This window comes from Caballeronia sp. INML3B (assembly GCF_023631305.1).
Lineage (GTDB): Bacteria > Pseudomonadota > Gammaproteobacteria > Burkholderiales > Burkholderiaceae > Caballeronia > Caballeronia turbans.
In genome coordinates this window covers 280,123-337,793 of sequence record NZ_JALQDI010000040.1, presented here as the reverse complement: position 1 = coordinate 337,793, position 57,671 = coordinate 280,123, and the positions used below count along the sequence as shown (strand labels likewise).

Genomic DNA, 57,671 nt, shown 5'->3' with positions numbered 1-57,671 from the left:
CTCCACGCGTACGCGCCCGCCTTCCACGCGCACGATCCGGTACGACGTATTACCGAGCTGAAAGATATCGCCCGCGAGACTCTCGACGGCGAAATCCTCGTTCACCGTGCCGATCTGCAGGCCCTGCGGCTCGAGGATCACGGCGAAATCGGCGTTGTCGGGAATGGCGCCGCCCGAGGTCACCGCAGTCATCTTGCCGCCGCGCCTGCCGCGCAACGTGCGCGAGACGGCATCGCGATGCACGTAGGCCCCGCGCACGCCCTGCCGGCCGGTATAGCCTTCGGCGAGCGTGCGCAGCACGGCCTCGTAATGCGCGCGGTCGAGCGTCGCGTACGGATACGCCCGCGTGATGCGCTCGAAGAGTTCGTCTTCCCCCCACTCCCGGCACGCGACTTCGGCGGTGATCTGCTGGGCGAGCACGTCGAGCGGCGCGCGCGGAATCGTCAGCGCGTCGAGCTCGCCGCGACGCACGCAGTCGAGCAGCGCTGCGCATTCGATCAGATCGTCGCGCGAAGTCGGAAAAAGCCGTCCTTTAGGCACGCCGCCGACGTGATGCCCCGAACGCCCGACGCGCTGCAGGAACGCGCCGATCGACCCCGGCGAACCGAGCTGGCAGACGAGATCGACCTCGCCGATATCGATGCCCAGTTCCAGCGACGCCGTAGCGATGAGCACGCGCAGCTCGCCGCGCTTCAACCGCTGTTCCGCGTCCAGCCGATGTTCCCGCGCGAGGCTGCCGTGATGCGCCGCGACCGCTTCCTTGCCTAGACGCTCGGTCAGATGCCGCGCCGCGCGCTCCGCCATGCGGCGCGTGTTGACGAAAACGAGCGTCGTGCGATGCTGCCCGGCGAGCTCCGCGAGCCGGTCGTAGACGCGCTCCCACATGTCGTTGGACATGATCGCCTGGAGCGGCATCGGCGGGATGTCGAGCGCGAGATCGCGCGCGCGGACGTGGCCCACGTCGACGATTTCGCAGGCGCCGCCCTCGCTACCCTCGCCGGCGAGAAACTTCGCGACGAGCTCGATCGGCTTTTGCGTGGCCGACAGGCCGACGCGCACCGGGCGCTGGCCGCCCGCGTCCTCGCACAGCGCGTCGAGCCGCGCGAGCGAAAGGCTCAGGTGCGAACCCCGCTTGCTGCCCGCGACCGCGTGGATTTCATCGACGATCACGGTGCGCGTGGTCGAGAGCATCGCGCGGCCCGAATCGGACGAAAGCAGCACGTAAAGCGATTCGGGCGTCGTCACGAGGATATGCGGCGGGCGCTTTTTCACCGCGTTGCGCTCCTGCTGCGTCGTGTCGCCGGTGCGCACGGCCGCGCGAATCTCGGGCGCGGCCACGCCGGATTCACGCAGCGTCTGTGCGATCCCCGCGAGCGGTTCCTCCAGATTCACATGAATGTCGTTCGACAGCGCCTTGAGCGGCGACACGTACACGACGCGCGTCTCGTCCGGCAGTGTCCCGCCGAGCGCGATGCCGTCGCGCACGAGTTCGTCGATGGCGGCGAGAAAGGCGGTGAGCGTCTTGCCCGAGCCCGTCGGCGCGGCGACGAGCGTCGAGCGGCGGGCGTGCACGAGCGGCCACGCGCGCGCCTGCGCCGCGGTCGGGGCGGGAAAGCGCGAACGGAACCAGCCGGCGACGGCGGGATGGAAGCCCTGCAAGGCGTCGGTCGCGGAAGCGGATTTTCGGGTCATCGGGACATTCTATGAGTGCTTGAGAAATGGCGTATTGCGTGCGGTTTTCGGAACGTTCCCATCCGAGCCGATCGTTCTTCCGGCGATGCTAGACGGTTCGCTCATTCGAGCGGCTTCGGCGCGTCGCCCCGGCGTGCGTCCTCGCGTAATTTCCATTCGTTCACAGCTTCCATGATCGTCATCAGCCTTCTGTTCGACCGCGCGCGCGCCGCGCTCGTCAATCATCGCCACTATGCGCGCGAGCACGGCTACCGCCACGTCGAGCTCGACCTGTCCGAACTGTCCGGCAGCAACAACGCCGTGCGCTGGCTCTACAAGTACGAAACGCTCCTGCGCCATCTGCAACAGGCCCAGCCCAACGAAATCGTGCTGCTGCTGAGCGAGAACGCCGCCCTTCTGCGCTCGACGCCCCTGACCGACCTCATGGCGGGCCGTGACTGGCTGCTCGTTTGCAGCGATTCGGATCTGCCGCAGACGGACATCCTCATGTTCCGCAACACGCCGACGGTCCGCGAGAAGGTCGCGGATCTCGTCGGACGTTGCCGTTACGGGGTCGTGCTGCCGGAGCGCGAGGCCGGGTTGCTGCACAACTTCACCGCGTGTCCGGTTCAGCACCGCATCGGCGATGTCTTCGTGGTCGTTCCGGCTGCGTCGAACCTCCAAAGCGTCTGGGCCAACTGGCCGGCGTTCTCCGTCAGCATCCAGGACGACAAACAGCATCGGCGGTTTCGCACGGCGCTCCTCGAACACATCAACGAATGCCGCGCGCGGGGCCTGCCCTATCTGACGCTCACCGACACCGGCGTGCGCGAAACTTCGGCGCACAGCGTTTTCCAGCCGAACCGCCCGATTGCGATCGTCACGCTCTATACGCCGAACGTCGCGGGCTACGGGCGGATCGCGGAGGCGAACTTCAGGCGTTACTGCGAGCGTCAGGGATACACGCTCTACGTCCATCGCGATATTCCCGCGCAGCTGAACGACGGCAAGACCTCCGGCAACTGGTTCAAGGCCGCGCTGCTGCGCGAGTACCTGCCGAACCATCAATGGGTGTTCTGGCTCGACGCCGACGTGCTCATCAACGACATGAACCAGCGGCTCGAACCCTTTACGCACGGGCGCCAAACGGTGCTTGCGAGAGATATGGGCACGTGGCGCTTCAATTCCGGCATCATGGGCTTTCAGCGCAATCAGCAAAACTACGACGCCTTTGCACGCGTGATAGATGAGTGTGCAAGGCTGGAAGACAAGTCACATGTCTACGCGAGCCAGGGCGATCAGCATCAGTTCATTCGCGCATTCGAGGAGCTGCCGGACGTGCACGTGTCGTCTTTCATCGACATCAACACGCCGTGGATCTATCGGCGCCCGGACAGCTTCATGGTCCACTATTTCGGCATGTGGGAAGACAACCGGGCACTTATGATGGACCACGACCTCCGCCATCGGGCGATGGAGTGACGCACCCGCCTGTCAGAACGCCCAAGCCGCCTTATGATGTTTCAGGGCGGCGCCCGATTCGCCCGATGCGCCCGATGCGCCCGATGCGCCCGATTCGCGCGCCGTGCCCGTCCTTGCCAACATAACGCCACACACGTTTCCGATCATTGAACAGCGCGCGGGATCCGATCTTGCGCGAACGCGAACGCGCACGCACGACGCTCGACCAATCCTCCCACTTCTCAAGGAGACGCAATTGAACGACGACGTCACCCGCACGACCGCTCTCGCCACGCCCCTCGACCCCGACCTCCTCGCACGAATCGACGCCTACTGGAGAGCCTGCAATTATCTGTCGGTCGGCATGATCTACCTGCGCGCGAATCCGCTGCTGCGCGAGCCCCTGAAGCCCGAGCACATCAAGCGCCGGCTGCTCGGTCATTGGGGCTCGGACCCCGGCCAGTCGTTCGTGTGGGTGCATCTGAACAGGCTGATCAGGCGCGACGACCTGAATGTGCTGTTCGTCTCCGGCCCCGGCCACGGCGCGCCCGCGACGCTCGCCAATTCCTGGCTCGAAGGCCATTACTCGGAAATCTATCCCGACCGCAGCGCCGACGAGCGCGGCATGCTCAGGCTGTTTCGCGCGTTTTCGTCGCCGGGCGGCATCGGCTCGCATTGCACGCCGGAAACGCCGGGATCGATACACGAAGGCGGCGAGCTCGGCTACAGCCTCTCGCATGCGTTCGGCGCGGCGTTCGACAATCCGGATCTGATCGTCGCGACGGTCGTCGGTGACGGCGAAGCGGAAACCGGCCCGCTCGCCACGTCCTGGCATTCGAACAAGTTCCTCAATCCGGCGACGGACGGCGCCGTGCTGCCGATCCTCCATCTGAACGGCTACAAGATCGCCAATCCGACGATCCTCGCGCGCATTCCGCACGACGAACTGGAAGATCTCTTCAAAGGCTATGGCTACGCGCCGCATTTCGTCGAAGGCGACGAGCCTCGGACGATGCACCAGCGCATGGCCGCGACGATCGAACGCTGCATCGCCGATATCCGCGCGATACAGGCCAACGCGCGCGCCAATCCGCAAGACGTGACGCGCCCGCGCTGGCCGATGATCGTCCTGCGCACACCGAAAGGCTGGACCGGGCCGAAGGAAGTGGATGGTCATAAGGTCGAGAATTTCTGGCGCGCGCATCAGGTGCCGATCGCCGATCCGGCCAGCAATCACCGCAATCTCGCGCTGCTCGAGAACTGGCTGCGCAGCTACGGGCCGCAAGAACTGTTCGATGAAGACGGCCGCCTGATCGAGACGCTACGCGCGCTCGCGCCCGAAGGCGCGCGGCGCATCAGCGCCAATCCGCACGCGAACGGCGGCGTGCTGCGCCAATCGCTCGACTTGCCCGATATCCGCGATTACGCGTTCGAGTTCAAGCGCGCGGCGAGTGTCTATCAGTCGCCGACCGCCGTGCTCGCCACCTTCCTGCGCGACGTCATCCGTCGCAACATGACGAGCTTCCGTCTTTTCGGCCCGGACGAAACCGCAAGCAACAAGCTCGATGGCGTGTACGAAGCATCGGGCAAGCGCTGGCTCGCACAGACGCTGCCCGAGGACGCAGATGGCGGCGCGCTCTCCATCGATGGCCGCGTCATGGAAATGCTCTCCGAGCACACGCTCGAAGGCTGGTTCGAAGGCTACGTGCTGACCGGCCGCCACGGTCTCTTCGCAACCTATGAAGCGTTCGTGCACGTGATCGACTCGATGTTCAACCAGCACGCCAAGTGGCTCGAAAAGGCGAAGAACGAGCTTCGCTGGCGCGCGCCGGTGCCGTCGATCAATCTGCTCATCACGTCGCTCGTGTGGCGCCAGGATCACAACGGCTTCACGCATCAGGACCCGGGCTTCCTCGATGTCGTCACGAACAAGAGCCCGGGCGTCGTGCGCATCTATCTGCCGCCCGATGCAAACTGCCTGCTGAGCGTCGCGGATCACTGCCTGCGCTCGCACGATTATGTGAACGTGATCGTCGCGGACAAGCAGCCGCACTTGCAGTATCTGAGCATGCGCGAGGCCATCGTGCATTGCGCGAAGGGCATCGGCATCTGGGACTGGGCGTCGACGGATCAGGGCGCGGAGCCGGATGTCGTGATCGCGTGCGCGGGCGATATCGCGACGATGGAAGCGCTCGCGGCCGTCGAGATCCTGAAGGCCAACTGCGCGGACCTGAAAATCCGCTTCGTCAATGTCGTCGATCTCTTCAGGCTGTTGCCGGATACGGACCATCCGCATGGCCTGTCGCACCGCGATTTCGATTCGATCTTCACGCGCGACAAACCGGTGATCTTCAATTTCCACTCGTACCCCACGCTCGTGCACAAGCTCACGTATAACCGCACGAATCACGAGAACATGCACGTGCATGGCTATCGCGAGCGGGGCAACATCAACACGCCGTTCGAGCTCGCGATCATCAACGGCGTGGATCGCTTCACGCTTGCGATCGACGTGATCGACCGCGTGCCGCGCATCGCCGGCAGCAGCGCGCACACGAAGGAATGGCTCAAGAATCAGATCATCGAGAGCGTGCGGTACGCGCACGAAGAAGGCATCGACCGCGACGAGATTCGTGAGTGGACGTGGAAGGGTTGAGGCGGGACAGATGAGAAAACGCCCGGCGGATGAACGAGGTTCCGCCGGGCGTTCTGACCTTCGCGACAGGTGCCGCGTCAGCCCGTGTGCTCCGAATGATCGCGCTGCCTGAGCGACTGCGGCAATCCGAACAGCAGCAACAGCGCGCACACCACGCTCATCGCGCCGATCGCGTACAGCGCGGGCGTCGTGCTGCCCATCGTGTCGCGGATGCGGCCGACCATCACCGGGCTCACGATGCCGCCCAGTTGCCCCAGCGTGTTGATCAGCGCAATGCCGCCCGCCGCACCCGCGCCGGTCAGGAGCTTCGGCGGCAGCGCCCAGAACGCCGGGATCGACGCGATCACGCCCGCGCCCATCACGCCGAGCGCGGCGATGAGAAGCGTCGTCTGCTTGTCGAAGATGCCCGCCGCGAAGAAGCCCGCCGCGGCCATCACGAGCAGTATCGCGACGAACTTGCGGCGCTCGCCCGAGCGATCCGACATGCGGCCGACCACGACCATGCAGATCGCGCCGCAGATGTACGGCACCGCCGTCAGGAGACCGATGATCGTCGGATTCTGCGTGCCCGCCGCGCGAATCAGGTGCGGCGCCCAGAAGTTCAGGCCATACGACGCGATCTGGATCAGGAAGTAGATCAGGCCGAGCATCAGGAAGCCAGGCGTCTTGATCGCGCCGAACAGCGAATGGCCGGTGTCGGTATGCTGGCTCTGCGTCGAAATCTGACTCTTCAGACAGGTCTTTTCCGCGCTCGTGAGCCACGCGGCGTCATCGATGCGGTCCTTCAGCACCTTCAGCACCAGCACGCCGAGCAGCACGCACGGCAGGCCGCCGAGCAGGAACAGCCAGTGCCACCCCGCGATGCCGAACACGCCGTTCATATGACCGAGCACGAGACCCGAAAGCGGCGCGCCGACCAGACCCGAAAACGCCGACGCGAGAAACAGCAGCGACGTGATGCGCCCGCGATAGCTCGCCGGAAACCACAACGTCAGGTAATACAGCACGCCCGGCGCGAAGCCTGCCTCCATCGCGCCGATGATGAAGCGCAGTCCGTAGAACTGCCACTCCGTCTGCACGAAAACCATGAGGGCGGTTGCGATGCCCCAGGAAATCATGATGCGCGCGATCCAGCGCCGCGCGCCGACCTTGTAGAGCAACATGTTGCTCGGCACTTCGAACAGCACATAACCGATCACGAAAAGACTCGCGCCAAGGCCGTAAGCCGTATCGGAAAAGCCGAGCGAGCTTTGCAGCTGAAACTTCGCGAAGCTGATGTTGATGCGGTCGAAGAACGCGAAGAGATAACACAGCATGATGAGCGGCATCAGCCGCCACGCCACCTTGCGGATGATGTCCGCGGTATTTTCGATTGCCTGCGGCTTGTTTGCCGCGCCTACGCTCAGATCGCTCATGGTTGTCTCCAATATTGTTCTGGTCTTGTGATTCAGATGGCCCGCACGTAATCGGGCACCGGATGCAGATCGCAATTTCGTCCCGCCTTCGCGACTTGTCCCGGCACGTCATGTCCGACGAGCGCGGGCAGCGTGCGCGACAGCGCGATCAGCTTCTGCAGATCGACGCCCGTCGGAATGCCCATCTCCTCGCACATGTTCACGAGGTCTTCGGTGCAGATGTTTCCCGACGCGCCCGGTGCGAAGGGACACCCGCCGAGGCCGCCGAGCGCGGCGTCGAAGCGGCGCGCGCCTGCTTCATAGGCGGCGAGGACATTGGCGAGGCCGAGCCCGCGCGTGTTGTGAAAGTGCAGCGTCAGGTGCGTGGCGGGCATGTCGTCGAGCACGCGCGCAACGAGCCGCGCGACCTGGCGCGGATTGGCCATGCCGGTCGTATCGGCGAGCGTGATGCCGTCGATGCCCATCTCCCGATAAGCCCGCGCGATCGACACGACGCGGTCCTCGTCGATGCGCCCTTCGAACGGGCAGCCGAACGCAGTAGCCACCGTGGCGTTCAGCGAAACCGTGGAACCCGCACGCTGGACGAGCCGCACGACATCGCCGAAGCCGGCCAGCGACGCCTCGCAACTCATGCGCATGTTCGCGCGGTTATGCGTCTGACTCGCGGACATCACGAGATTGAGTTCATCGGCGTGAGCGGCGAGCGCACGTTCCGCGCCCTTCACGTTCGGCACGAGCGCGACATAGATCACGCCCTTTTCGCGCCGGATCCCGTTGAATACCGCGTCGCCGTCGCGCAGCGCGGGAATCGCCTTGGGTGACACGAACGAGCCCGCCTCGATACGCGTGAAGCCGCACGCCGAGAGACCATCGATCAATGCGACCTTGTCTTCCGTCTCGAGCCATTGCTTCTCGATCTGCAAGCCGTCGCGCGGCGCGACTTCCTGGACGATCAGCGGTTCTTTGTATGCATGATTCATTGCACCGCTCCTTCGGCGCGCAGCCGCTGCACTTCAGCGTCGTTGAAGCCGAGCGATTCCATTACCGATTGCGTATGCTCGCCTAGCGCCGGACCTTGCCAGCGCACTTCGCCCGGCGTGTCGGAGAGCTTCGGTACGATGCCCGGCATCTTCACCGATGCGCCGCCCGGCAAATCCGCCTGCAGGATCATGTCGCGCGCCTGGTAATGCGCGTCACCGACGATGTCCGCGACCGAATAGATGCGGCCCGAGGGCACCTCCTCGCGTTCGAGCGTCGCGAGCACGTCGTCCATCGAGTGATGCGAGGTCCAGGCGGTGATCGCTTCGTCGAGCATCGCGCTCTGCTTCACACGGCCGTCGTTGTGAGCGAGCGCGGGATCGTCGGCGAGATCGGCGCGGCCGATGACGTGCATCAGACGCCGGTAGATCGGATCGCTGTTGCCCGCGATCACGACGAAGCCGCCATCCTCCGTGCGATACGTGTTCGACGGCGCAATGCCCGGCAGTGCCCCGCCGCTGCGCTCGCGCACATGGCCGAGCAGATCGTATTCGGGCACGAGGCTTTCCATCAGGTTGAACACGCTTTCGACGAGCGAGACATCGACCACTTGTCCGTCGCCCTGACCGGTCTTCACGCGCAGCAACGACATCAGCGCGCCGATGACGCCGTGCAGCGACGCCAGCGAATCGCCGAGGCTCACACCGACGCGCGCAGGCAGGCCTTCGGCGTCGCCCGTCGTGTAGCGGATGCCGCCCATCGCCTCGCCGATCGCGCCGAAGCCCGGCCGGTCGCGATACGGGCCCGTCTGGCCGTAGCCGGAGATGCGGACCATCGTGAGCTTCGGATTGATCGCGTGCAGCACGTCCCATCCGAGGCCGAGCTTTTCGAGCGCGCCGGGCCGCATGTTTTCGATGACGATGTCCGCATCCGCAGCCAGCCGCTTGATGACGTCCGCGCCCTCGGGCGATTTCAGATTCACGCACACCGATTTCTTGTTGCGCGATTGCAGATACCACCAGAGCGACGTGCCCTCGTGAAGTTTTCGCCATTTGCGAAGGGGATCGCCGCTCTTCGGCGCTTCGATCTTGATGACTTCCGCGCCGAACTCGGCCAGCATGCGCGCCGCGAAGGGCGCCGCGATCAGCGTGCCGATTTCGATGACGCGAATGCCCTGAAGGGGTCCGCTCATGCTGCTCGTCTCCTGAGTTGTACTGTGGAGACAAGCTTATTGGCGAACGCTCGCGTGCGTCCAACCGCATTTCGGCAAGGACCGTTCGCGAAACGCGAACGCTCGGGCGAAGCCGAGCGCTAGCCGCGCGCTTCGACGGTCCGCAGATGATCGAAGAGCAGGCGGCTCACGGGCGAAAGCGCAGCCGAATCGCGCACGACGATCACGAGACTGCGCGCGGCCCATTCGTCTTCGAGCGCGACAGCCGCGAGCCCGAGCTGGCGGCCCATCGCTTCGAACACCTGCAACGGCAGGACGCCCACGCCCATGCCGGCCTGCACCATGCGGCACACGGCGTCGAAGCCGGGCACGTGGATGCGCAACCGCAGCGCGCGGCCCGCCTGCCGCGCCGCGAGATGCGTGCGCATGTTGATGGAGCTCGCCGAATGCAGGCCGATGTGATCGAAATCGAGCGTTTCCGCAAACGCCGCGCTCGCACGCGGCGCGAGCGGATGATCGCCGGGCACGACGATCGCCAGCCGATCATGACGGTAATGGGCGCTTTCGAGTCCGCGCGTGTCGGCATCGCCGGAACAGATACCGAGATCGACGAGACTGTCCGCGACGCCTTCCACGATGCCGCCGCTCGGCCGCTCTTCGAGATCGATCTTGATCTGGTCGTGCATGGATGAAAACGCGCGCAAGTCTTCCGGCAGGAATTCGACGATCGCGGACAGGTTCGCCATCATCCGCACATAGCCGCGCACGCCGCTCGCATGCTCGGCGAGTTCGATGCCGATGTTTTCGACATCGCGCAACACCCGTCGCGCGTGATGAAGAAGCGTTTCGCCCGCGGGCGTCAGTTCCATGCCGCGCGCCTTGCGCTCGAAAAGCGCGGCGCCGACCGCCTGCTCCAGTTCGAGGAGCCGCTTGCTCGCCGCCGACACCGCGATCGCCTCGCGCTCGGCTGCGCGCGTGAGCGTGCCTTCCTCGAACACCGCGAGAAAGAGTTGAAGTGTCGTGAGGTCGAGCCGTCTGAGGAGATTCCGGGTGGCCATCGTCGGACGCGCCGGGATCAGCGCGCGTATTTGAAGGTGCCTTGGGCGCTCGCGATCATCACGCGATCGTCGACCCACGCCTCGCCGCGCGCAAAATACACGGAGCGTCCCTGTCGCTCGAGGAAACCTTTCGCCACGACCTTGTCGCCGATGCCGCGATCGAGATAGTTCACGGTGAGCGAGAGCGTGAAGCCGTGCACGGGCGCGGTGCCGGTCGTGAAGAGGCCCGCGTAGCCGCATGCCGCATCGAGCAGCGTGGCGATCGCGCCGCCCTGCAGGATGCGCTGCCGGTTCAGATGCCCCGCGTGGATCAGCATCGTGAATTCGGCGTAGCCTGCGCGCCATTCGGTGAAGGTCGCGCCGAGCGCTTCGAGAAACGGATTGTCGAGATCGAGGTTCGCCACCTCTGCTCCTGATATGCCTGCGGTGCGGGCGATTGTGCCACCGACGGGCGCGCGCTGCCGAGCGCAAGGCATCCTGCAAAGCGCGCCGTGCATGAAAAAACCCGCGCGCGGCGGGTCTCGATTTACACAACGTCGATTGAAAACAATTCCGTTTGTCAACGCACACAAAATCCGCAGTGCCGGTCTTTGCGACCGGCATATTGCGTTTCATGAAGTCACGTCATGAATCGCGCGGAAGCGCGTTCATACGCGCTTTGAACTCCTTCGTGACACGCCGTATCACGCGCGCAACACTCTGCATTAAAGACGTCAGTTGTACCCGCGAATCACGCAGGAATTTTTCTCCTCTTCGGTCTTCCCGAAGCGTCCGCAAATTTCGGCGACATATTCGGGTTCTGCCGATACCTGGCTGGAACGATGCGACACCGGAACGCTCGTGTCCGGCGGCAGTTCGCCGTCGTCGATCCAGGCATAGAAATGCGCGCTCGTATTCGCTTCCATGTTTTATCTCCTTTATATAAAGCGCGGAAAAAACGTTTCGATGCTTCCAGAATGCGCTTCTCGAAAGCGGCTGGCCCTAGTGGATTACGTTGATGGACTTCGCAGGCCAGCATGACGATGATGATAAGAATGCCCGTTCGAAACGCATACCTGCCCGTTTTCAATCCGCTTGTCTATTTCCGTAGCTAAAAAAATGCCCGGTGCAAATGACCGGGCACTTAATTGATCGGTTATGGAAAACGGCTATTTCCAGTCCTCTATCAGTTAAACGACATTCTTTTCGATGATCGGCCGCCCTTCGAGTACGCGCGTCCAGTCGAGCGGCGATAAATCGATCGTCTCGTAGCGTCCGCGCAAAATCAGCTCGCTCACGCCGCGTCCCGTCGCCGGGCCTTGCTGCAGGCCGTGTCCGCTGAATCCGTTCGCGAAAATGCAGTTCTCCAGATCCGGATGACTGCCGATGATCGCGTTCTGGTCGAGCACGTTGTATTCGTAATAGCCGGACCAGCAGCGTTCGACACGCAGCGCCTCGAACGCCGGCACGCGATGCGCGAGCGTCGGCCAGATTACGTCGTCGAAGAGCGCGTGATCGACTTCGTCGAGCGGCAGGTCGTCAGGATCGTTGTCCGCCGAGGGCGACGTGCCGCAGATATACGTGCGCCCTTCCGGACGGAAATAGACGCCGGTCGGATCGATCAGCAAAGGCGCGCGTTCGAGCTTCGCCGGCGACGACACGTTGAAAATGCTGCGCCGGCGTGCATACACCGGAATGTCGATGCCGAGCATGGCCGCGATCCCGCGCGACCACGCGCCCGCCGCGTTCACGACGACATCGCACGCATAGGTTTCGCCGTTGGCCGCACGCACGGTCGTCGCGCGCCGTCCTTCACGCCCGATGCCGACGACTTCCGTCGTCACATAACGCGCGCCGAGCGATTGCGCCTTGCGCCGCAGCGCCTGCACGAGACCGTAGCCGTCGAACCAGCCTTCGCCGCTTTCGCCGAACGTGCCCGCGGCGAGGTCGTCCGTATTGAGCCAGGCAAAGCGCGCGCGCAGCTGCGCGGAATCCAGGAGGCTGATGTCCGCGCCCAGTTCGCGTTGCAGCGCGTGATTCTCGCGCAGCGTCGCTTCGCCCGGCGCCGTCGCGAGGAAGAGATAGCCGCCTTCGTGCAGATCGATGGACGGACGCTCGCCGTTCACTTCGAGCCGCTCGCCGATCGAGCGCAGGAACTCGATGCCGAAGAGCGACATGCGCACGGAGAGCGGCGTCGAGAACTGCTGCCGGATCGACGCCGCCGAGAGCGCCGACGACGAGCGCGCGTAAGTCGGATCACGTTCGATCACCGTGACCTGCACCGTCGGGTCCGATGCGCGCAGGAAATACGCGACCGAGCTGCCGATCACACCGCCGCCTACGATGACAACGCTCGAACTCACATCGCCCTCAGCTCAGATTGAAGTCGATGCCCTGCGCGAGCGGCAATTCCGACGAGTAGTTGATCGTGTTGGTCGCGCGGCGCATGTAGGCCTTCCACGCATCCGAGCCCGATTCGCGGCCGCCGCCGGTTTCCTTCTCGCCGCCGAATGCGCCGCCGATCTCCGCGCCGCTCGGCCCGATGTTCACGTTGGCGATGCCGCAGTCGCTGCCCGATGCGCACAGGAAGCGCTCGGCTTCGCGCAGGTCCGTCGTGAACGCACACGACGACAGGCCGTGCGCGGCGGCGTTGTTCGCGGCGATGGCTTCATCGAAGTCGGCATAGCGCATCACGTAGAGGATCGGCGCGAAGGTTTCCTTCAGCACGACGTCGGTTTGCGAAGGCATTTCGACGAGCGCCGGGCGCACGTAGTAGCCGTTTTCGTGGCCCGTCACGGCGACGCGCTCGCCCCCGAACACCTTGCCGCCCTCGCCCTTCGCCTGCTCGAGCGCGTCCTGCATGCGCGCAAATGCCTGTACGTCGATGAGCGGTCCCATGAGCACGCCCTGCTCGAGCGGATTGCCGACGGGCACCTTCGCGTAGAGATCCTTCAGGCGCGCGACGGTGTCGTCGTAGATGCTTTCATGCACGAAGAGACGCCGCAGCGACGTGCAGCGCTGCCCCGCCGTGCCGACCGCAGAGAACAGGATGCCGCGCAGCGCGAGATCGCGATTGGCGGTCTGCGAGACGATGCCCGCGTTGTTGCCGCCCAGTTCGAGAATCGAGCGGCCGAAGCGCTCCGCCACCGCGACGCCGACCTTGCGGCCCATTTCGGTGCTGCCCGTGGCGCTGACGATATCGGCGCGCTTGTCCGCGACGAGCGCCGCGCCGACATCGCGTCCGCCGATGATCACCGACGCAAGGCCCTCTGGCGCGGAGCCGAATTCTTCGATGGCGTCGCGCAGAATGCGATCGACGGCGAGCGCGGTGAGCGGCGTTTTCTCCGACGGCTTCCACACGACCGAATTGCCGCACACGAGCGCGAGCGCGGCGTTCCACGACCACACCGCGACCGGAAAGTTGAACGCCGAGATGATCGTGCACACGCCGAACGGGTGCCACGTCTCCGCCATGCGATGGCCGGGGCGCTCCGACGCGATCGTCAGCCCGTACAACTGGCGCGAGAGACCGACGGCGAAATCGCAGATGTCGATCATCTCCTGCACTTCGCCGAGGCCTTCCTGGAGAATCTTGCCCGCTTCGAGCGACACGAGGCGGCCGAGCGCCTCCTTTTTCTCGCGCAGGCGATTTCCGAGCAAACGCACGAGTTCGCCGCGTCGCGGTGCGGGCACATTGCGCCATGCGGCGAACGCGGTGCGCGCGGCGCCGAGGGCGGCGTCCACGTCGGCGGTGGTGTTCTGCTTCACCCGGCCGATGACTCCGCCCGTGATCGGTGAAGTGACGGCGATGTCGCCATCGGTCACGAGGCTCGCGATGCCGAGGTCGGAAAGAATCGATTGTGTGTTCACGGTGATGTCCTTTTGACGCGGGTCCGTTCTTCTGGCGGAAGTTTCTGATAAGAAACTTTCGTAAGTCCGGCAACTATACGCGCTGCCGTCGCCGCTCACAACAACGGACAATATTGGGGTTGTCCCTCATGCGCAGCCCCTTTTGCGACGGTAGATTCGGCTTGTTTCGCAACGTCGCGAGGTTACGCGGTCCGCGCTTGCCCGATGTTATGATCGGAAACAAAACAGCTCCTCCTTATGCCCAGTCTCAGTCTAAAAAATTCGCCCGAACAGTCCGCTTCCGATCTGGGACACCGGGTAAGGCGCGCGCGGCTCGCGCATGATCTGACGCTCGAAACCGCGAGCCGGCTGTGTGGCGTGTCGCGCTCGGCGCTGTCGAAGATCGAAAACGGGTTGATGTCGCCCACTTTCGACGTGCTGCAGAAAATCGTGCGCGGCCTGCAGATCGATCTCGCCGAACTGTTCGGCACGGCGCCGGCGCTGAATGCAAGCGGCCGGCGAGCGCTCACGCGCCGCAACGAAGGTCAGCGCCACGCGTATCGAGGCTATCAAATGGAATTGCTCGCAACCGAGCTCGCGCACAAGGCGATGCTGCCGTTCCGCATCCGCATCTCCGCACACACGCTCGATGCGTTCGACGACTGGGGCCGTCACGAAGGCGAAGAGTTTCTCTACGTCATAAGCGGCAGCGTGTGCCTCTACTCCGAACTCTACGCGCCGACACATCTGAATGCCGGCGACAGCATCTATTTCGACAGTCGCACCGGCCACGCGGCCATTTCGACGAGCGAGGAAGACGCCGAGGTGCTGTGGATGGCGACGGGCGGCGGCGTGCCGGCATCCTCCGCCGCCCCCGATGCAGTGGGCGCCGGCTAGCGCCGCTAACGCAAAGTGAGACGCATCGGCATTTCGCTCGGGACCACGGTAAATGTGCAGACTTCCCGGATATCGGCGGGATTCGTGGCGAGTTGCGCGGTGAAGTTCGCCGTGAGCATGGACACGACGAGGCGCATCTCTACCGCCGCCAGATGCCGCCCCGGGCACACGCGCGGCCCCGCGCCGAATTGCAGGTAGGCGCGCGGTTCGTGCGCACCGCGCTCCGACGCCGCGTCTTCATGCCGATGATCATGCAGCCATCGGTCGGGGTCGTAGCGTTCGGGATCGGCGTAATTGTCCGGGTCCATCATCGCGGGCCGGTGAAGCATGAACATCTTCGTTCCGGCGGCGAGGCGCACGCCCTGAAGCCGCACTTCCTCGAGGGGCTCGAGCGACATATACGGCGCAACCGGATGCAGGCGGCTTGCTTCCGTGCACACCGCTTCGCACAGGTCGAGTTCGCGCATCGCGCCATAGCTCGGACACACGGCCGAGCCGCCGAGCACCTGCCGCGCCTGTGCGGCGACGCGCGCCTGCAACGCGTCGTCGGTGCCGAGAAAGAAGAGCGCCCACGCGATCGACGTCGCGGTCGTTTCCTCGCCCGCGACGAGCATCGTCAGCACGTTGGCGGCGACTTCGTCGTCGGTGATGCCGGAGCCGGGCGCATCGCGCAGGGTGAGCATCGCTTCGAGCAGATTGCGCGGCGCACGGGCTGTCTCTTCGAGCGGCGTCTCGCACGCTTCGACCGCCGCCTCCTCGCGCATCCGGGCGCGTGCCCTCGACATCAACTCGCGGATATGACGATGCACGTCGATCATTGCTTCATCGAACTTGCGGTCGCGCGGAAACTTCACGTAGTGCCAGTAGGCGAAGGGGGCGTTCACGCGCGTCATCAGCATCGGCAATAGCAGCGCCAGTTGCTCCTGGATCAGCACTCGCTCGTTTTCCAGCGTATTCGGATCTTCGCCGAACGCGAGCGCGCTCGTCACATCGACGGTGAAGCGCTTAAGATCATCGGTCATGTCGACCACGCGCCCCGCCCGCGCCGCGGCTTCCCAGCGCCGCCGCAGCCGCTCGGTGATCGCGGCGAGCGTGGGGTAGAACGCCTTGATGTGGGGAATCGACAGCGCCTGCATCACGAGGCGGCGCTGCGGCTCCCAGGCCGCGCCCTCGATCGAGAAGAGCCCGTTGCAGCCGAACTCTTTCAGGATATTTTCGATGGGCGCATAGCGGCGGTAACGATGCGGCCGCTCGCGCATCACGGCGTGGGAAAGCTCGATGTCGTTCCACACGGTGACGGGCGTCGTGCCCAGGCGGAACACGTAGGGCGTGCCGAGTTCGGCGGCCCAGCGCTCCAGCGTCAGATGGTGCGTGGCGGGCGGCAATTGATGCAGGTTGCCCAATAGCGGCAGGCCGCGCGGCGACGGCAAATCATCGATTTCGCGCAGGGATGTGCCGACGGATGCTGCGTTCATGATCGGCCTCGCGAGGGCTTGATCTGTGCAGGATAGTGCAGGATCGGGACGTCCGGCGCGTCTTTAAACAGCCTTCGTTTTCTTCGCTTTTCCCGCCGCCTTCGCGACCGCCCCCGCCGCTTCCTCCGTCCTCACCACCGGCCGCTTGAAATATGGCGAGCTCAACGTCGCAGCGCCCATGTCCGATGCCGCTTCGAGCAGCGCGGGCGCAAGTTCCTTCAGACGCGCGTCGGGCAACCGGCTGGTCGGGCCGGCGAGACTCACGACGCCCACGACAACACCCGTCACCGGATGATGGATCGGCGCGGCCATCGACGTCATGCCGGCCTCGTAGGTCTCGCTCGCGATCCCATAGCCGCGTTTGCGCGCCGCCTGCAATTCAGCGAGAAATTGCTGGATCGTCTTCGGCGCCTTCGGACCGCCCGAGCCCGGCTTGCCCAGGCCGCCCTGCTTCGACACGAGCTCGAGCGCTTCCTCGTCCGTGAGCGACGACAGCCACGCCTGTCCGCTCGCCGTGCAATGCAAGGGCGGCTGGCTGCCCATGTCGGGGTCGTAGCGCAGGCCGGATTTCGCGCCCTGCGCCTTGCCGACGAACGTGATGTGATCGTCTTCGACCACGCCCAGCCGTGCCAGCTCGCCCGATTGCGCCGCGAGCCGGTCGAGCACCGGTTGCGACACATCGAGCACGCCGCCCGTCGAGAGATAGATGAGCGCAAGCGATACGAGCTTCAGCGCGAGCATGTACTCGCCGTGATCCTCGTCCTGCCGGACATAGCCTTCGTCGATCAGCATCGCGAGCAGCCGGTGCGTGCCGCTGCGCGGAATGTTGAGCGTATCGGCGATGGCGGCGAGCTGCATCCGCCCGCCGTTTTTCGCCAGCAGCTCGATGATGGACAACGCCCGCTCCAGATTTCCTGCCATCTTTCAGTCTCTCGAAGTTCCGATGCGGCATGAGTAGAACACGATTCCACGTCGGAATTCAACCGGCGCGGGTCAATGTTCGGCGTAGGCCGCCTCCAGCACCGCGAGCGTCGCCTCGCGCAGGCGCCTCGCGCGAGTGAGCGCGTTTGCGGTCTTCGCCCATTCGTTCATCGGCACTTCGATCGACAGCGGCAAGCCATCCGGCAATGCGCGCAGGATGCCCGCGAGATCGATTCCGCCCTCGCCCGGAATCATGCGCTCGGCACGCGCCTGATATAGCAGCGTGTCGAGGTCGGCCGGACGCTCGGCGGGGGCATCGCAGAACTGCACGTAGCCGAACCATTCGCGCGGCAGTTCGCGCAGCGCGTGCGTCGACGATCCCGCGCGGTCGAAATGAATCGGATCGACGATCAGGCCCGTGTTCGCGCGCCCGGCCGCCTTCACGATGCGCGCACCTTGCACGATGTCCTTCGCGTCGGTCCACGGCATCGGTTCGAGCGACGGCGACAAGCCGTACGGCTTCGCGAGATCGCAGAGCGACGCGAGCCGCTCGGCGGTGCGCGCCTCGTCGGGATCGTTGCCCGCGACGAGCACGTAGCGCGCTCCCAGTGTCGCCGCGGTTTCGAGCATCGGCTCGTAATCGGCGACGTTGGTGTCGGGCTTGAGGCGCAGGATTTCAGCATCGAGCACGCCGATTCCGGTGTCCTTCAAAGCCGCGAGCGTTTCGCGCCTCAAGGGCGTCGCGCCGACGATCTCGTGGCGCACCTCGGTATCGGTCGCGGGCACGAGCCGCAGGCCGACGAAATCGTAGCCCGCACGCGCCGCGCACTCGACCATCTGCGGCGGCGTCAATTCGAGGACCGTCAGCGCGGACAGGGACAGCTTGCGTCGTGACATCGATGTCTCCGGTTAGCGCAACGGCGAGAACGGCGCGGGCATGTAGATGGTCGACTCCATCGTCGTCAGATGGGCCGGCCCGCCCTTCGGCGGCCAGATGCCGTCCTTCACGGCTTCGGCGCGAATGCGCGAACGCTCGTCGACACTCTTGTACGGCCAGATGTTGAGAAAGCGCGGCACGGCGCCGTCGAGCGCGTACATCGCGCCGATGAGCGGCGAGCGCGTGGTGCGCTCCGGCACGGCGCTCTTCCAGGCATCGATCGTATGTTGCAGGCTCGCGAGCTTCGTGCCGTACACGCGCATCTCGTAGATGCCGCCGTGCACGGCCGGCTCGATCGGCGGCAGAAACGGAAAGAGCGCGTAGCTGTTCACCTCGACATCGGTGATGAATTCGCCGCAGCCGAACGGATTGCCTTCGAGCAGCAGGCGCTGTCGCGACCCGATCAACGCCGCTTCCGACTCGAAGCCGCGCAGGACCATGACCTTGCCCAGCGCCCCGATGTCCGAATACCAGCAGCCGAGCAGCGTCGAGCCGGGCGCGTTGCCGCTGTTTTTGATGTTCTCGAAGACCTGCGCGTTCGCGCCGATCTTAACCGTCAACGTGACTGTGTCGTACAGAGTCATTGCAGCGTCCTTGCCTGTTTGAAGTTGGTGAGATTCGGGATGTCTTCGTGTGCCGGTTCGGCGAGTTCGAGGCCCGCAAGATAGCCGAAGGTCATCGCCGGCCCGAGCGTGATGCCGCCGGCGGGATAGTGCCCGCCCATCATGCTCGCGGCGTCGTTGCCGACGGCGTAGAGGCCGCGAATCGGCGCGTGCTTTTCGTCGAGGACGCGCGAGCGCGCATCCGTCGACAGCCCCGCGAAAGTGCCGAGGCTCCCCGGCACGATCTTCACCGCGTGGAACGGGCCCTCGACGATCGGCGCGAGACACGGATTCGGCGTGTGCGATGCATCGCCCTGCACGCGGTTATATGGCGTCGAGCCTTTGTGGAACTGCGGATCGAAGCCGTCTTTCGCGTAGCCGTTGTACGTGGCGACGGTATCGGCGAGACCGCGCGCATCGATGCCGCATTGCCGCGCCAGCGCATCGAGCGTCGGCGCGGACCTCAGATAGCCCGAGCGTTCGTACGGGCCGAGCGGAAACGGAAAAGGCTTCGCGAATCCGAGGCCGTATCTGCGCTGAAACCGGTGATCGCAGACGAGCCACGCGCACGCTTCCTCGCCCGGCGGCGTCGTGCCGAAGAGCGCGCAGACGAAGTCGTAGTACGACGACGCCTCGTTGGTGAAGCGCCTGCCCGCGCGCGTCACCGCGATCACGCCCGGCTTCGCGCGCTCGATCAGATGCGCAAACGCGGCCGTCTCGCCCTTACTCTTGCGCACGAGCGACACGGGCGCCCACGCGGCGGGCGCTTCGAGCGACGCATCGAAATGGGCGCCGGCCGCTTCGCCGATACGAATGCCATCGCCGGTATTGCTCTTCGGCGCCGCAGACCAGTGCGGCGTGTACGGAAAAGTTTCTGCCTGACGCTTCGCGTCGTGCGGATAACCGCCGCAAGCAAGCACGACGCCGCGCCGCGCGCGCACTTCGTGCATCACGCCTTCGATCTCGACGCGCGCACCCGTCACGCGATGCTCCTCACGCATGAGCGACACCGCGCGCGCGCCGGTGCGCAGATCGACACCGCGATCCGCCGCCGACTTCAACAAACGCGCGACGAGCGCATTGCCGTTCACGAGATGCATCGAACGCCGGTAACGCAGCATGTGCCACGCGAATCCAGCGAAGCGCTTCGTCACGTGCCATGCCGACTTCGCGCTGCGCGTCGCGTTCAGGAAGTGCGCGAGATCCTGGCCCGATGCGATCGCCATGCCCTTGATCGTCATTTCCGCGAGCGGCGGACGCAGCTTGTCGATGAGCGGACCGAGCTCGCGGCCGTCGAACGGCATCGCGCAGACCGAGCGCCCGCCCGTGGCCGCGCCTCGCGTCGTATGAAAGTCGGGAATGCGGTTGCCGTCGATGAAGCGCATCGACGTATTGCGTTCGAAGAATTCGACCATGCGCGGCCCGTGCTCGATGAGCGCGTCGGCCTTCGCGGCGTCGAAATGCGCGCCCAGCTCGCTCTTCAGATACGTGCGCGGCACGCTGTCATCTTCGACGATGCCCGCGCGCGTCGCGAGCGGATTGCGCGGAATCCACATCCAGCCGCCCGACCACGCGGTCGTGCCGCCGAACACGTCTTCCTTCTCGCAGACGAGCACGGACAGACCCTGCGTCGCCGCGGTGACGGCCGTCGACAAGCCGCCCGCGCCGGAACCCAGCACGAGGACGTCGCATTCGAGAATCGGTTCGAGCTTCATTTGGCGTGGACGGACGATTGGAGTTCGACGGGCAGCGTAAGCGCTTCGTCGCGGGCGTTCGTCAACGCGGCGCTGGCCGGCTGCTGCGCGCGCACGGTCGCATGCCGTGCCGCCAGAAAGCCGAACGTGAGCCCCGGACCGAGCGTGATGCCGGGGCCGGGATAGACGCCGCCCATCACCGATTGCATGTCGTTGCCGCACGCGTAGAGGCCGCCGATCGGTCGATCGTCGCGATCGAGCACGCGCGCGTGCGTGTCGGTGACGAGGCCGGTCGCCGCGCCGATATCGCCGGGATAGAGCCGCACCGCATAGAACGGCGCCTCGCTGATCGGGCCGAGGCACTTGTTCGGGCCGGTCCAGTTGGCGTCGCCATTGGCGTTCTGGTAATCGGTCGTGCCGCGCTGAAAATCGGCATCCACGCCGCTCTGCGCATAGCGATTGATGCGCGCGACGCTATCGGCGAGGCCAGCGCGGTCGATGTCGAGCTTCATTGCCAGTTCGTCGAGCGTCCTGCCTTCGACGAGATAGCCATCGGCGAGAAACGGCGCGAGCCCCTTGCCGCCCGGACGCACCATGCCGAGCCCGTACTTGCGCAGTCCTTCCGTGTCCGTCACGAGATACGCGGGCACCGAAGGCGTGGTCTCGTTCGCTTTTTGCATCGCCATGCCGAACAGGTGATACGACGTGTTCTCGTTCAGGAAGCGCCTGCCCGTTTTGTCGACGGTGATCATGCCCGGCTTGCCGCGATCCATCATGAAGTGCGGGAACACGGCGGTCGTGCCGTCGGCGCGCTTGCGCACGGAAACCGGCGCCCAGAAGGCGTGCGACAGCGCGCCCTTGCCGAAGCGCGCGCCCGCGGCGAGCGCGAGATCCTGCGCGCTGCCGGTGTGGCCGGGCGCGCCGGGGCACCACGCCGGATCGGCGCCCGGCAGCATCTCGCCGCGACGCGCCGGATGCCGGTTGAAGCCGCCGCTCGCGAGAATCACGCCGCCTTTCACATTGACGCGACGCCGGTCGTTGACGCGGCTCAGCGTTACGGCTTCGATGCCGTTCGGCCCGCTGTGCAACGCATCGACCTTCGTGCTCGTCAGCACCGTGACGCCACGCTCGAGCAACGAATACAACAATCTTCCGATCAGCGCGTTGCCCATCACGAGCCGCGTGCCGCGCGGCGCGCTCAGGCGATCGCGCGCGTGACGCGCGAGCAGCTTCGCCGCATGTCGGAACGACGCGAACGACTTCGTCATGTTGAGCAGATGCCCGACGTCGTCGCGGTCGACCATCATGCCGCCGAGCACGGTGAATTCGGGAATCGGCGGACGGATCAGCGAAAACGCGCGGCCGAGCTTGCGGCCGTCGAAGGGCAGCGGTTCGAGCGCCCGCCCGCGCAGCGTCGAGCCTTCGAGCTCGGACAAATAATCGGGATGGAACGGGCGCGCGCGATATTTCACAGCGGAGTTCGCTTCGATATGCGCGACCGCTTTCGGGCCGGCATCGAGAAACGCACGGCGCATCGCGACGCTGCTGCGCCCGCCGACCGCGCGATCCAGAAAGCCTTCGGCGTTCACGGATGTATCGTCACGATTGACGCTCGCGGCATGCATCGACGCGGGAATCCACGTCGTTCCGGCCGAGAAGGCCGTCGTACCGCCGACGTATTCCGTACTCTCCACAAGGAGCACGCGCGCACCGTCGATGGCCGCGACGAGGGCCGCCGACATGCCCGCGCCGCCTGCGCCGATTACGACGACATCGAATGTTTCGTCATGTCCCAGATTGTCCAGTGTCTCCACCATTCGTCCGCTCCCTCGCGCCAGGAATCGCCGTCCTTCCGACGATTCGAAACGCATGTTTTCAGTAGAACTCGCTTTGATATTGGAATACTATTCCAGAAAATGCATTGAAGCCAAGCTCTTTTTTTGAGGCGAACGGAGGACGGTATGCGAGTGCTGGTGACAGGCGCAAGCGGCTTTCTGGCGGCGTGGGTGACGCGGCGGCTGCTCGCCCGCGATATGGACGTGCGCGTGGACGTGCGCGCCTTCGACGTGCGCGAGGACGCGCGGCTCCTGCGCGCGCTCGCGCCCGAACGCGCCGATGAAGTGCAATGGCGGGTCGGCGATATCGGGAACGCGCGCGATGTCGCGACGGCGCTCGAGGGCTGCGACGCCGTCGTCCATCTCGCAGGCGTGCTCACGCCTGCCTGCGCCGGCGATCCGGTGCGCGGCGCGCGCATCAATCTGATCGGTACGCTCAACGTGTTCGACGCGGCTATCGCGTGCGGCGTGCGCTCGGTGCTGTATGCGAGCAGCGCGGGTGTCTTCGGCCCCGACGACGGCGCGACGCCCTTTCCCATGACACATTACGGCGCGTTCAAGCTCGCATGCGAAGGCTCGGCGCGCGCGTACTGGCACGATCATGGCATTGCGAGCATCGGCTTTCGGCCGCTCGTCGTGTACGGCGCGGGGCGCGAGACGGGATCGAGCGCCGGTCCGAGCCTCGCCTGCCGCGCGGCCGCGCGCGGCGAGCCGTACACGATTCCCTTCACCGGCGCGACGGGCCTCGTCTACGCCGATGACGTCGCCGCCGCCTACGAGCGCGCGCTCACGCATCCGTTCGACGGGGCGCACGCGTTCACGCTGGCGGGCGACATCACGCCGATGCAGAGCGTGATCGCGACGCTGAAGCAGATCGCGCCGGACGCGCGCATCGACGCGGCGGGCGCGCCCTTGCCGATCGCGACATCCTTTCCCGACGATCCCGTGCTCGATCGAATGCTTCCAGGCCTTGCAAAAACGCCGCTCATCGACGGATTGCGTCAAACCGTGGCGTTCTACCGGTAGGCAAAGCGGCTCTTGGCACCGCATCGTCCTTGGGGCACGATTCGCTTCTTCACGACAGGTGCCACGCATGCAAGACACGACCCGACCACCCGCGACGACTGCGAAGCTGCTCAAAGGCATCCTGCCGATCAACCGCGCCGCCGCGTTACGCGACGCGCTCGCCGGCATCTCGCTCGCGTCGATGGACATCCCGCAGGTGCTCGGCTATGCGCGCATCGCCGGCATGCCCGCGGTGACGGGCCTCTACACTGCGTTCCTGCCGCTCCTCGCGTTCGCGCTCTTCGGCGCGTCGCGGCATCTCGTGGTCGCCGCCGACTCCGCGACGGCAACGATCTTCGCGAGCCGGCTTTCGTCGATGGCCGCGATGGGCAGCCCGGAATACGTCGCGCTCGCGGGCATGGTCGCACTGCAGACCGCCGCGCTCTTGCTGCTCGCGCGCCTGTTCAAGCTCGGCTTTCTCGCCGATTTTTTGTCGCGCACCGTGCTGACGGGCTTTCTCGCGGGCGTGGGGGTGCAGGTTTCGATCGCCATGCTCGGCGACCTCTTCGGCATGACGGTGCCGTATCCGTCCTCGCGCAGCCTGGCGCAACTCGTCTACGTGATCGGGCATGTCACGCACGCGCATGGGCCGACGCTCGTGCTCGCGCTCGTCGTGATCGTCGCGATTCTGGGCTGCAAACGCTTCGCGCCGCGCCTGCCGATGCCGCTCGTCGCGGTGATCGGCAGCATCGCCGCGAGCAAGGCTTTCGACTTCGCCGCGCGCGGGATTTCGGTGCTCGGTCCCATCGAAGGCGGTTTGCCCGCGATCCGCATGCCCGATGTCACCTGGCAGCAATCTCTCGATCTCGTGCCCGTCGCGGCGTCATGCTTCGTGATGATCATCGCGCAGAGCGCGGCCGCGGCGCGCGTGTTCGCGCAGCAGTATCACGAGGACGTCGACACCAACAGCGACATCCTCGGCCTTGCCGCGGCGAACGCGGCGGCGGCGTTGAGCGGGACGTTCGTCGTGAACGGCAGTCCGACGCAGACGGCAATGGCCGACCGCGCAGGCACCCGGAGTCAGCTCGGACAACTCGTCTTCGCGGCGGTCGTCGCTGTCGTTCTGCTATTTCTGAGCGGCTATCTGCGCTATCTGCCGCACAGCGTGCTGGCGGGCATCGTGTTCACGATTGCGATCGGCCTCATCAACGTGCAGAGCCTGAAGGACATCCGCGCCGAAAGCCCCGGTGAATTCGCGCTCGCGCTCGTCACGGCCGGCGCGGTGGTGCTGGCGGGCGTCGAGCACGGCATCCTGCTAGCGGTCGCGCTCTCGCTCATGCGGCACGTGCGCCACAGCTATCATCCGCACACGATGGTGCTCACGCCCGTCGCGCCCGGAAAACCCTGGCAGTTCATGCCGACGAAGCCCGGCGCGATGACTGCGCCGCATCTGATCGTCTACCGCTTCGGCGCGGATCTGTTTTACGCGAACGATCATTTCTTCGCGTCGGAAGTGACGAAGCTCGTCGATACGGCATCCGACGGATTGCGTCATCTCGTCGTCGACGCCGGCGCGATCACCGATCTCGACTATTCAGCGGCCCGCACGATCGGCGAGCTGATCGAAACGCTGCGCGCACGCGGCGTCGCGGTGATCTTCGGGCGCGTGAACCGCTTCCTGCGCAACGACATGGACCGGCACGGTCTGACGCGGGTGCTCGGCGCATCGAACGTGTTCGACACGCTGCACGAGGCGCTCGCGGCGGCTGGCGTAAATTCGGGCGGGCATGAGCCGAACGTGCTATGAGACGCGGCTGAACGAGCGGCGTCGTCGCGTATCTGGCTAGCGCTCACGTACCGCTTCTGCTGCTGCGAAGCGCTTTTTCGCAATGCTCCGCCCTGTCCAGTCCGGTGGTGGCGCTGTTCTTCGACCGTTAGTTGCCTTGAGAACTCGATGAACTTGTTGAATGCTATTCCATTTTCAATTAGGATTCAGGAACAGACTGATCAACGATTCAGGAGGCAATCGAAGCATGGCGCAGGACACTTCTTTTTCCGCATCGCTCGATGCGGGCTTGAGCGGCGCGACGCGCGTCTATTTCATCGTCGGCGATCCCATCGCGCAGGTGCGCTCGCCTTCCGGCGTGACAGCGGCGCTGCGCGCGGCAGAGCGCGACGCGATCGTGATTCCGGCACATGTCGCGCCGGACGATCTCGACGCGTTCTTCGCGGGCATCGCGCGCTTGCAGAACTGCGACGGCGTCATCATCACCGTGCCGCACAAGTTCAGCGCGACGGCATATTGCAAGTCGCTGACCGACGAAGGCGCATTTCTCGGCGCGGTCAACATGCTCAAGCGCGACGCCGACGGCACCTGGCACGGCGGCGCATCGGACGGCATCGGCATGGTCGCCGCGTTGAGAGACGCGGGTTGCGAGCCGAAGGAAAAGCGCGCGCTGCTGATCGGCGCGGGCGGTGCGGGCTCGGCGATCGGCCATGCGCTCGTGGATGCAGGCGTGGCGTCGCTCGCGATCCGCGATTTCGATGCCGGGCGCACCGGCGCCCTCGCCTCGCGTCTCGCCGCACTGGGCCGGGGCGCAGTGAGCGTCGCCGACGATGCGCCCGCCGAAAGCTACGACCTCATCGTGAACGCGTCGCCGGCGGGCATGCGTCCCGGCGATCCGCTGCCGATCGACGTCTCGCGCCTGCCTCCGACGGCCTTCGTCGGCGACGTGGTGACGAAGCCGCCGCTCACGCCTTTCATCGAAGCCGCCCGCGCGCGCGGCTGCACGACCGTCACCGGCACGCAAATGTTCGGCCGCGTATGCGACGCGATCGTCGCGTATCTGTTGAAGGACTGAACACGCAAGGCAATTCGCCGCGCGATGAATCAGAGGAGTCTGGTTCAATCGCGGCGGGCATTCGTTCAACATTCCGGCCGCGCATTCGCGTCCCTCGCGACGCGCACCGGCCTGCTGGCCCCGAAGCGAACCGCCGATGAGCGCCGCCCTCTGCCGGGCGGCGTTTTTTTGCGCGACGTTTCGACCACGCCGGCGTGAGTGTGCGTTTCCCCGTGAGACTCGCGCGCTCGCTTCGAGGGCCCATCAAACGCGTGCAGGCGCACGCAAGAGGCTGGAATGAAACTGGATCGAAAAGGAATTCAACGCGTGGCGCGTACGTGCTTCGCGGCCGTCGCATTCGCCACGCTCGCGGCGTGCGCGACCGGACCGGGCGCATCGGCGCCGCTGCCGGCGGACAGCACGCTCGCGACGGGACGCATCGTCGGCAAGCAATATCTGACGACCGTGTCGACGGACGCGGGGGCGTCTTCCGGGCCAACGCTCGGCGTGGGCGCCGGCGGCATCGGCGGGAATGGCTGGAATGGCGTGGGCGGCGGCGCGGGACTGAGCTTCGATCTGACGAGCCTGTTCCAGAAGACTCCCGAACAGACCGCGAAGGTCTACCGCTACAGCGTGCAGATGAAGGACGGATCGAAGCGCGATGTCGACAGCACGCTCGATATCGGCAACGGCGCGTGCGTGACGACGATCGATTCCAGCCAGCCCGGCTATCCGAGGCTGACGAGCGCGGACGCCTGCTGATCTTCCGGCGCGGCTCGTCCGATGAGCCGCGCCGACAGCGCCGCCGCGACGCGCTCGACCACGGGTGCCCAGTCGCCCGGCACGCGCTGGCGAATGAGCCGCACCGGGCCGTACCATGGCTGCGTCTCCTGATTGCCCCAACACCAATGCGATACCCGGTCGATCATCGCCCAGTGCGCTGACGAACGCGGCCGAATCGTGAAAATGCTCTTGATAGTCGGGAAGCGCAAGGATGTGCGCGCCGGCCGAGCGCATCGCCGCGATATCGCCTTCGCGGCCCGGAGCAACCGGATAGAACGCGACATCCGGCAAGCGCCACAGTGGCGCGAGGGCATCCACGGGAATGCTGCGCTGGACATCGCGCCGATGCGTCGGACTGCCTGCCGACACGAGGCCGACACGCAGCGCATTCGTGCCGTCTGACGCGAGCATCCGACGCCACATGTCGATGCGTTCCGGTGCCGCGTCGAGATAGGCGCGGCCATCGACCTGATCCGGCAACAAGCCGATGCCGAGCGGCATGCTCATCAAGCCCACGGTGTAATCGATCCGCTCGAAATCGTGCGCTTCGAGGGCGACGCAATCCGGCGCGAACCGCCGGATGAGCGGATGCAGCGCCGAGCGCACCGCCAATAGCGCTTCACCGCCGTTTCTCCGCACGCCTTCCGCGAACCGCGGAAAATAGCGCACGAACTGGATGTCATCGCCGAGGCCGAGTTCGCTATAGACCACGACACGCTTGCCGTCGAGCGGCTGTCCGCGCCAGCGCGGCGCAATGCGCTCCATGCGCGCGACGACACCGTTCTCGCCGTGTTCGGACAGGCGGCGTTCGAAGCGCACCCATCCAGCGCGCCAGTCGCCGTGCCTGCGTTCGAGGTCGGCGAGATCGACAGCGAGCCAGTTCGCTTGCGGCGTCTGCGAAAGCGCCAGGCGATACATGCTTCGGCCTCTTCGTAACGCGCCTGTTCATTGAGATACATCGCAATTTTGCGCCGGTCACGCGGCCATCGCCGGGATGATGCAGCGCCGCCTCGCGCATGACGGCTTCCGCCGACACGGCGTCATGACGTATCCAGAGGCAATGGCTCAGTTGCCAGCGAAGTTCGAAGTCTTGCGCAAACCGCTGCAAGGCTCCGACACAGAAGCGCTCCAGTGCGGATCAATCGCCCGAGCGACGAATATCGAGCGCGATGGATAACGCGCGCTTCGCATCGGGTGGGACGGCATCTGCGTGCGAATCATGCAGCCATGCGGATGAATCGAAGTACATGAACGGGTGCAGCAATAAATGTTTGAAAGATGCCTGCCGAGTTTATATGAACCGCACCGCTTGAGATCTCGCATATACACAAGCAAAATCCGAAAAATGCAATGGTTCGATGGATTCATTCGCATATCGAACGATTCGGCGTTATCCATCGTGAAACGCAGTAATTCGCGCCGGCGATTGTGCCCGACGCCCGGCTTTGCCATACTGAGTCCAGTCGCCCTGTCTCCTCAAGCGTCCGCTCTCGATCATCGAGCCCACAAGCGGACGCGCTCTCGCCGCCTCTCGAGGCGGCGTTTTTTTGCACGCGGCCTATTACCTTGGACGTAATTGCCCGGCTCATTGCCTCCTGCGACGATGCAATCACACTGATCATCGACAAGGAGATGAAGATGCCCGCAAAACATCGAGTCCACGGCGAAACCGCCCGCCCCGGCTACATCGCGACCGAGAGCGGTGTCGAGCTCTTCTATCGCGACTGGCGGCCCGAAGGCGCGCCCGGCAACGGCGGGACCATCGTGTTCGTCCCCAGCTATTCGCTGCCGGGCGACATGTGGGCGTATCAGATGCTGCCGCTCGTGCGCCAGGGCTTTCGCTGCATCGCCTACGACAGGCGCGGCCACGGTCGTTCGAGCGATCCGGGTGGCGGCTACGACTACGACACGCTCGCGGACGATCTCGCCGCCGTCATCGACGCGCTCGATCTTTCGCGCGTCACGCTCGTCGGGTATTCGATGGGCGGCGCGGAAGCGGTGCGCTATCTGACGCGTCACGGCAGCGCGCGCGTCGCGCGGCTTGCGTTGATCGCATCGACCTTGCCGATGCTGATGAAGACGCCGGACAACCCGGATGGCATCGATTGCGCCTGCGTCGACGCCTTTCGGCAGGACCTGGCGAGCGACTATCCGCGGTGGCTCGCCGACAACGCGCGGCCGTTCGCCGGGCCGGGCGCGTCGCAGGCGATGATCGACTGGATCCGCGAGATGGCGTTGCGCACGTCGCATCACGCGCTTTTCGCGTGCAACGAAACGGTGAGTCGCGGCGATTTCCGCAACGAGCTGCGCGACATCGACGTGCCGACGCTCATCGTGCAGGGCGACCGCGATGTGTCGAATCCGCTCGAACTGACTTCGCAACGCACGGCGCGCCTGATTCCGAACGCGCGGCTCGTCGTCTACGAAGGCGCGCCGCATGGCATTTTTCTGAGCGATGCGGCGCGGCTGACGGCGGATATCGCAGCGTTTGCGTCGGCGTAGTGAACCGCTGTCTGTGGTAGTGACTTAATATCGTGCGAAAACACGAACGTCACTGCGACGACGGAGGTCCTCGCCATGCAAGACCCGCTCAAAGCACATTTCGACATGTTCGCGCGCTACAACGCGTGGGCCAATGCCCGCGTCTACGACGCGGCGCGCGCCCTGTCGGACGCCGACTATCGCGCAGACCGTGGCGCGTTTTTCAAGTCCGTGCATGGCACGCTCAATCACCTGCTCGTGACGGACCGCGTGTGGATGCATCGCTTCACGGGCGAAGGCGCGGCGCCGGAACGCTGGATGCGATTCTCTTCGATACCTTCCCGGCGCTCGAAGCGGCGCGCCGCGAAGAAGACGCGCGCATCGTCGAATACGTGACCGGTCTCACGCCGCAAACGCTGGCCGGCACTATCAGCTATAAACGCGTATCGACGCCCGAGCTGATGACGCAGCCGCTCATGCCCGCGCTCGCGCACTGGTTCAATCATCAGACGCACCATCGCGGACAGGCGCACGCGCTCTTGACCGCGTTGACCGGCAAGGCGCCGGAACTCGACCTGCTTTTCTATCAGCGTTTGTCGGATAAGCGCTGAGTCCTGACGCGTTTGAAAACACTCATATCAATAGACTCTGGAAGAATCCCGGCTCACCGTAGCACTGCGAATTGACATCCCGGCGCGCGACATGAAAGTATCGCCGCGCAGTCCTCGTCACCTCCATCGGAGTCCATCGCGATGATCTTCCATGCATCCATTCCCGCCAACGATCCGAAGCACGTCGCGCATGTGCTTGCCGAACTGTGGGACGGCTTCGCCGCGCCCTTCTCGCCTTTTCCCGATGCCTGGATGGCGGTCGCGGGCGACGATCGCGGCAGCATCATCGAGATCTATCCGAGCGACAAGGTGATCACGCCGGGCGGCGGCCATGAGGAAAGCGTCAGCTACGGCGCCGATACGTTGAAGCGCCCGCAGTACAGCGCGTTCCACATGGCGATCGCGACGAAGCTGAGCGCCGAGGACGTCATCGCGATCGGCGAGCGTGAAGGCTGGCGCGCGGTGCGCTGCACGCGCGGCGACAACTTTTTCCACGTGATCGAGTTCTGGATCGAAAACTCGACGATGCTCGAATTTCTCACGCCCGAAATGCAGGCCGAATATCTCGCTTTCGCCACGCCCGAAAACTTCAAGGCGATGGCCGCCGCCGTGCCTCAGTGATCGCTTTCTTTCGCGGAAGGATCGCGGCGCAGCCCCACCATCAGGGCGGCGCCGCTTGCGAAGAGCAATAGCGAAAGGAGCTGCACGGCGAGATCCATGCTGCCTGTCGCGGTGCGGATCTGGCCGATCACCCACGGACTCACGATGCCGCTCGTGATGCCGATACTGCTGATGACCGCGATGCCTGCCGCCGCGCTCCTGCCCGGCAGATGGCTCGCGGGCACGGCCCAGAAGATCGGCAACGCCGCGAAGATCAATGTCGCGGCTAGCGAGAGAATCGCGAGCATCAGCAAAAAGCTCGGGAAATGCAGCGTGAGCGCCGCGAGTGCGATGCCGCCGCCGATCGTGCAGCACGCAAAGTGCTTGCGTCGTTCCGCAACGCGATCCGAATGGCGCGCAATCAAAATCAGCCCCACTGCGCCGATCGCGTTCGGCACGACGGTGTAGAGGCTCACGGACATGACATCGGTGATGCCGAAATCGCGGATCATCAGCGGCATCCAGAAACTCAGCGTCAGCGATGCGCAGGTCAGCGAAAAGTAGATGAACGCAAAGAGATAGAGGCGCGGGTTGCGCAGCGCGTCGAGCAGACCGCGGCGGTCGTGCGCATCGGTGCGGGCGTTCGTTTCCGGGCACAGCGCGGCCAGGCGCTCCCGTTCGGCGGACGTGAGCCAGCGCGCATCGCGCGGAGTGTCCACCAGCAGCCGCAACGCGATGAGGCCGAGCAGCACCGCCGGCGCGCCTTCGATCGCAAACATCCATTGCCAGCCGTGCAGGCCCATGACGCCTGCCATGTCGCGCATGATCCAGCCGGATACCAGTCCGCCGAACACGCCCGCCACCGCGACGCCCGCGAAGAACACCGACATCACGCCGGCGCGCCGTTTCGCCGGAAACCAGTACGTCAGATAGAGCACGATGCCCGGAAAGAAGCCCGCCTCGAACACGCCGAGGAGAAAGCGCAGCAGATAGAAATGCCCGGGCGTCGAAACGAACATCATGCCGACCGACGCCGCGCCCCACAGCAGCATGATCCGCGTGAACGTGCGGCGCGCGCCGAACCTCGCGAGCAGCAGATTGCTCGGCACCTCGAAGAGCACATAGCCGACATAGAACACGGCGGCCCCGAGGCCGTACATCGCATCTGAGAATCCGAGATCTTGCTTCATCTGCAACTGCGCGAAGCCGATATTGATGCGGTCCAGAAACGACACGACGTAGCACAGGAACAGGAACGGAATGATGCGCCACGCAATTTTGCGAAAGAGCGCATCGTCCGACAGGGCGTGCGTTTCCGCGGCGGCGCTCGGGCTGAGCGCCGCCGTGCTGATCGACTTCGACATGTCTCGCTCCAGATGGGCGTGGGAAGGCCGGCGTCTTTGGCGCGCCTTTTTGCCTGAAGAGAAGAAAGCGCGGCGCGTGTCAGTGCGCGCCGCGAGAGATGAACGTCAGTCCTGGAGAGCGGCCCACATGTCCTTGTCGCGCTGGGCCGTCCAGATGCGCGGATGCTTGATGCCGCTCGCCTCGTCATAGGCGCGCGACACGTCGAACGGCAGGCAGTGCTCGTAGATGAAGACGTGGCCGAACTTCGGGTCCATCGCCTTGCGGGTATGCGCCATCGAGCCCTTCAGATCGAGCTTTTCGACAACGGCTTCCCGGCCCGCCTGCAGCAGCGTCGTCACGAAATCCTTCGTGTAGTCGAGGCCCTTGTCGACCTCTGCCGGCGACAAGAGCGCGGGACCGCGGCCCGGCACGAGTTTCTCCGCCTTCAGCGCGCGCAGCGCTTCGAGCGTCGCGGGCCATTCCTCGAGTTGCGCGTCGCCGCAATAGCAGGCGGCGTCGTACTCGACGAGGTCGCCCGAAAACAGCACCTTCTGCGACGGCAGCCAGACGACCGTGTCGCCCTTCGTGTGGCCCGAGCCGAGATGCGCGATCTTCACTTCGAGCTTGCCGAGGAACAAGGTGATTTCGGTGTCGAAGACGAGCGTCGGCCACGTGAGGCCGGGCACCGTCTCGACACCGGCAAACAGACGCGGGAAGCGCTCAATTTCCGATTTCATGTCCTGCTCGCCGCGCTCGACGATCATTTCATACGTGCCGCGGCTCGCGATGACCTGTTGCGCGCCTTCCGCGAAATACGCCGACGCGCCGAGCACGCGCACCGCGTGGTAATGCGACAGCACGACGTATTTGATCGGCTTGTCGGTGACGCCGCGGATCTTCGCGATGAGGTCCTGCGCCATCGCGGGCGTGGCGGTCGTATCGACGATCAGGACGCCGTCGTCACCGATAATCACGCCCGAGTTCGGATCGCCCTCGGCCGTGTAGGCGTACGCGTTCTCGGAAAGCTGTGTGAAGGTGATCTTCTTCTCTTCCAGATCGGCTTGCGATGCGAATGCTTTTGCCATGGTCGTGTCTCGATTCCATTCTCGTGGGGATGGGTGGATGATCGGCGTGACGATTATTTTTGTCAACAGCAAGTATGCTTGCTATTTGCAAATTCCGGGTAAATACCGAATCGCTTCATCCGAGGATTCCTGCTCGGCTAACATCTGCCATTCGTTCACTTCTATCGATCGCGGAGTCCTCTTGGCTCGTTCCACCCATGCCACGCCTGACGCCGAATCCGGCGAAGAGAAAAAGCAGCGCGGCATCCAGAGCGTCGAAGTCGGCGCGCGTCTGCTCGAAGCGCTCGCCGCCCGGCGCGAGCCGCTCGCATTGAGCGCAATGGCCGATGCCGCCGGACTGTCGAGCGCGCAGGCGCATACGTATCTCGTGAGCCTCACGCGGCTCGGCCTCGTCAAGCGCGACGCGCTGACCGGCAATTACGAGCCTGGCCCGCTTTCGCTGCGACTCGGTCTATTGAATCTAGAACATCAGCCGGCGTATCGTGCGGCCGCGTCACGCGTTCCGGCGCTCGCGCTCGCGACCGGCATGAGCGTCGCGGTCAGCGTCGCGGGGCCGCAAGGGCCGACCATCGTCCGTTACGAGCGCGGCGGCTATCCGCTGCACGTCAACTTGCATGTCGGCACGGTCATGTCGCTTTCGGCGACGTCGACGGGACGCGTATTCCGCGCGTTCGACGATGACGCCCGCGTCGACGCGATGCTCGCGCATCAGGCGCAAACCGATGCGCCGCAGATGAACGAGCGCATCCGCGAGATTCGGGCACGCGGCATCGAACGTAGCGTCGATGCGCCGAGTCCGGGCGTCAGCAGCATGAGTGTGCCGGTGTTCGACGGCGCGCACCGGTTGCAACTCGCGCTGACGGCGATCGGCCCGACCGGCCTGTGCGACGTCGGCTGGGACGGCCCGCTCGCGCAAGCGCTGAAGGACGCGGCACGCGATATCACCGGATTGCTTTCATGACCATGCTCGAAGAAGACACCAGGCCGCAGCGCGGCATCAACGCGCTCGACGCCACCGGCGATCTGTTGCGCGCACTGGTCGCGGCGGGCCGGCCGCTCTCGCTGCGCGATCTGGCCGCGGCGGCCAGCATGCCGCCCGCGAAGGCGTTCGCGCATCTGGTGAGTCTCGTCAAGGTTGGCCTGCTCGCACGCGACGACGCGGGGCTCTTCCACGCGGGCCAATTGAGCCGCGAGCTCGGGCTCATCGCGCTGCAACGCCTTTCGCCGATTCGCGATGCGGAAAGCGAGATCGTCAGGCTCGCCGCGAACACGTCGATGACGGTCGCCGCCGCCGCGCTCGGACCGCTCGGCCCGACCGTGATCCGGCTGGAGGAATCGGCGCGTCCGCAGCATGTGAGCTTGCGCGTCGGCACGGCGATGTCGCTCGTCAACACGGCGATCGGCCGCGTCTGCGCCGCGCATCTGCCGGCGGACATGCTCGTGTCCCTGATGGAGCAGGACCAGATCCGCCTCGCGGGTGCGGCGCCGGATGCGATTCTGGATACCGCATATCGCGCACGGCTCGACGACATCAGGGCGCGCGGCCTCGACACGGCGCTCGGCGCGCCGGTGCCCGGCATCCACACGCTGGCTGCTCCGGTGTTCGATCACACCGGCAGTGTGTGTCTCGTCATTGCGTTGATCGGCTCGTCGGGCGGCTTCGATAGCGCCGCTGACGGCCCGCTGGCACGCGCCCTTCTCGCTGCGACGCGGCGCCTGTCCTGGCGTTTCGGCCTGATGGAGGCCAACGGCGAGGCAAGCTAGCGGCCCCTGATGGTCTCCGTGCCCACCACGCGGATGGCGGGGAAACGGTCGGTCGGCTTCGCGATCTCGTCCTGCGAAGCGACGATTTCCAGCTCGTAACGCCCCGCATCGTAAGTCGACTTGACGACGGCATTCACCGCCGCGAGCGTGTGCTCCAGCGCGGTGCGCAGCGAATCGCCCAGAAGCGTGCGCGCGACGAACACCGCACTCGTGAGATCGCCGACGCCCACCGGCTGCCGCGCGAACGGATAGAGCGGGCGCTGCGCGAACCACGCTTCGCCCGGCGCGACGGCAAGCATGTTGAAGGTGTCGGCGCGGCTGTTGCGATCGAGCAGATGCTTCACCAGCACGATGCGCGGGCCGCGGCCGATCACTTCGCGGCACGCATCGACGGCTTCTTCCACCGTCTCGATGCTGCGCCCGACGAGCTTTTCCAGCTCGATGTGATTGGGCATGATCGCGTCGGCGATTTCGGGCATCGTCGTGACGAGGAAATCCTCGATGCCGGGAGCCACCGTGCAGCCGCCCGTCTGCCCCATGACGGGATCGCAGAAATAGAGCGCGCGCGGATTCACCGCCTTCACCATCTTCACGATTTCGACGACCGCGCGAGCCTGCTCCGGCGCACCGAGATAGCCGGACAGCACCGCGTTGCAGCGCGCGAGCACGCCGATCGCGCCGATGCCCTCGATCAAGTTCTGCAACTCGTCGGCGTCGAATGCGCTACCGGTCCAGCGGCCGTACTGCGTGTGATTGGAGAACTGCACGGTGTTGAGCGGCCAGACATTGACGCCCAGACGCCGCATTGGAAAAACCGCCGCGCTGTTGCCCGCGTGGCCGAACACCACGTGCGACTGAATGCTCAGGACGTTGTTCATCTTCTGATTTCCCGATTGATCGTGTCCGGTCAGGTCAAACGTTTGTCGCGCCGGCGCTCGTGCAGCGCAGCGCAACGGTAGCTAGAGATGGAACACCCGGGGACGCCGGCTCGGGCGTGCGCGGGCATCGCAACCTTCATATTGTGCCGTGCCTCGACGCACTGCGGCATGGCGGTCTCGATATAAATTGTCCCGACACGTTTTATCAAGCCATCCGGTCGACTCGGATGCCCATCAGGTCGCGTGGACGCAACGCTCCACTCGGCACGCCGCTTGCTCGATCCACCGGCCGCATCTGCGATTCATATTCGAGAAAAAAACGGCGACTTCAGCACACGGACTCGAATGCGCGCCGGATAATGCTTCACGATACAAACAGCGAAAGCATACGAGGACGAACACACGGCAACATCAATAGTCGCAGGTCAAATCAGGAGGCTGGCATGGAGACGCTGTCTAAGAATCGCACCGATTTGCAGAAGTCGACCCTCGCAATCGTTCTCGCCGGCGGGCGTGGCACCCGCCTCGGACCGCTCACCGACAAACGCGTGAAACCCGCCGTCCACTTCGGCGGCAAATACCGCATCATCGACTTCGCGCTGTCCAACTGTCTCAACTCCGGCATCCGCCGCATCGCCGTGGTCACGCAATACAAGGCCCATTCGCTCATCCGGCATCTCCAGCGCGGCTGGGGTTTCCTGCGCGGCGAGTTCAACGAGTTCATCGATATCTGGCCGGCGCAGCAACGCGTCGATTCGAGCTGGTATCGCGGCACCGCAGACGCCGTCTATCAGAATCTCGACATCGTCCGTTCGATCGGGCCGGAATTCGTGATCGTGCTGGCGGGCGACCACATCTACAAGATGGACTACACGCGCATGGTGCTCGACCATGTGGAGAGCGGCGCCGACTGCACGGTCGGCTGCATCGAGGTGCCGCGCATGGACGCCGTCGCGTTCGGCGTGATGCACGTCGACGAGAACCGCCGCGTCACGGCTTTCCTCGAAAAACCCGCCGATCCGCCCGCGATGCCCGGCAAGCCGGATATCGCGCTTGCGAGCATGGGCATCTACGTGTTCAGCGCGAAATATCTCTACGACATGCTGCAGGAGAACATCGAGACATCGAATACGGATCACGACTTCGGCAAGGACATCATTCCGCGGGTCGTGACGACGGGCAAGGCGATCGCGCATCCGTTCGGCATGTCGTGCGTGACGTCGAGCAGCGATCCGGAAGCGCCCGCCTACTGGCGCGATGTCGGCACCGTCGACGCGTACTGGTCCGCGAACCTCGACCTCGCGTCGACGATTCCGGAACTCGATTTGTATGACCGCAAGTGGCCGATCTGGACGAATCAGGAACAGCTGCCGCCCGGCAAGTTCGTGCGCGACCTCAACGGCCAGCAAGGCGCGATCACCAATCTCCTCGTGTGCGGCGGCTGTGTGATCTCCGGCTCGCAAGTGTCGAAGTCGGTGTTTTCGTCGGCGGTGCGGGTGCACTCGTTCTGTAACATCAATGAGGCAGTGTTGTTGCCTCAGGTGACCGTCGGGCCGAGTTGCAGGTTGCAGCGCGTCGTGATCGATCGCGGCTGCACGGTGCCGGAGGGTCTCGTGGTCGGCGAGGACCCGGACGACGACGCCGCGCGCTTTTTCCGGACGGAATCGGGCGTCACGCTCATCACGCGCGATGCGCTGGCGCGGCTCGCGCAAGGTTAGACGCCGGCGCGCCGGATCAACACGACAACACGAATCCATCCGACAGGAGCGCCGATGACCGTATGCGTGCTGCATGCCGCAGCAGAAATGTTTCCGCTGTTGAAAACCGGCGGCCTCGCCGACGTCGTCGGCGGGCTGCCGCCCGCGCAGTCGCAACTGGGCACGCATGCGCGGGTCGTGCTGCCGGGCTTTCCCGCCGTGCTCGCAGGCCTCGACGATCTTCAGCCCGTCGCCGATCTGGGCGCCGCGTTCGGCGCGGGCAACGTGCGGCTCGAGCGCGGCGTGCTTCAGCCGCATGGCGTGGTGGTCTACGTCGTGCGCGCGGATCAGTTCTACGACCGCCCGGGCAATCCGTATCTCGATGCCGCGCATCGCTCCTATGCCGACAACGACCGCCGCTTCGCGCTGCTCGGCTGGACGGCGGCGCGCATCGCGACGGGCGCCGATCCGGCGTGGAAGCCGCATATCGTCCACGCGCACGACTGGCACGCGGGGCTCGCCCCCGCGTATCTGCGCGCATTCGAGCGCGGCGGCGCGGCCAGGGTCGCGAGCGTGATGACCGTGCACAACCTCGCGTATCAGGGCACCTTCCCGGCGTCCGGGTTCGGGGCGCTGCAATTGCCCGGCGACTTTTATGCGGTGGACGGCGTGGAGTTCTACGGCCACGTCTCGTTCCTGAAGGCGGGTCTTTATTACGCCGACCGCATCACGACGGTCAGCCCGACCTATGCGCGCGAAATTCAGACGCAGGCGCACGGCGCCGGGCTGCACGGCTTGCTGCAGACCCGCACGCACGACATCGCCGGCATCCTGAACGGCGTCGATTATTCGATCTGGAGCCCGTCGGTCGATGAGTCCATCGCGTCGAAGTACACCGCGTCGAAGCCTTCGGCCAAATCGAAGTGCAAGGCAGCGCTGCAGGAGCGCATGGGACTCGCGCGCGACGACGACGCCCTGCTCTTCGGCGTCGTCAGCCGGCTGACCGAGCAGAAAGGGCTGGATCTGCTGCTTTCGGCCGTGCCGGACATCGTGCAGCGCGGCGGTCAGCTCGCCGTGCTCGGCACCGGCGATCCGGCGCTCGAAACCGGCATGAAGAACGCGGCGGCGGCGCATCCCGGCGCGGTCGCGATCGAGCTCGGTTTCGACGAGACGCTGTCGCATTCGATCATCGCCGGCAGCGACGTGGTGATGGTGCCGTCGCGCTTCGAGCCGTGCGGCCTCACGCAGCTCTACGCGCTCGCGTACGGCTCACTGCCGCTCGTGCACCGCGTGGGCGGGCTCGCCGATACGGTCGTCGACAGTTCGCTCGAAAATCTCGCCGACGACCTCGCGACCGGCTTCGTGTTCGATACCTTCGATCGCGCGGGCATCGTCGGCGCGATCCGGCGCGCGTTCGCATTGAAGGCGCGCCGCACGGACTGGAAGGCCGTCGTCAAGCGCGCGATGGGCCAGAACTTCAGCTGGGAGGCGGCGGCCCTCGCCTATGCGGAGGTGTATCAGGGATTGGTGAACGGCTGAAGCGTCGCAGTCCTTGGGCGCACGTCTTGCTCCTCACGAAGGACCGTCCATCACTGAAAATGCACATGCACAAACCCCTCGCAGGCCAGATTGCGCTCGTGACCGGCGCGAGCTCGGGCATCGGCGCGGGCGTCGCCACGGCGCTCGCCGATGCGGGCGCGCACGTCGCCATCAACTATCACTCCCACGCGGAACCCGCTGAAGAACTCGCCGCCGCAATCACGGCAAAAGGCGGCGAAGCGTTCGCCGTCGGCGCGGACGTGTCCGACGAATCCCAGATCGACGCGATGTTCGAGGCCGTCGTGAAGCGCTTCGGCACCGTCGATATCGTCGTGGCGAATTCCGGGCTGCAGAAGGACGCGAAGTTCTCCGTGCTCACGCTCGCCGACTGGAACACGGTGATTCAGACGAATCTCACCGGCCAGTTCCTCACCGCGCAGCGCGCCGTGCGCACGTTCGAGCGGCGCGGCATGCGCGACGTATCGAAGGCGCTCGGCAAGATCATCTGCATGAGTTCCGTTCACGAGGTCATTCCGTGGGCGGGACATGTGAACTACGCTGCGTCCAAAGGCGGCATCCAGATGATGATGAAAACGATCGCGCAGGAAGTCGCGCCGCAACGCATCCGCGTGAACGGCATCGCGCCGGGCGCAATACGCACGCCGATCAACCAGGACGCGTGGGATACACCCGAGAAACTCGACAAGCTCCTGACGCTGATTCCGTACGGACGCGTCGGCGACGTGGAGGATATCGGCCGCGCGGCGGTCTGGCTCGCGTCCGACGACAGCGATTATGTCGTCGGCACGACGCTTTTCGTCGACGGCGGCATGACGCTTTATCCGGGATTCGCGGATAACGGCTGATATCGCATCGACGCAAAAACGGGAGCGGAATGAAGGACATCAAGGTGGACGTCGCCGTGATCGGCGCGGGCACGGCGGGCATGGCCGCGTTGCGCGCGGCGCGGCTCGCGGGCGTGAACGCGGTGCTGATCGAAAGCGGCGAGCTGGGCACGACCTGCGCGCGCGTCGGCTGCATGCCGTCGAAGCTGCTGCTCGCGGCGGCCAATGGTTTGCACGATGCCCATTCGCTGGCCGCCCGCGGCATCGAAGGCACGCACGCGCTCGAACCGGACTACGCGCACGTGCTCGACTACGTGCGGCGCGAGCGCGATGACTTCGTCAAGAGCGTGCTCGAGGAAGTCGACGCGCTGCCCGACGGCATCCTGCTGCGCGGCGGGGCCCGCTTCGAAGCGCCGACACGGCTCGTCGTCGGCGACCGCGTACGCGTCGAAGCAAAAAGCATCGTCATCGCGACGGGCGCGGCGCCGAGCGTGCCCGACGAGTTGAAGGTGTTCGGAGACAGGCTCATCACGAGCGACGATCTCTTCGAGCTGCGTACGCTGCCGAAACGCATCGCGGTGTTCGGCGCGGGACCGATCGCGCTGGAACTGGGACAGGCGCTCGCCCGCCTCGATGTCGACATCTTCATGTTCGGCAAGGGCGGCGGCGTCGCGGCGCTCACCGACAAGCCCGTGCGCGATGCGCTCGCCGCCGCGCTCGCCGACGAGTTCTATTTCGATCCCGACGCGAAGCTCGACAAGATGTCGCTCGAAGACGGCGTGCCGACGCTGCGCTTCACGTCGCCCGACGGAGAGGAACATGTCGAGCGCGTCGATCTGGTGCTCGCCGCGACGGGCCGTAAGCCGAATCTCAAGCCGCTCGCGCTCGAAAACGCGGGCATCGAACTGAATGACAAAGGCGTGCCGCTATTCGACGAAACCACGATGCGATGCGGCACGAGCTCCATCTTCATCGCGGGAGATTGCGACGGCGTGCGCCCCTGGCTCCACGACGCCGCCGACGAAGGCAAGCTCGCCGGAGACAACGCCGCGCGCTATCCCGACGTGCAGGCGATCAAGCGCAAGGTGCCCTTCTCGATCGTGTTCAGCGAGCCGCAGGTCGCGATCGTCGGGGCATCTTATGAGGCGCTCGACAGGCAGATGACGGTGACGGGCGAGGCATCGTTCGAGAGCCAGGGCAGAAGCCGCGTGATGCGGCAGAATCGCGGCCTTCTTCACGTCTACGCCGATGCGAAGACCGGCAAGCTGCGCGGCGCGCAAGGCTGTGGACCGGCGATGGAGCATCTGGGGCATCTTCTCGCCTGGGCACTGCAACTGGAACTGACGCTGGATGAGGCACTCACGCTGCCGTTCTATCACCCGGTGGTAGAAGAAGGCCTGCGCAGCGCGCTGAAAGATGCCAACCGAAAATGCCATGAAGAGCGTTCGGAGACGCCGCCCGCGCTACCGGGCGCGGCGGGTTGCTGATCATCCGCGAGTAGCAGCACAAAAAATAAAACGCCGGCTGCTTGCAGCCGGCGTTTCGTCTTCCGAATCAGGCGTGAGAACCGTTACCGTTCAGCTCCCGCTCAGACCGTATTGCAGCGCAAGGTCGAAGCCCAGCACCACCAGCGAGCAGAACAGACCCAGCGACAGATTCGCCAGCCGGTGGCCGACGTCCTTGTGCCTCGTCAGAACAGCGCCCGCGAGGAACGCGATTTCCACGATAACCTGCATGCAGAACACGGCGATCATCAACGCGAACTCGTAACCCATCGAGCTGAAGTTCATGAAGTTGAAGCCGTTCACCGCCACCCAAGACCCCACTCGCCAAGCTTCGTATGCCAATAGCAGCAACGGGAAGAAATAGCTGGCTACATAAGTCGGCACCGTGGCGTGCCGCAATTCCATATTTAAGTGACGTGTTACTTGCATCGCGTACTCCTCATCTGATTGCCCGAAAACGACGGGCGTTCTACCTGCACCGTGGCGCAACCGGAGCGTTCAAACCGAACGGCAGACGGGCGTCGTGCTTTCAGAATAGGACAATTTTCGGGAAAGCGAATCATCGTATTCCCGATGATCGCACCCAGTAAGGCGCTACGCGACGCATTGTGCAGTGCAACTGAACAACGCAGTTATATAGCCTGCGAATTCGGCACGTGCGTGCGTGCCGAATTCGTACTTGGTTGAATTCCTTACTGGCCGCTTTGTTGCTTGGCGTATAGCTTGATGATGCCCGAAAAATCGAGTCCGCCTAATCCCTGCTGGCTCATAGACTGATACAACTGTTGTGCCAGGGCGCCCATGAATACCGGCTGCCTTGCAGCGCGCGCCGCATCGACGGCAAGCCCGAGGTCCTTCAACATCAGATCCGCGCCGAAGCCGCCCGAATACCCGCGCGACGCGGGCGCCGTTTCGACGATGCCCGGATAGGGATTACACGTATCCGAACTCCAGCAACGTCCGGTCGATGTGTTGACGATGCTCGCGAGTTTCGTCGGATCGATTCCGAGCGTTTCGCCGAGCTTCATCGCCTCCGCGACGCCGATCATGGAAATCCCGAGCAGCAGGTTGTTGCAGATCTTCGCGATCTGGCCGGTGCCAGTTTCGCCGCAACGCACCATGTTTTTGCCCATGCCGGAAAGGACGGGACGAAGCGTTTCGAAGAGGGCCTCGTCGGCGCCGACCATGAATGTCAGCGTCCCCGCCTGTGCCCCGACGACGCCCCCGGAAACGGGCGCATCCGCGAACGGATTGCCCTGCTTCGCCGCCGCTTCACCGATGAGTCTGGCGGTGGCCGGATCGATCGTGCTGCTGTCGACGAGCGGCACGCCCCTCGCGACACCGGCAAGCACGCCGTCGCCGCTCAAGTACACCGCCTTCACATGCTGCGCTGCGGGAAGCATCGTGATGACGACTTCCGCGCCCTCGGCCGCCGCGCGCGGCGATGCGGCCAGCGTTGCGCCCACCGCCTTCGCCGCGTCCAGCGCCGCGGGCACGAGATCGAACGCCGTCACCGCGTGCCCGGCTTTCAGAAGATTGGCGGCCATCGGGCCACCCATGTGCCCCAGGCCGATAAAACCTGTCTTCATCGCCGTCTCCTTTTATCGCAGCGAGATGGTCGTGTTGACGCCGTCGTTCACCGTGGCGTCGTCGAACCAGCGCGCGGTGACGGTCTTCGTCTGCGTGTAGAACTGCACGACCTGCTTGCCGTACGGACCGAGATCGCCCAGCTTCGAGCCGCGCGAGCCGGTGAAGCTGAACGCCGGGACCGGCACCGGAATCGGAATATTGATGCCCACCTGGCCGATGTCGATCTCGCTCTGAAACTTGCGTGCCGCAGCGCCGCTCTGCGTGAAGAGCCCGACGCCGTTGCCCATCGGATTGCGATTGACGAGCGCGATCGCGTCATCGAGCGTGTCGGCCTCGACCACGCACAGCACCGGGCCGAAGATCTCGGTCTTGTAGATCGACATGCCGGTATCGACGTTCGTGAAAATCGTCGGCCCGATGAAGTTGCCGTTCTCGTAGCCCTTCACGTCGATGCCGCGGCCATCGAGCGCGAGCGTCGCACCCTCCTCGACGCCCTTGCCGATCAGCCCGAGAACGCGCTCCTTCGCCGCCTTCGAGACGACCGGGCCGACGTCCGTGTTCGGTTCGATGCCCGCATTGACCTTGAGCGTCTTCGCGCGTTCGACGAGCTCCGGCACCCAGTCCTTCGACGCTCCGACGAACACCGCCACCGACGTCGCCATGCAGCGCTGCCCCGCCGCGCCGAAACCCGCGCCAGCGAGCGCGTTGAGCGTCTGCTCCTTGTTCGCGTCGGGCAGCACGACGGCGTGATTCTTCGCGCCCATCATCGACTGGACGCGCTTGCCGTGCTGACTCGCGAGGTTATACACATGCGTGCCCACGGCCGTCGAACCGACGAACGAGATCGCCTTGATGTCGGGATGCGTGCAGATCGCATCCACGACTTCCTTGCCGCCATGCACGACGTTGAGCACGCCCGGCGGCACGCCGGCTTCGATCGCGAGCTCGACGAGCTCCATCGTCGAAAGCGGATCCTGTTCCGACGGCTTCAGCACGAAGGTGTTGCCGCAGACGATCGCCATCGGGAACATCCACAGGGGGATCATCGCGGGGAAGTTGAAGGGCGTAATGCCCGCGCAGACGCCGATCGGCTGGCGCAGCGTATATGTATCGACGCCGCCCGCGACGTTCTCGGAGAATTCGCCTTGCTGCAAAGTGCTGATCGAGCACGCATGTTCGACGACTTCGAGGCCGCGGAAGATGTCGCCCTCGGCATCGGCCAGCGTCTTGCCCTGCTCGGCCGTAAGCGTCTGCGCAATGCGCTTCTGGTTCTGACGCACGAGATCCTGAAACTTCAGCATGAGACGCATGCGCACGCCGAGCGGCGTCGTACGCCAGGTCTGAAACGCCTTCTGCGCGGCGGCTACGGCGGCATTCACTTCGTCCATCGTCGCGAAGGGCACGCGGCCCACCACGTCCTGCGTCGCGGGATTGACGATGTCCCGCCATTCCGTCGTCTTCGAATCGACGAACTGGCCGTCGATCAGCAGCTTGGCCGTACGGACGGACGCCTTCTGCGCCGGATGTTCAGCAGCGATATTCACGAGTCACTCCTTGTCTGGAAAGTTGCAAACGCGGGTTGGGATGACGGACGAAGACGCGGGGACGGGACGCCGTTGCGGCGCCGAGGGGATAGGCATGTCGTCTCCGTTTATGAGAAATCGGCCTGCACTGCTGCACGCTCGTTTCCTTGAGTATAGTTATGCAAAAGTCCATCATGGCACCATAAAAACACCCGATCGATATGCAAAAAGACGCCATGCAAACCGCCAAGTTCGACCTCTCCCGGCTCAACTGGGACGATCTGCGCTTCTTCCTCGAAGTTGCCCGCACGCAGCGCGCGAGCGGCGCGGCAAAGCGCCTGGGCGTCGATTACACGACGGTCGCGCGGCGCGTGCGTGCGCTCGAAGACGCGCTCGGCACGCTCCTGTTCGACAAGTCGCGTAGCGGCGGATTCATTCTGACGGCCGAGGGCCAGCGGCTGCTCGGCTTCGTCGACTCGATCGAGACGACGGTGCAGTCCGCCACCGAGCAGATCGCCAATACGGGTCACGCGCTGTCGGGGCATGTGCGCGTCGGCTCGACCGAAGGTTTCGGCTGCTTTTTTCTCGCGCCGCAGCTCGCGCGCTTTCAGGACGCGCATCCGAACATTTCCATCGATCTCTTGCCGGTGCCGCATTTCGTGAGCCTCTCCAAGCGCGAAGCGGATATCGCCGTGACGCTCGAACGGCCCGAGCAGGGCCAGTACGTCTATACGAAGCTCTGCGAATACCGCCTCAAGCTATACGCGACCGCCGAGTATCTGGACGCGCACGAGCCGATCCGCACGAGCGACGATCTGCGTCATCATCGCTTCGCGAGTTATATCGACGATCTCGCGTTCAGCTACGAACTGCTGTATCTCGAGCGCGCGGTGCCGGGCGCGGTGTCGCGCTGGCGCAGCACGAGCGCGATCGCCCAATGTTTCGCCGCGCTGCAGGGCCGCGCGCTCGCGATCCTGCCGTGCTTCATGACCTCGCCCGATCCGCGCTTCGTCCCGGTGCTGCCGGACGACATCGTCGTGACGCGCGCCTTCTATCTGTCCTGCCGCGAAGACCTGCGCAAGCTCAAGCGCATCACGGCCGTCTGGGATTACCTGCGCGCGGCGGCCGAGGCAAATCGCGCATTCCTGATGGGCGACGGCACGCAGATGGCTTGGGTGGACGTCAAGTCATCCTGATCAAACACGCTTTTTGACGGCCATACGGATCAAACGTGGTAAGCGCCGACGCCCTCCGAACATCACAAAATTTGGCAAAAGGAATTCGTGTAATTTTGATTCGATATCCTGTTGAAACGTCACCTGGGGCACAGGGTCGGGCATAATCGCCGCCGGTCTTTTCGTTTTGCCGTGGAGAGCGCGGCGCACTCCATCCCCGTGATTTTTCTTAGTCTTTCTCCCGCCGGCCGTACGGGCCGCCTCGCGCGCTGATGGCTTTCGTCATCTGGTCGCGGCGGACCATGTCCCGCCAGCGCATCCGCTTCGTCGAGGCGCGCACGGCGCGCGCCATCGCCATCATCGGCGCCATCACGCTTCTGATCGCCGCGCTGGCGCTCGGCATCGCGATCGGCACGATGTTCGCCCGCAGCCATCTCGGCGAGGAGCAGGCGCTGATGTCGCGCCGCTCCTATGAGATCGAAGCGCTCGGCCGCCTCAATGCCGCGCTGATCGAGCTCGCGCCGCGCGTCGAAGGGCTGTCCGCGCAAGTAAACGAGCTTCACGATTTCGACATGCGTCTGAAGGCTGCGCACGGCGCAAGCAATACCTCCGGCGTGCACGAGGTCCCGCCGCTGCCCGACAGCGAGGAACCGGCCTCGTCGCTCGACGGCGCTGGTGGGCCGGCGCTGCCGCCGCGCCTGTGCGATACCGGCCGCGCGGGGTCCGGCGCGCCGCGGCAGCGCCTGAAGAGCACGCAGCGCATCATCGATTGTTTGAACGACGAAGTCTCGCAACTCGAAACGCAGACGCTCGCGCGCTATGCCGCGTACATGGCGTTTCCCGGCCGCGATCCGGCGCCTGGCACGCGCAATGGCTCGCCTTACGGCAATCGTCTGGATCCGTTCACCGGGCACCTGAGCTTTCATCCCGGGCTCGATCTCGTGGCCCCGAGCGGCACGCCCATCCTCGCGAGCGCGGGCGGACGCGTCGTGCAGGCTGGAGAGCGCAATGGCTATGGCAACGCGGTCGATATCCGCCACGGCGACGGCATGGTGACGCGTTACGGACATGCGTCGCGCCTCCTCGTGAAAACCGGCGACTACGTGATGCCCGGGCAGGAGATCGCGGAAATCGGCTCGACCGGACGCTCCACGGGCCCGCATCTGCATTTCGAAGTGATCCTCGACGGCGCGCAGATCAATCCTTCTCCCTACCTCGCGCTCTTCAAGCGCAAGCCGAATGCGCAAAGTTGATTCGAAGCGGCTGTCGCTGCAACTGACTCGCCAGTCCTATTCGCTTACGCCCAAGCGTGGCGCGGGCATCTGGCTCGGCCTGATCGCGGCCGTGTGCGCGATCGCGGCGCTGGCTGCCGCGGGCTTCGCGCTCAAACGCTCGAACGAGGACGCCCACAAGCTGGACGCGCTCTGCGCGCCGCCCGCTTCCGAGCAGACGCTGCGCGATCAGCTCGTGCACGCGCAACTCGCGCTCGAACAGGAAGCGGCGAGCCGCACGGCGCTGGAGCAGCGCGTGAAGGACGGCACGGCCGAGATTCAGCGGCTGCAAACCGACCTCGCTTTCCTCAGGAAACAGCACAAACCCGATTGAGCGCCACGCTCCACGCGCTCGCTTCGTGCAACCCCTTACCGCATCGCAAGGACTCGACATGTTTTCATCGAAGAAGGATTCCAACGGAATCAAGATGGCCAAGCTCGCGACGCTCGTCGCGCACAACGTTCATATCTCGGGCGATCTCGAGTTCAGCGAGGGCCTGCGCATGGACGGCCAGGTGACAGGCAATGTGAGCGGCCGTCCGGGCGAAGAAACGCTGCTCGTCGTGAGCGACCAGGGTGCGATTCGCGGCAATGTGAGCGCCTACGACGTCATCATCAACGGCTGCGTGACGGGCGATGTCACCGTTGCGCATTTCGTCGAACTTCAGTCGAATGCGCGGGTGCTGGGCAACATCTACTATCAGCAGTTGCGCATGGATATCGGCGCGACTGTCGAAGGCAAGCTCACCAAGTTCGATTCGCAGTCCGCGCATGTTCCGACGCTGCCGGCGCCGCCCGGATACAGCATCGACCTCGCGACGAACTGACTGCCGGCAAGGGCGCCGCCCGACCGGCGCTCGTTGGCAACGGCGCACCTATCCGGCTAAGATTCGGTGGATGAAGGCCACGCGCTCGCGCCCACGCGAATCACGCGACTTCGAGCGCCCATCGACGCGTGGCCGGTGATATCGGAATAACTATAAGGGCGCCCCATGCTGGTCAATTGCGCGGCTTATCAAAACGGCCGAAAACTCGCGGATGTGCATATCGACGATATCAATGCATACCGCGATCTGCCCGACTCTTTCATTTGGGTTGCATTGAAGGAACCCGGTCCCGGCGAGCTCGCGCACATGACGCATCAGTTCGGCCTGCATGAACTGGCGGTTGAAGATGCGCAGCACGGGCATCAACGGCCGAAGATCGAGGAATACGGCGATTCGCTGTTCGCGGTATTCCACACAGTCGAGTTCGATGAAGAAGGCGAAGTGCTCGTCGGCGAGATGAACGTGTTCGTCGGCAAGAACTACGTGCTCTCGGTGCGCAATCGCACGACGCAAGGTTTTCAGGAAGTTCGGAAGCGCTGCGAGCGCGAGCCGCATCTGCTCAAGCATGGTCCGGCCTTCGTGATGTACGCGCTGCTCGATGCCGTCGTTGACCGATACTTTCCCGTGCTGGAGACGCTCGGCGCGGAAGTCGACGAAGTTGAAGAGCGCATCTTCGAGCAGAAAGGTTCGGTGGAATCCCGCGAGATCATCGAAGATCTCTACTCGTTGAAGCGCCGCATGACGATCCTCCAGCACCACACCGCGCCGCTGCTCGAAGCCGTCAGCAAACTGTATGGCGGGCGCTCGCCGGGCGTCTGTTCAGGCATGCAGGAATACTTCCGCGATGTGTACGACCACTTGCTGCGCATCGTGAAGACGATTGAGGGGCGTCGTGAAATGATCGTCACGGCGATTCAGGTGAATCTCGGCCTGATCGCGCTCGCGGAAAGCGAAGTGACCAAGCGCCTCGGCTCGTTCGCGGCGCTCTTTGCGGTGCCGACGATGATCGCCGGCATCTACGGCATGAACTTCAAGTCGATTCCGGAACTCGATTGGGTCTACGGTTATCCGACGTGTCTCGCCGTTATGCTGATCGTCGATGTCGTGCTCTACTGGCGGTTCAAGAAGGCCGGCTGGCTGTAAGAAGTGTCTTTCAGGAACCTTCGGTCGAATTTCGTTGTCTAATCAAGCGATTTGCGGGAGAATGCGGTGTGGCCTTGCAAACCGGCCCATCGACCGCACATGACGTGAACGCACGTCGCATTTTCATCGCTTTTCGTTTCAAACCGCACGTCGGCCTTGCTTTTTTGCCGATGTCGCCGTCCCGGTCATGCCGGCCACGGCGCGCCGCATCTGCGGTTCGCTTGTCCTCCGGCCTATGCCGTCAAGCTCACAATGAGCCTGAATAGAGACGCGGCGCGCTCCGATCGCACGTTTGATCGTGCCGGGCGTGCCAGGCCACGCTTTGCATCGCCTCTCACGTTTCGTAGCGACGCCGCCTGAGGGCAGCGGCGCTCGACACTTCATCGGCGTTGATTGCGCGTCTCGCAGGATGCGCGGCAGCACCCACTACTATTGACCACAGGAGCCCCATATGGCGAAAGAAGAACTCATCGAACTCGACGGCATCGTTGACGAAGTGCTTCCCGACAGCCGCTATCGCGTGACGCTGGACAACGGCGTCGTCGTGGGCGCGTACGCCTCGGGCCGCATGCGCAAGAACCACATCCGCATTCTGGCCGGCGACCGCGTGACGCTGGAACTGTCGGTGTATGACCTGACGAAGGGCCGCATCAACTTCCGTCACAAGGACGAGCGCGCAAGCGGCGGCGGCCAGCGTGCACCGATGCGCCGTCGTTGATGCCTCACTGTCTTATCTGATTCATCCGCAACCGGCGTGGGCCTGATCCGCAGCGCACGCTCCTGAATCGACTCGCGGATCATCCTGTACTTCGACGCGGCCGCATGCCCCGCGCCTGGCCGTTCCGGCTGCGCGACGCGTCGATGCCCTTTCCCGCCATACGTCAAGCCGCACCCCGCGCCGCCAGCAGCGCGCCGATGCCGATCGCGAAGCCGTCCTCGTCGTTGCTCTTCGAGACCAGGCTCGCCTGACGCTGCACGGCGTCGGATGCCTGCCCCATCGCGATCGATACCCCCGCAATCTCGAACATCGCCACGTCGTTGCCCATGTCGCCGAGCACGGCCACGCGCTCGAGCGGCACGCCGGCGAACCGCGCGAGCTCGCGCACCGCGGTGCCCTTGTTCGCCTCCAGGCTCGTGATGTCGAGATAGTAGGTCTGAGAGCGCGCGGCATGACCACGGCCTTCGAGCTGCTGCTGCAGACCGCTTTCCACACGCGCGAGCAGCGCAGTATCGGCCGTCGAGCCGACGATCTTGTCGACCGCATCGAGATCGACATCGTCGAAGCGCGTGACAAGCACGCCCTCGTAGCCGACCGTGCGCGTTTCGAGCGGCACATACGTGCCTTCGGGATTCGTCAGATACCACGCATCGTCGATGAACACCCACGCGTCGACATTCGCGGCGGCGAGCGCCTCCAGCGCGGTCTGCACGACATCTCGCGGCAGTTTGTGCGACGACAGCACTTCCCACGTGCCCGGCCGGACCAGACTGCCGCCGTTGTACGACGCATAAGGCATGTCGACCGTGAGCGCCTCCACGATATGCCGCATGCCTTTGCCCGGCCGGCTGCTGGCCACCGTGAAGCGCACGCCGGCGTCGCGCAGGCGGCGCACCGCGTCCTTGGCGGGCTGGCCGAGCGCCTTGTCGGTGTAGAGCAGCGTGCCGTCGCAATCGGTGACGACGAGCTCCGCGCGAGCGAGCGTATCGAAGGCCGCGGTGCCGTCGCCCGTCGCGCTGTGCAGGCCGTATTTGCCTCGAGCGTTCATTAGTGCGCCCCTTCATGCTGATTGAAGTGCGGCAACTGCCGCGTCTCGCGCACCGAGCGCGGATGCCACAGCCGCGCGCCGCCTTCGATGCCCGCCGCGTTCGACACGATCGCCACGTTTTCCGGCAGCTTGAACCTGACGTGCGCCGCATTGCCGCCGCCGATCCAGAGCTTGTCGTAGTTCACGAGCGTCGCAAGAATGCCGATGATCTTCTCCACGCGCCGGCTCCAGCGTTTCTTGCCCGCCTTCTCGCGCGCCGCGTTGCCGATGTACTCGTCGTAGGTCTTGTCCTTCGCGACCGGATGATGCGCGAGCTCGAGATGCGGCATCAGCTCGCCATCGCGAAAGAGCGCGGTGCCCGCGCCAGTGCCGAGCGTCAACACCATCTCGATGCCGCGCCCTTCGATCGCCGCGAGCCCCTGCATCTCGGCATCGTTGATCATGCGCGCCGGCATGCCGCCCAAGCGCTCGGAAATCAGTTGCGCGAGCGGCACGCCACGCCAGGCCGGCGTGCCGAGATTGGGCGCGGTCAGCACGACGTTTTCGCGCACGACGCCCGGAAAGCCGATGGAAATATGCGTCGGCGGCTCCGCGACGATCGGCGTGACCAGTTCGATGAGCATTTCGACGACCACGTCGGGCTTCGCCGGATGCGGCGTCGCCACGCGCATGCGGTCGCTCTTCATCTCGCCATCCTCGGAGATGACAGCCGCCTTCAACCCGGTCCCGCCGATATCGATCGCGAGGATGCGTTCGGCCTTGATCGCGAGTTTGTCCGCCGAGACATGCGTTTTCTGTTTGGTTTTCGACTCTGTGCTCACGCTCGTTGTCCTTGTGGTTGCGTTCCGGTTGGATGAGTTCAGTCCTTCTTGCGCGTATCGGTCAGCGCGCGCCAGGTGCGGCCGTCCTGCGCCAGCAGTTGATCCGACTCCGCCGGCCCCGCGCTGCCCGCCGCATAACCGTGTACGGCAAGCGGGCTCTCCGGATGCAGCACGCGATCCACCGCCGCCCACGCCGTCTCGATGCTGTCCGCGCGCTGAAAAAGCGTTGCGTCGCCGAGCATGCAGTCGTAGAGCAGCGTCTCGTAGCCGACGTTCGCCCGCTCCGCGAAGAAATCGGCGTAGTTGAAGGCCGAGCGCACCTTGCCGATCTGCATCACCGGCCCCGGCACCTTCACGTTGAAGTCGAACGTCGTGCCGTGCGCCGGGTCGATGCGCAGCGTGAAGACGTTCGGCGTGAGCGCATCGACGGGCGTGTCGCGAAACAGCAGGAACGGCACGGCTTTCAGTTGCACCGAGATCTCCGTGCGCCGCTCGGTCAGCCGCTTGCCGGTGCGCAGATAGAACGGCACGCCCGCCCAGCGCCAGTTCTCGACATACACGCGCGCCGCCGCATAGGTCTCCGTGCGGCTGTCCTTCGCGACGCCCGCCTCTTCCCTGTAGCCCGGCCCGGCGGGTCCGGCTTCATACTGGCCGAGCACGACATCGTTCGCCGTGAGTGGACGGAGCGCATCGAAGACTTCGGCTTTGCGGTCACGCACGGATTCGGCATCGAAGGAATTGGGCGGCTCCATCGCCACCATGCCGAGCAACTGGAAAAGATGGTTCGGCAGCATGTCGCGAAACGCGCCCGTCTGCTCGTAGAACTTGCCGCGCCCTTCCACGCCGATCGTCTCCGCCGCCGTGATCTGCACGTTATCGATGTATTCGCGCCGCCAGACAGGTTCGAACATCGCGTTGGCGAAGCGCACGGCGAGGATGCTCTGCACCGTGTCCTTGCCGAGAAAATGGTCGATGCGATACACCTGCGACTCGCCCGCATAGTTGAGGATGCAGGCGTTGAGCGCCCGTGCCGACGCCAGATCGGTCCCGAACGGCTTCTCGATGACGAGCCGCCTGAAGTTGCCATCCTTCTCTTCGAGCAGGCCGGCCGCGCCGAGATGCTCGATGATCGGCTGAAAAAATCGCGCCCCCACCGCGAGATAGAACACGACGTTGCCCGCCTTCGCTTTCGCGAGCCGCGCCTTGAGCCGCGCGAAGGTTTCGTCTTCCTCGAATTCGCCCGGAAAGTACTCGAGCCGTCCGACGACCCAGTTCCACGCCGCTTCGTTCAACTGCGACGTGTGGAAGGTGGCGGCCTTGTCGGCGGCGAAGGCGCGCAGCGACTGCGTGAGCTCGTCGCGCCATTCGGACGTCTCGCGCTCGCCGTGGTTCACCCCGATGATCTCCATGCCGTCGTCGAGTAACTTGTCGGCAGACAGGTTGTAGAGCGACGGCATCAGGAGCCGCTTGGTGAGATCGCCGCCGGCTCCGAAAATCACGAGCGTGCATGGCGGCGCAGGTTGCTTGCCGGCGCATGTCGCGCTCGCCGGGTTCGCGGGATTCGCTTCGTTCGATTGATTCGCTTCGTTCGATTCCTTCGGCATGGCGTATCGCCCCTTGTCAGTTGCGCGTGAACCTGGAAAGACCTTCATCGATGCGGCACAGTTCATTTCGATGTCGCGCCGCAAGCCCGCGCGCCGAAACCGTATGCTTTTTGTAATTTATGAGCTTTCGTGTCGTAAAATATGCGCGCTCGGCGCCCGCGCTGGCGGACCTTGCGACATCGAAGCCGACTCGAGGCCTGGACTCCCATGAACGCACACGACAATTCAATCGACCTTGCCGCGTACTTCGAGCGCATCGGCTTTTCCGGACCCGCACGGCCGGCGCCGACGCTCGACACGCTGCGCACGCTGCATCTGCTTCATCCGCAGACCATTCCTTTCGAAAACCTCGACGTGCTGATCGGACGCCCGGTCAGGCTCGATCTCGAATCGATCCAGCGCAAACTCGTCGCAAGTCGGCGCGGCGGTTACTGCTACGAGCATAATCTGCTGTTTCGCAGCGTACTGCAGACGCTGGGTTTTCGCGTCCGCAGCTTCGCGGCCCGCGTCCTATGGGGCCGGGAGACGCCGGAAATGCCGGCGCGCACGCACATGCTCCTGCTCGTCGATCTCGACGAAGGCACCTTCGTCACCGATGTCGGTTTCGGCGGCATGACGCTGTCCGCACCGCTCGCACTCCAGACGGGCCTCGAGCAGATCACGCCGCACGGCGCTTTCCGCCTCGACGACGCCGGCGGCGAGCCTTCAGGGTTCGTTCTGCAGGCGCTCGTCAACGGTTCATGGACGCGCGTCTATCGCTTCGACCTCGACCCGCAGTATGACGTCGACTACGAGATGGCCAACCATTTCGTGTCCACTTACCCGCAGTCGATCTTCCTGCACAACCTGCTGGCCGCGCGTCTCGCGCCGGGCAAGCGCTTCGGTCTGCTCAACCGGCGCCTCTCGGTGCACGACGAACGCGAAGGCAGCGATCATCGCGCGCTCGGCAACGTCGCCGACCTGCGCCGTACGCTCGAAAACGAGATCGGCATTCGTCTGCCGGATAGCGCCGGTCTCGACGCCGCGCTCGCCCGTCTGCCCTGAAACGCGGACACTGCGGCCGGCACAACCAAGCTTAATCACAAGACAACGATGTTCAAGAACAAGACGCGCGGCGGCAGCGATTTCCAGACGCATCACCGCAGCACGGTGCTCGCGAACCGGCTGCCCGAATGGCGCTCGCGCCTCGTCGTGATCGGCATGACCGCGGCCTTCCTGTCGCTCGCCGGGCGCGCGCTGTGGGTGCAGGTCATCGACCACAAGTTTTATCTCGGCGAAGGCCAGAAGCGCTACCAGCGCACGCTGGCGCTTTCGGCGACGCGCGGGCGCATCGTCGATCGGAACGGGGCGATGCTCGCCGTGAGCCTCGCCACCTACGAAGTCTGGGCGACGCCCAAGTTGTTCGACGGCGACCACGGCAACGAGATCGCGCGCCTGCTCGACATGCCGCCGAAGGACTTGCAGCGGCGCATCGACGCGAACCGCGCGTTCGTCCTGCTCAAGCGTCAGGTCGAAGCCGAGACCGCCGAGCGGATCGCGACGATCGGACGCGCGGGCATCACGCTCGTGCCGGACACGAAGCGCTTCTATCCCGAAGGCGAATCGGCGGCGCACGTCGTCGGCTTCACCAATAACGAGGATCACGGCCAGGAAGGCGTCGAGCTCGCCGCGGATACTCGCCTGACGGGCGAAGCGGGCCAGCGCGAGGTGATTCGCGACCGCCTCGGACGCGTGGTCTCGCAAATCGGCGAGCCGGCCATGCCGCAGAACGGCGAGACCATTCAACTGACGATCGACCGGCGCATCCAGCAGCTCGCGCATTCGCAACTGAAGTCGGCGATCGTGAAGCACAAGGCCCGCGCGGGCAGCGTCGTCGTGCTCGACGCGAAGAACGGCGAGGTGCTCGCGCTCGCCAACTACCCGAGCTTCGATCCGAATGATCGCTCGCGTCTCACCGGCGAGCAGTTGCGCAACCGCGCGCTCACCGACACCTTCGAGCCCGGCTCGACGATCAAGCCGCTCGTCGCCGCATTGTCGATCGATCTGGGGAAGGTACGCCCGGACACGCGCATCGACACGGCGCCAGGCACGTTCAAGCTTGGCCCGAACGTGATCCACGACACATCGAACCACGGCGTCATCACCGTGGCCGAGGCGGTGCAGATGTCCAGCAACGTCGCGCTTACGAAGCTCGCGCTGCAACTTCCCGCGCAGACGATCTGGGACAAGTACCGCGAATACGGCATCGGCCGCGCGCCCGAGCTGACATTTCCCGGCGCGGCGACCGGCCGCCTGCGCTCGCCCGAGCGCTGGAAGCCGATCGAGCAGGCGACGATGGCCTATGGCTACGGCCTCTCGCTCTCGCTCCTGCAGATCGCGCAAATCTATACCGCCTATGCCGGCGACGGACGCTTTCATCCGGCCACGCTGATTCAGGGCGAATCACGCGGCGACGCCATGCAGGTGACGAAGCCCGCGACCGCGAAGGCCGTGCGCAACATGCTCGAAATGGCGATCGGCGACCACGGCACGGGGCGCGCCGCGGCGGTCGAGGGCTATCGCGTCGGCGGCAAGACCGGCACGGCGCGCAAGCAGGTCGGGCGTTCGTACGCGGCGAACAAGTACCGGGCGTCGTTCGTGGGCATTGCGCCGATGAGCGATCCGCGCGTGATCGTCGCGGTGATGATCGACGAGCCCACGGGCGGCACCTACTACGGCGGCACGGTGGCGGGGCCGGTGTTCTCCGGCATCGTCGGCGGGACGCTGCCGCTGCTCGGCGTTCCGCCCGACGCCTGAGCCGCCGCGCAGGCGGGCGCGGGCCTTGCTGCACCGGTCAGGCGCACCCCCGCGAACCTGCCCGGACTGTAAAGGGCTTATGCTCTAATGTCGTGTCCGGCACCAAGAGATCAAACGGGAAAGACCATGAAAAAACTCGCCGCGGCGCTCGCGTTGCCTGTGCTTTTCGCCGCTTGCGCACAGTTTCATAACGAAGACGCGGGACAACCCGAAGTCGAGAAGTCATCGACTGACAACAAGGTGAACGGCATCGTCCAGTGCATCGCCGACGAGGCGAAGAAGCACGACGCCAAATTCCAGAAGACGGCCATTCCGCAAGGCGTGATGCTCGAATTCGGCGATTCGAACGTGATCAAGGTCCGTTACGACAACGGCGAGACCACGTATCGCTTCTATCCGGGGCAGCGTCATCCGTCGAATCTGTGGATCGAGGGCGCGGGCAAGAAATGCGCGCCGGCCGACGCGACCGCCCACGACGAACCCCAGAAATAAGCAGGCACATCATGCGCTCGACCAAAGCCATCGGGGCCGTGGAACGGCTCAAGACACGCAGCGGCAACGCGAACTACGCGGCCATCTCGATGCCGGGCGGGCTCTTCTATCTCGCCGAGCGCTCGGCCGAAGGCTCGAAAAAGCTCTCCGATCCCATGCCGATGGACGAGTTCGTCGCGTTCGTCAATGCGCGCGAGCCAGGCAAGCCGCGCAAGGTGAGCAAGCTCGATCTCGCGATGGAAGAGCAGATCGGCCGCAGCGGAAAGCGCACGGCGAAAGCGCCCGCCGAAGGCGCCGAATAAGGGTCGTTGTCTCGTCGTCCCGATCGATCCGCGCCGCCCTGGCGCGGCGCAACATCGAAATCCCCGCTTCCTCACATGAATGTGCGATGACAGACGGAGCCTGCAGGCTTGCGTTGCGTACATTTTTGCTAACGATCGAACTCGCTGAGACGGGTAACGATCGGTCTACCGAAGAAAAGAGCAAGGGCCGCCCGCAACGCTACAAAAAAATGCGCGGGTGAACGGGGTGCCTGGACGGTGCGCGTGTCCGATGTCGGGACCACGCGCCGTATGGCCGAGAGGAAGACCAGAAAAATGAAGAAGAAAAGCGAGACCAAGGGCAGCCTTTTGCCCTCGGCGATGGCGGACGTCGAGCTTCAACACATCGAGCGCGCGCTCGCGCAACTCCGCACCATGCACAAACAATCTTCCGGCACGCTCAACGTCGAGTACTGGCGCGAGCGTCTTACCGCGGTGATGAAGGGTTACGCGCTCGTGCCCGCGCAGAAACAGCGCATCGAGGCGCTGCGCATCGCGCTCGACACGGTAGACAACGGCCCCCGCGACGGCTCCGGCAGCCGCAGGAAGTCGACCAACAGGCTTTGGGCGAAAGCGGCCTGACAACCGCTTTCGCCGCTCGCGCCGCGGCGCGATTCCGTCGTTCACGCCCGCGTTTCGTGACGAGCCGGGCGTGCAGCGGTGCTCGAACTTTCGACTCCGATGCATTGCGGACGCGTCCGGCCGCCGCCGGGCACCGTTCATGCTCGATAGCAAGTCCTTCGATCATGCCGGGAGTTGTCATGTCC

53 protein-coding genes and 1 pseudogene (2 of these 54 only partly in view) are annotated in these 57,671 nt (G+C 64.8%); 29 read left to right on the top strand and 25 right to left on the bottom strand.

The features are described 5' to 3' along the window. Positions 1-1,692: the 5' portion of a DEAD/DEAH box helicase gene (locus NCS58_RS17180; RefSeq protein WP_061115871.1), read on the bottom strand. The gene continues 2,688 nt to the left of window position 1, outside the view; only the first 1,692 of its 4,380 coding nucleotides appear in the window; it begins with the start codon at positions 1,690-1,692; the stop codon falls past the left edge of the window. A 171-nt stretch (positions 1,693-1,863) separates the two neighbouring features. Between NCS58_RS17180 and NCS58_RS17175 the strand changes: the two genes are divergently transcribed. Further along, a complete protein-coding gene (locus NCS58_RS17175; protein WP_061115872.1) occupies positions 1,864-3,153 on the top strand; it encodes a hypothetical protein in 1,290 nt (429 codons plus the stop codon). Positions 3,154-3,388: 235 nt separating this feature from the next. After that, positions 3,389-5,788: a phosphoketolase gene (locus NCS58_RS17170; RefSeq protein ID WP_061115873.1), complete on the top strand. Its 2,400-nt coding sequence runs from the start codon at positions 3,389-3,391 to the stop codon at positions 5,786-5,788. Positions 5,789-5,865: 77 nt separating this feature from the next. On the opposite strand, the gene NCS58_RS17165 is transcribed toward NCS58_RS17170, so the two are convergent. The 8 genes from NCS58_RS17165 to NCS58_RS17130 form a co-directional block, all read right to left on the bottom strand. Then, a complete protein-coding gene (locus NCS58_RS17165; RefSeq protein WP_061115874.1) occupies positions 5,866-7,203 on the bottom strand; it encodes an MFS transporter in 1,338 nt (445 codons plus the stop codon). A gap of 32 nt (positions 7,204-7,235) precedes the next feature. After that, positions 7,236-8,183 carry a hydroxymethylglutaryl-CoA lyase gene (locus tag NCS58_RS17160; protein WP_061115875.1) on the bottom strand — a complete coding sequence of 316 codons (948 nt, stop codon included), beginning with the start codon at positions 8,181-8,183 and terminating at the stop codon, positions 7,236-7,238. Continuing rightward, positions 8,180-9,373: a CaiB/BaiF CoA-transferase family protein gene (locus tag NCS58_RS17155; protein WP_061115876.1), complete on the bottom strand. Its 1,194-nt coding sequence runs from the start codon at positions 9,371-9,373 to the stop codon at positions 8,180-8,182. Before NCS58_RS17155 ends, NCS58_RS17160 begins: the two co-directional genes overlap by 4 nt. Before the next feature lie 119 nt (positions 9,374-9,492). Beyond that, positions 9,493-10,410 (bottom strand): LysR family transcriptional regulator, encoded by a 918-nt coding sequence (locus NCS58_RS17150; protein WP_061115877.1) that lies wholly within the window; start codon positions 10,408-10,410, stop codon positions 9,493-9,495. 17 nt (positions 10,411-10,427) lie between these two features. After that, on the bottom strand, positions 10,428-10,814 hold the full coding sequence (locus NCS58_RS17145; protein WP_061115878.1) for a PaaI family thioesterase: 387 nt from the start codon (positions 10,812-10,814) through the stop codon (positions 10,428-10,430). A 309-nt stretch (positions 10,815-11,123) separates the two neighbouring features. Further along, a complete protein-coding gene (locus NCS58_RS17140) occupies positions 11,124-11,315 on the bottom strand; it encodes a hypothetical protein (protein WP_061115879.1) in 192 nt (63 codons plus the stop codon). A 264-nt stretch (positions 11,316-11,579) separates the two neighbouring features. Next, positions 11,580-12,752 (bottom strand): FAD-binding oxidoreductase, encoded by a 1,173-nt coding sequence (locus NCS58_RS17135; protein WP_061115880.1) that lies wholly within the window; start codon positions 12,750-12,752, stop codon positions 11,580-11,582. Between the two features lie 7 nt (positions 12,753-12,759). Next, on the bottom strand, positions 12,760-14,259 hold the full coding sequence (locus tag NCS58_RS17130) for an aldehyde dehydrogenase family protein (protein WP_061115881.1): 1,500 nt from the start codon (positions 14,257-14,259) through the stop codon (positions 12,760-12,762). Positions 14,260-14,496: 237 nt separating this feature from the next. Here NCS58_RS17130 and NCS58_RS17125 point away from each other — a divergent pair, with 237 nt between their 5' ends. After that, complete coding sequence (locus NCS58_RS17125) at positions 14,497-15,135, top strand: helix-turn-helix domain-containing protein (protein WP_061115882.1); 639 nt, start codon at positions 14,497-14,499, stop codon at positions 15,133-15,135. Positions 15,136-15,140: 5 nt separating this feature from the next. On the opposite strand, the gene NCS58_RS17120 is transcribed toward NCS58_RS17125, so the two are convergent. From NCS58_RS17120 to NCS58_RS17095, 6 genes are all read right to left on the bottom strand, one after another. After that, entirely contained in the window at positions 15,141-16,610 is a 1,470-nt protein-coding gene (locus NCS58_RS17120; protein ID WP_061115883.1) for a cytochrome P450, read from the bottom strand. A gap of 63 nt (positions 16,611-16,673) precedes the next feature. Then, on the bottom strand, positions 16,674-17,531 hold the full coding sequence (locus tag NCS58_RS17115) for an IclR family transcriptional regulator (RefSeq protein WP_061115884.1): 858 nt from the start codon (positions 17,529-17,531) through the stop codon (positions 16,674-16,676). Between the two features lie 72 nt (positions 17,532-17,603). Then, positions 17,604-18,428, bottom strand: a complete 825-nt coding sequence (locus NCS58_RS17110; RefSeq protein WP_061115885.1) for a sugar phosphate isomerase/epimerase — start codon at positions 18,426-18,428, stop codon at positions 17,604-17,606. Between the two features lie 12 nt (positions 18,429-18,440). Further along, positions 18,441-19,052 (bottom strand): NIPSNAP family protein, encoded by a 612-nt coding sequence (locus NCS58_RS17105; RefSeq protein ID WP_061115886.1) that lies wholly within the window; start codon positions 19,050-19,052, stop codon positions 18,441-18,443. Beyond that, the gene (locus tag NCS58_RS17100) at positions 19,049-20,785 is read right to left on the bottom strand and encodes an FAD-dependent oxidoreductase (protein ID WP_061115887.1); all 1,737 of its coding nucleotides are present in this window, start codon (positions 20,783-20,785) and stop codon (positions 19,049-19,051) included. Before NCS58_RS17100 ends, NCS58_RS17105 begins: the two co-directional genes overlap by 4 nt. Beyond that, positions 20,782-22,581 (bottom strand): FAD-dependent oxidoreductase, encoded by a 1,800-nt coding sequence (locus NCS58_RS17095; protein WP_061115888.1) that lies wholly within the window; start codon positions 22,579-22,581, stop codon positions 20,782-20,784. Before NCS58_RS17095 ends, NCS58_RS17100 begins: the two co-directional genes overlap by 4 nt. Before the next feature lie 144 nt (positions 22,582-22,725). On the opposite strand from NCS58_RS17095, the gene NCS58_RS17090 reads away from it, so the two are divergent. The 4 genes from NCS58_RS17090 (at position 22,726) to NCS58_RS17075 (ending at position 27,206) form a co-directional block, all read left to right on the top strand. After that, on the top strand, positions 22,726-23,625 hold the full coding sequence (locus tag NCS58_RS17090) for an NAD(P)-dependent oxidoreductase (protein ID WP_061115889.1): 900 nt from the start codon (positions 22,726-22,728) through the stop codon (positions 23,623-23,625). 67 nt (positions 23,626-23,692) lie between these two features. Continuing rightward, complete coding sequence (locus tag NCS58_RS17085; protein WP_061115890.1) at positions 23,693-25,411, top strand: SulP family inorganic anion transporter; 1,719 nt, start codon at positions 23,693-23,695, stop codon at positions 25,409-25,411. Between the two features lie 226 nt (positions 25,412-25,637). Then, complete coding sequence (locus NCS58_RS17080) at positions 25,638-26,465, top strand: shikimate dehydrogenase (RefSeq protein ID WP_061115891.1); 828 nt, start codon at positions 25,638-25,640, stop codon at positions 26,463-26,465. Positions 26,466-26,741: 276 nt separating this feature from the next. Continuing rightward, a complete protein-coding gene (locus NCS58_RS17075; RefSeq protein WP_061115892.1) occupies positions 26,742-27,206 on the top strand; it encodes a hypothetical protein in 465 nt (154 codons plus the stop codon). On the opposite strand, the gene NCS58_RS17070 is transcribed toward NCS58_RS17075, so the two are convergent. Next, positions 27,173-27,373: a hypothetical protein gene (locus tag NCS58_RS17070; protein ID WP_250477410.1), complete on the bottom strand. Its 201-nt coding sequence runs from the start codon at positions 27,371-27,373 to the stop codon at positions 27,173-27,175. The genes NCS58_RS17075 and NCS58_RS17070 overlap by 34 nt on opposite strands. Before the next feature lie 31 nt (positions 27,374-27,404). Here NCS58_RS17070 and NCS58_RS17065 point away from each other — a divergent pair, with 31 nt between their 5' ends. The 5 genes from NCS58_RS17065 (at position 27,405) to NCS58_RS17045 (ending at position 30,940) form a co-directional block, all read left to right on the top strand. Then, complete coding sequence (locus NCS58_RS17065; protein ID WP_250477409.1) at positions 27,405-27,629, top strand: hypothetical protein; 225 nt, start codon at positions 27,405-27,407, stop codon at positions 27,627-27,629. Positions 27,630-28,865: 1,236 nt separating this feature from the next. Further along, complete coding sequence (locus NCS58_RS17060; RefSeq protein WP_061116100.1) at positions 28,866-29,729, top strand: alpha/beta fold hydrolase; 864 nt, start codon at positions 28,866-28,868, stop codon at positions 29,727-29,729. Between the two features lie 75 nt (positions 29,730-29,804). Further along, on the top strand, positions 29,805-30,104 hold the full coding sequence (locus NCS58_RS17055; protein ID WP_250477408.1) for a DinB family protein: 300 nt from the start codon (positions 29,805-29,807) through the stop codon (positions 30,102-30,104). Beyond that, positions 30,101-30,319, top strand: a complete 219-nt coding sequence (locus NCS58_RS17050; RefSeq protein WP_250477407.1) for a DinB family protein — start codon at positions 30,101-30,103, stop codon at positions 30,317-30,319. Before NCS58_RS17055 ends, NCS58_RS17050 begins: the two co-directional genes overlap by 4 nt. Before the next feature lie 141 nt (positions 30,320-30,460). Next, positions 30,461-30,940, top strand: a complete 480-nt coding sequence (locus NCS58_RS17045) for a hypothetical protein (RefSeq protein ID WP_061115894.1) — start codon at positions 30,461-30,463, stop codon at positions 30,938-30,940. Here NCS58_RS17045 and NCS58_RS17040 read toward each other — a convergent pair. Both NCS58_RS17040 and NCS58_RS17035 read right to left on the bottom strand, forming a co-directional pair. Beyond that, a complete protein-coding gene (locus tag NCS58_RS17040) occupies positions 30,934-32,283 on the bottom strand; it encodes an MFS transporter (RefSeq protein ID WP_061115895.1) in 1,350 nt (449 codons plus the stop codon). The genes NCS58_RS17045 and NCS58_RS17040 overlap by 7 nt on opposite strands. Positions 32,284-32,388: 105 nt before the next feature. After that, the gene (locus NCS58_RS17035; RefSeq protein ID WP_061115896.1) at positions 32,389-33,348 is read right to left on the bottom strand and encodes an MBL fold metallo-hydrolase; all 960 of its coding nucleotides are present in this window, start codon (positions 33,346-33,348) and stop codon (positions 32,389-32,391) included. A 181-nt stretch (positions 33,349-33,529) separates the two neighbouring features. Here NCS58_RS17035 and NCS58_RS34480 point away from each other — a divergent pair. Continuing rightward, positions 33,530-35,112, top strand: a pseudogene (locus NCS58_RS34480) (IclR family transcriptional regulator). Here the strand turns inward: NCS58_RS34480 and pdxY are convergent. Next, positions 35,109-35,990: a pyridoxal kinase PdxY gene (gene pdxY, locus NCS58_RS17020; protein WP_061115899.1), complete on the bottom strand. Its 882-nt coding sequence runs from the start codon at positions 35,988-35,990 to the stop codon at positions 35,109-35,111. The pseudogene NCS58_RS34480 and the gene pdxY sit on opposite strands and share 4 nt — an antisense overlap. A 443-nt stretch (positions 35,991-36,433) precedes the next feature. Between pdxY and glgC the strand changes: the two genes are divergently transcribed. From glgC to NCS58_RS17000, 4 genes are all read left to right on the top strand, one after another. After that, entirely contained in the window at positions 36,434-37,708 is a 1,275-nt protein-coding gene (glgC, locus tag NCS58_RS17015; protein WP_061115900.1) for a glucose-1-phosphate adenylyltransferase, read from the top strand. 54 nt (positions 37,709-37,762) lie between these two features. Then, positions 37,763-39,226, top strand: a complete 1,464-nt coding sequence (gene glgA / locus NCS58_RS17010) for a glycogen synthase GlgA (protein WP_250477405.1) — start codon at positions 37,763-37,765, stop codon at positions 39,224-39,226. A 65-nt stretch (positions 39,227-39,291) separates the two neighbouring features. Further along, complete coding sequence (locus tag NCS58_RS17005; protein ID WP_061115902.1) at positions 39,292-40,092, top strand: SDR family oxidoreductase; 801 nt, start codon at positions 39,292-39,294, stop codon at positions 40,090-40,092. 29 nt (positions 40,093-40,121) lie between these two features. After that, positions 40,122-41,558 (top strand): dihydrolipoyl dehydrogenase, encoded by a 1,437-nt coding sequence (locus NCS58_RS17000; protein ID WP_061115903.1) that lies wholly within the window; start codon positions 40,122-40,124, stop codon positions 41,556-41,558. Between the two features lie 90 nt (positions 41,559-41,648). On the opposite strand, the gene NCS58_RS16995 is transcribed toward NCS58_RS17000, so the two are convergent. The 3 genes from NCS58_RS16995 to NCS58_RS16985 form a co-directional block, all read right to left on the bottom strand. Further along, the gene (locus NCS58_RS16995; RefSeq protein ID WP_061115904.1) at positions 41,649-42,005 is read right to left on the bottom strand and encodes a hypothetical protein; all 357 of its coding nucleotides are present in this window, start codon (positions 42,003-42,005) and stop codon (positions 41,649-41,651) included. 263 nt (positions 42,006-42,268) lie between these two features. Continuing rightward, complete coding sequence (gene mmsB, locus NCS58_RS16990) at positions 42,269-43,165, bottom strand: 3-hydroxyisobutyrate dehydrogenase (RefSeq protein ID WP_061115905.1); 897 nt, start codon at positions 43,163-43,165, stop codon at positions 42,269-42,271. Between the two features lie 12 nt (positions 43,166-43,177). Beyond that, entirely contained in the window at positions 43,178-44,710 is a 1,533-nt protein-coding gene (locus NCS58_RS16985; protein WP_061115906.1) for a CoA-acylating methylmalonate-semialdehyde dehydrogenase, read from the bottom strand. Positions 44,711-44,925: 215 nt separating this feature from the next. On the opposite strand from NCS58_RS16985, the gene NCS58_RS16980 reads away from it, so the two are divergent. The 6 genes from NCS58_RS16980 (at position 44,926) to infA (ending at position 49,823) form a co-directional block, all read left to right on the top strand. After that, positions 44,926-45,885 (top strand): LysR family transcriptional regulator, encoded by a 960-nt coding sequence (locus tag NCS58_RS16980; RefSeq protein ID WP_250477404.1) that lies wholly within the window; start codon positions 44,926-44,928, stop codon positions 45,883-45,885. A gap of 281 nt (positions 45,886-46,166) precedes the next feature. Beyond that, positions 46,167-47,117: a M23 family metallopeptidase gene (locus tag NCS58_RS16975; RefSeq protein ID WP_086960672.1), complete on the top strand. Its 951-nt coding sequence runs from the start codon at positions 46,167-46,169 to the stop codon at positions 47,115-47,117. Next, a complete protein-coding gene (locus NCS58_RS16970) occupies positions 47,104-47,469 on the top strand; it encodes a hypothetical protein (RefSeq protein ID WP_061115908.1) in 366 nt (121 codons plus the stop codon). Before NCS58_RS16975 ends, NCS58_RS16970 begins: the two co-directional genes overlap by 14 nt. 58 nt (positions 47,470-47,527) lie before the next feature. Beyond that, a complete protein-coding gene (locus NCS58_RS16965; RefSeq protein ID WP_061115909.1) occupies positions 47,528-47,962 on the top strand; it encodes a polymer-forming cytoskeletal protein in 435 nt (144 codons plus the stop codon). A 165-nt stretch (positions 47,963-48,127) separates the two neighbouring features. After that, the gene (gene corA, locus NCS58_RS16960; RefSeq protein WP_061115910.1) at positions 48,128-49,105 is read left to right on the top strand and encodes a magnesium/cobalt transporter CorA; all 978 of its coding nucleotides are present in this window, start codon (positions 48,128-48,130) and stop codon (positions 49,103-49,105) included. A gap of 451 nt (positions 49,106-49,556) precedes the next feature. Then, a complete protein-coding gene (gene infA, locus NCS58_RS16955; protein ID WP_061115911.1) occupies positions 49,557-49,823 on the top strand; it encodes a translation initiation factor IF-1 in 267 nt (88 codons plus the stop codon). A gap of 163 nt (positions 49,824-49,986) precedes the next feature. On the opposite strand, the gene NCS58_RS16950 is transcribed toward infA, so the two are convergent. From NCS58_RS16950 to zwf, 3 genes are read right to left on the bottom strand one after another with little or no spacing between them, the layout of a single operon-like run. Further along, positions 49,987-50,871 carry a Cof-type HAD-IIB family hydrolase gene (locus NCS58_RS16950; RefSeq protein ID WP_061115912.1) on the bottom strand — a complete coding sequence of 295 codons (885 nt, stop codon included), beginning with the start codon at positions 50,869-50,871 and terminating at the stop codon, positions 49,987-49,989. Continuing rightward, complete coding sequence (locus NCS58_RS16945) at positions 50,871-51,692, bottom strand: ROK family protein (protein WP_409241824.1); 822 nt, start codon at positions 51,690-51,692, stop codon at positions 50,871-50,873. Before NCS58_RS16945 ends, NCS58_RS16950 begins: the two co-directional genes overlap by 1 nt. A 38-nt stretch (positions 51,693-51,730) precedes the next feature. Next, entirely contained in the window at positions 51,731-53,296 is a 1,566-nt protein-coding gene (gene zwf, locus NCS58_RS16940; protein WP_061115914.1) for a glucose-6-phosphate dehydrogenase, read from the bottom strand. Between the two features lie 207 nt (positions 53,297-53,503). Between zwf and NCS58_RS16935 the strand changes: the two genes are divergently transcribed. The 6 genes from NCS58_RS16935 to NCS58_RS16910 all read left to right on the top strand — a co-directional run. After that, positions 53,504-54,340 carry an arylamine N-acetyltransferase gene (locus tag NCS58_RS16935; protein ID WP_061115915.1) on the top strand — a complete coding sequence of 279 codons (837 nt, stop codon included), beginning with the start codon at positions 53,504-53,506 and terminating at the stop codon, positions 54,338-54,340. A 48-nt stretch (positions 54,341-54,388) separates the two neighbouring features. Next, positions 54,389-56,092 carry a penicillin-binding protein 2 gene (locus NCS58_RS16930; protein WP_061115916.1) on the top strand — a complete coding sequence of 568 codons (1,704 nt, stop codon included), beginning with the start codon at positions 54,389-54,391 and terminating at the stop codon, positions 56,090-56,092. Positions 56,093-56,218: 126 nt separating this feature from the next. Next, positions 56,219-56,584: a hypothetical protein gene (locus NCS58_RS16925; RefSeq protein ID WP_061115917.1), complete on the top strand. Its 366-nt coding sequence runs from the start codon at positions 56,219-56,221 to the stop codon at positions 56,582-56,584. Positions 56,585-56,595: 11 nt separating this feature from the next. Further along, on the top strand, positions 56,596-56,886 hold the full coding sequence (locus NCS58_RS16920; protein ID WP_061115918.1) for a hypothetical protein: 291 nt from the start codon (positions 56,596-56,598) through the stop codon (positions 56,884-56,886). Positions 56,887-57,129: 243 nt separating this feature from the next. Next, positions 57,130-57,486 (top strand): hypothetical protein, encoded by a 357-nt coding sequence (locus NCS58_RS16915; RefSeq protein ID WP_250477402.1) that lies wholly within the window; start codon positions 57,130-57,132, stop codon positions 57,484-57,486. 179 nt (positions 57,487-57,665) lie between these two features. Further along, a protein-coding gene (locus NCS58_RS16910; protein ID WP_061115920.1) for a hypothetical protein crosses the window boundary here: on the top strand, positions 57,666-57,671 show its beginning. It continues 327 nt past the right edge of the window; 6 of the gene's 333 nt are visible here — the first part of the coding sequence; its start codon is at positions 57,666-57,668; its stop codon lies beyond the right edge, outside the window.

Excerpts from the sequence above, each read along its gene's own strand:
- NCS58_RS17175 (WP_061115872.1), top strand. The coding sequence starts at position 1,864 with ATGATCGTCATCAGCCTTCTGTTCGACCGCGCGCGCGCCGCGCTCGTC.
- NCS58_RS17165 (WP_061115874.1), bottom strand. The coding sequence starts at position 7,203 with ATGAGCGATCTGAGCGTAGGCGCGGCAAACAAGCCGCAGGCAATCGAA.
- NCS58_RS17160 (WP_061115875.1), bottom strand. The coding sequence starts at position 8,183 with ATGAATCATGCATACAAAGAACCGCTGATCGTCCAGGAAGTCGCGCCG.
- NCS58_RS17155 (WP_061115876.1), bottom strand. The coding sequence starts at position 9,373 with ATGAGCGGACCCCTTCAGGGCATTCGCGTCATCGAAATCGGCACGCTG.
- NCS58_RS17150 (WP_061115877.1), bottom strand. The coding sequence starts at position 10,410 with ATGGCCACCCGGAATCTCCTCAGACGGCTCGACCTCACGACACTTCAA.
- NCS58_RS17140 (WP_061115879.1), bottom strand. The coding sequence starts at position 11,315 with ATGGAAGCGAATACGAGCGCGCATTTCTATGCCTGGATCGACGACGGC.
- NCS58_RS17125 (WP_061115882.1), top strand. The coding sequence starts at position 14,497 with ATGCCCAGTCTCAGTCTAAAAAATTCGCCCGAACAGTCCGCTTCCGAT.
- NCS58_RS17120 (WP_061115883.1), bottom strand. The coding sequence starts at position 16,610 with ATGAACGCAGCATCCGTCGGCACATCCCTGCGCGAAATCGATGATTTG.
- NCS58_RS17115 (WP_061115884.1), bottom strand. The coding sequence starts at position 17,531 with ATGGCAGGAAATCTGGAGCGGGCGTTGTCCATCATCGAGCTGCTGGCG.
- NCS58_RS17110 (WP_061115885.1), bottom strand. The coding sequence starts at position 18,428 with ATGTCACGACGCAAGCTGTCCCTGTCCGCGCTGACGGTCCTCGAATTG.
- NCS58_RS17105 (WP_061115886.1), bottom strand. The coding sequence starts at position 19,052 with ATGACTCTGTACGACACAGTCACGTTGACGGTTAAGATCGGCGCGAAC.
- NCS58_RS17100 (WP_061115887.1), bottom strand. The coding sequence starts at position 20,785 with ATGAAGCTCGAACCGATTCTCGAATGCGACGTCCTCGTGCTGGGTTCC.
- NCS58_RS17095 (WP_061115888.1), bottom strand. The coding sequence starts at position 22,581 with ATGGTGGAGACACTGGACAATCTGGGACATGACGAAACATTCGATGTC.
- NCS58_RS17090 (WP_061115889.1), top strand. The coding sequence starts at position 22,726 with ATGCGAGTGCTGGTGACAGGCGCAAGCGGCTTTCTGGCGGCGTGGGTG.
- NCS58_RS17085 (WP_061115890.1), top strand. The coding sequence starts at position 23,693 with ATGCAAGACACGACCCGACCACCCGCGACGACTGCGAAGCTGCTCAAA.
- NCS58_RS17080 (WP_061115891.1), top strand. The coding sequence starts at position 25,638 with ATGGCGCAGGACACTTCTTTTTCCGCATCGCTCGATGCGGGCTTGAGC.
- NCS58_RS17075 (WP_061115892.1), top strand. The coding sequence starts at position 26,742 with ATGAAACTGGATCGAAAAGGAATTCAACGCGTGGCGCGTACGTGCTTC.
- NCS58_RS17070 (WP_250477410.1), bottom strand. The coding sequence starts at position 27,373 with ATGATCGACCGGGTATCGCATTGGTGTTGGGGCAATCAGGAGACGCAG.
- NCS58_RS17060 (WP_061116100.1), top strand. The coding sequence starts at position 28,866 with ATGCCCGCAAAACATCGAGTCCACGGCGAAACCGCCCGCCCCGGCTAC.
- NCS58_RS17055 (WP_250477408.1), top strand. The coding sequence starts at position 29,805 with ATGCAAGACCCGCTCAAAGCACATTTCGACATGTTCGCGCGCTACAAC.
- NCS58_RS17045 (WP_061115894.1), top strand. The coding sequence starts at position 30,461 with ATGATCTTCCATGCATCCATTCCCGCCAACGATCCGAAGCACGTCGCG.
- NCS58_RS17040 (WP_061115895.1), bottom strand. The coding sequence starts at position 32,283 with ATGTCGAAGTCGATCAGCACGGCGGCGCTCAGCCCGAGCGCCGCCGCG.
- NCS58_RS17035 (WP_061115896.1), bottom strand. The coding sequence starts at position 33,348 with ATGGCAAAAGCATTCGCATCGCAAGCCGATCTGGAAGAGAAGAAGATC.
- pdxY (WP_061115899.1), bottom strand. The coding sequence starts at position 35,990 with ATGAACAACGTCCTGAGCATTCAGTCGCACGTGGTGTTCGGCCACGCG.
- glgC (WP_061115900.1), top strand. The coding sequence starts at position 36,434 with ATGGAGACGCTGTCTAAGAATCGCACCGATTTGCAGAAGTCGACCCTC.
- glgA (WP_250477405.1), top strand. The coding sequence starts at position 37,763 with ATGACCGTATGCGTGCTGCATGCCGCAGCAGAAATGTTTCCGCTGTTG.
- NCS58_RS17005 (WP_061115902.1), top strand. The coding sequence starts at position 39,292 with ATGCACAAACCCCTCGCAGGCCAGATTGCGCTCGTGACCGGCGCGAGC.
- NCS58_RS17000 (WP_061115903.1), top strand. The coding sequence starts at position 40,122 with ATGAAGGACATCAAGGTGGACGTCGCCGTGATCGGCGCGGGCACGGCG.
- NCS58_RS16995 (WP_061115904.1), bottom strand. The coding sequence starts at position 42,005 with ATGCAAGTAACACGTCACTTAAATATGGAATTGCGGCACGCCACGGTG.
- mmsB (WP_061115905.1), bottom strand. The coding sequence starts at position 43,165 with ATGAAGACAGGTTTTATCGGCCTGGGGCACATGGGTGGCCCGATGGCC.
- NCS58_RS16980 (WP_250477404.1), top strand. The coding sequence starts at position 44,926 with ATGCAAACCGCCAAGTTCGACCTCTCCCGGCTCAACTGGGACGATCTG.
- NCS58_RS16975 (WP_086960672.1), top strand. The coding sequence starts at position 46,167 with ATGTCCCGCCAGCGCATCCGCTTCGTCGAGGCGCGCACGGCGCGCGCC.
- NCS58_RS16970 (WP_061115908.1), top strand. The coding sequence starts at position 47,104 with ATGCGCAAAGTTGATTCGAAGCGGCTGTCGCTGCAACTGACTCGCCAG.
- NCS58_RS16965 (WP_061115909.1), top strand. The coding sequence starts at position 47,528 with ATGTTTTCATCGAAGAAGGATTCCAACGGAATCAAGATGGCCAAGCTC.
- corA (WP_061115910.1), top strand. The coding sequence starts at position 48,128 with ATGCTGGTCAATTGCGCGGCTTATCAAAACGGCCGAAAACTCGCGGAT.
- infA (WP_061115911.1), top strand. The coding sequence starts at position 49,557 with ATGGCGAAAGAAGAACTCATCGAACTCGACGGCATCGTTGACGAAGTG.
- NCS58_RS16950 (WP_061115912.1), bottom strand. The coding sequence starts at position 50,871 with ATGAACGCTCGAGGCAAATACGGCCTGCACAGCGCGACGGGCGACGGC.
- zwf (WP_061115914.1), bottom strand. The coding sequence starts at position 53,296 with ATGCCGAAGGAATCGAACGAAGCGAATCAATCGAACGAAGCGAATCCC.
- NCS58_RS16935 (WP_061115915.1), top strand. The coding sequence starts at position 53,504 with ATGAACGCACACGACAATTCAATCGACCTTGCCGCGTACTTCGAGCGC.
- NCS58_RS16930 (WP_061115916.1), top strand. The coding sequence starts at position 54,389 with ATGTTCAAGAACAAGACGCGCGGCGGCAGCGATTTCCAGACGCATCAC.
- NCS58_RS16925 (WP_061115917.1), top strand. The coding sequence starts at position 56,219 with ATGAAAAAACTCGCCGCGGCGCTCGCGTTGCCTGTGCTTTTCGCCGCT.
- NCS58_RS16920 (WP_061115918.1), top strand. The coding sequence starts at position 56,596 with ATGCGCTCGACCAAAGCCATCGGGGCCGTGGAACGGCTCAAGACACGC.